General features: G+C 44.5%; 41 protein-coding genes and 1 tRNA gene (2 of these 42 running past the window's edge). 13 read left to right on the top strand and 29 right to left on the bottom strand.

Annotation, left to right across the window (positions count from 1 at the left end):
• The 8 genes from V7R35_RS01165 to V7R35_RS01130 all read right to left on the bottom strand — a co-directional run.
• A protein-coding gene (locus V7R35_RS01165; RefSeq protein WP_334012759.1) for a 6-hydroxymethylpterin diphosphokinase MptE-like protein crosses the window boundary here: on the bottom strand, positions 1-1,661 show its beginning. Its footprint begins 1,717 nt before the window's first position; only the first 1,661 of its 3,378 coding nucleotides appear in the window; it begins with the start codon at positions 1,659-1,661; its stop codon lies beyond the left edge, outside the window.
• Positions 1,662-1,663: 2 nt separating this feature from the next.
• Complete coding sequence (locus V7R35_RS01160; RefSeq protein WP_334012758.1) at positions 1,664-1,978, bottom strand: hypothetical protein; 315 nt, start codon at positions 1,976-1,978, stop codon at positions 1,664-1,666.
• On the bottom strand, positions 1,975-2,403 hold the full coding sequence (gene fliS / locus V7R35_RS01155) for a flagellar export chaperone FliS (protein ID WP_334012756.1): 429 nt from the start codon (positions 2,401-2,403) through the stop codon (positions 1,975-1,977). The genes V7R35_RS01160 and fliS overlap by 4 nt, the downstream gene beginning before the upstream one ends.
• A 25-nt stretch (positions 2,404-2,428) precedes the next feature.
• A complete protein-coding gene (gene fliD / locus V7R35_RS01150) occupies positions 2,429-3,859 on the bottom strand; it encodes a flagellar filament capping protein FliD (protein ID WP_334012755.1) in 1,431 nt (476 codons plus the stop codon).
• A 12-nt stretch (positions 3,860-3,871) separates the two neighbouring features.
• Entirely contained in the window at positions 3,872-4,363 is a 492-nt protein-coding gene (locus V7R35_RS01145) for a flagellar protein FlaG (RefSeq protein WP_334012754.1), read from the bottom strand.
• Between the two features lie 93 nt (positions 4,364-4,456).
• Positions 4,457-5,296, bottom strand: a complete 840-nt coding sequence (locus tag V7R35_RS01140) for a flagellin N-terminal helical domain-containing protein (protein ID WP_334012753.1) — start codon at positions 5,294-5,296, stop codon at positions 4,457-4,459.
• A gap of 807 nt (positions 5,297-6,103) precedes the next feature.
• Positions 6,104-6,949 (bottom strand): flagellin N-terminal helical domain-containing protein, encoded by an 846-nt coding sequence (locus V7R35_RS01135; protein ID WP_334012752.1) that lies wholly within the window; start codon positions 6,947-6,949, stop codon positions 6,104-6,106.
• 651 nt (positions 6,950-7,600) lie between these two features.
• On the bottom strand, positions 7,601-8,446 hold the full coding sequence (locus V7R35_RS01130; protein WP_334012750.1) for a flagellin N-terminal helical domain-containing protein: 846 nt from the start codon (positions 8,444-8,446) through the stop codon (positions 7,601-7,603).
• A 236-nt stretch (positions 8,447-8,682) separates the two neighbouring features.
• On the opposite strand from V7R35_RS01130, the gene V7R35_RS01125 reads away from it, so the two are divergent.
• Positions 8,683-9,684, top strand: coding sequence for a hypothetical protein (locus tag V7R35_RS01125; protein WP_334012748.1), 1,002 nt, complete (start codon positions 8,683-8,685; stop codon positions 9,682-9,684).
• On the opposite strand, the gene flgL is transcribed toward V7R35_RS01125, so the two are convergent.
• From flgL to V7R35_RS01060, 13 genes are all read right to left on the bottom strand, one after another.
• Positions 9,681-10,904: a flagellar hook-associated protein FlgL gene (gene flgL, locus V7R35_RS01120; protein ID WP_334012746.1), complete on the bottom strand. Its 1,224-nt coding sequence runs from the start codon at positions 10,902-10,904 to the stop codon at positions 9,681-9,683. The two genes, V7R35_RS01125 and flgL, sit on opposite strands and share 4 nt — an antisense overlap.
• Positions 10,905-10,911: 7 nt before the next feature.
• Complete coding sequence (gene flgK / locus V7R35_RS01115) at positions 10,912-12,999, bottom strand: flagellar hook-associated protein FlgK (RefSeq protein ID WP_334012744.1); 2,088 nt, start codon at positions 12,997-12,999, stop codon at positions 10,912-10,914.
• A 15-nt stretch (positions 13,000-13,014) separates the two neighbouring features.
• Positions 13,015-13,965: a flagellar assembly peptidoglycan hydrolase FlgJ gene (gene flgJ / locus V7R35_RS01110; RefSeq protein WP_334012742.1), complete on the bottom strand. Its 951-nt coding sequence runs from the start codon at positions 13,963-13,965 to the stop codon at positions 13,015-13,017.
• Positions 13,965-15,083 carry a flagellar basal body P-ring protein FlgI gene (locus V7R35_RS01105; protein ID WP_334012740.1) on the bottom strand — a complete coding sequence of 373 codons (1,119 nt, stop codon included), beginning with the start codon at positions 15,081-15,083 and terminating at the stop codon, positions 13,965-13,967. The genes flgJ and V7R35_RS01105 overlap by 1 nt, the downstream gene beginning before the upstream one ends.
• A 17-nt stretch (positions 15,084-15,100) precedes the next feature.
• Positions 15,101-15,781 (bottom strand): flagellar basal body L-ring protein FlgH, encoded by a 681-nt coding sequence (gene flgH / locus V7R35_RS01100; protein ID WP_334012738.1) that lies wholly within the window; start codon positions 15,779-15,781, stop codon positions 15,101-15,103.
• 12 nt (positions 15,782-15,793) lie between these two features.
• On the bottom strand, positions 15,794-16,582 hold the full coding sequence (gene flgG, locus V7R35_RS01095; protein WP_334012737.1) for a flagellar basal-body rod protein FlgG: 789 nt from the start codon (positions 16,580-16,582) through the stop codon (positions 15,794-15,796).
• A 45-nt stretch (positions 16,583-16,627) separates the two neighbouring features.
• Positions 16,628-17,371, bottom strand: coding sequence for a flagellar basal-body rod protein FlgF (gene flgF / locus V7R35_RS01090; protein WP_334012735.1), 744 nt, complete (start codon positions 17,369-17,371; stop codon positions 16,628-16,630).
• A 256-nt stretch (positions 17,372-17,627) separates the two neighbouring features.
• Complete coding sequence (gene flgE / locus V7R35_RS01085; protein WP_334012733.1) at positions 17,628-19,013, bottom strand: flagellar hook protein FlgE; 1,386 nt, start codon at positions 19,011-19,013, stop codon at positions 17,628-17,630.
• A gap of 14 nt (positions 19,014-19,027) precedes the next feature.
• On the bottom strand, positions 19,028-19,714 hold the full coding sequence (locus V7R35_RS01080; RefSeq protein WP_334012732.1) for a flagellar hook assembly protein FlgD: 687 nt from the start codon (positions 19,712-19,714) through the stop codon (positions 19,028-19,030).
• A gap of 31 nt (positions 19,715-19,745) precedes the next feature.
• Positions 19,746-20,168 (bottom strand): flagellar basal body rod protein FlgC, encoded by a 423-nt coding sequence (gene flgC / locus V7R35_RS01075; RefSeq protein WP_334012731.1) that lies wholly within the window; start codon positions 20,166-20,168, stop codon positions 19,746-19,748.
• A gap of 2 nt (positions 20,169-20,170) precedes the next feature.
• Positions 20,171-20,605, bottom strand: a complete 435-nt coding sequence (gene flgB, locus V7R35_RS01070) for a flagellar basal body rod protein FlgB (RefSeq protein WP_334012729.1) — start codon at positions 20,603-20,605, stop codon at positions 20,171-20,173.
• Positions 20,606-20,808: 203 nt separating this feature from the next.
• A complete protein-coding gene (locus V7R35_RS01065) occupies positions 20,809-21,639 on the bottom strand; it encodes a CheR family methyltransferase (protein ID WP_334013251.1) in 831 nt (276 codons plus the stop codon).
• 15 nt (positions 21,640-21,654) lie between these two features.
• Positions 21,655-22,584 (bottom strand): chemotaxis protein CheV, encoded by a 930-nt coding sequence (locus V7R35_RS01060; RefSeq protein WP_334012728.1) that lies wholly within the window; start codon positions 22,582-22,584, stop codon positions 21,655-21,657.
• Positions 22,585-22,786: 202 nt separating this feature from the next.
• On the opposite strand from V7R35_RS01060, the gene flgA reads away from it, so the two are divergent.
• The 3 genes from flgA to flgN all read left to right on the top strand — a co-directional run bounded on the left by flgA (position 22,787) and on the right by flgN (position 24,390).
• Positions 22,787-23,503 (top strand): flagellar basal body P-ring formation chaperone FlgA, encoded by a 717-nt coding sequence (flgA, locus tag V7R35_RS01055; RefSeq protein WP_334012727.1) that lies wholly within the window; start codon positions 22,787-22,789, stop codon positions 23,501-23,503.
• A gap of 102 nt (positions 23,504-23,605) precedes the next feature.
• Positions 23,606-23,938, top strand: coding sequence for a flagellar biosynthesis anti-sigma factor FlgM (flgM, locus tag V7R35_RS01050; RefSeq protein WP_334012726.1), 333 nt, complete (start codon positions 23,606-23,608; stop codon positions 23,936-23,938).
• Between the two features lie 20 nt (positions 23,939-23,958).
• Complete coding sequence (gene flgN, locus V7R35_RS01045) at positions 23,959-24,390, top strand: flagellar export chaperone FlgN (protein ID WP_334012725.1); 432 nt, start codon at positions 23,959-23,961, stop codon at positions 24,388-24,390.
• A 95-nt stretch (positions 24,391-24,485) separates the two neighbouring features.
• On the opposite strand, the gene V7R35_RS01040 is transcribed toward flgN, so the two are convergent.
• Positions 24,486-24,947, bottom strand: a complete 462-nt coding sequence (locus V7R35_RS01040) for an LPP20 family lipoprotein (protein WP_334013250.1) — start codon at positions 24,945-24,947, stop codon at positions 24,486-24,488.
• 281 nt (positions 24,948-25,228) lie between these two features.
• Between V7R35_RS01040 and V7R35_RS01035 the strand changes: the two genes are divergently transcribed.
• The 3 genes from V7R35_RS01035 (at position 25,229) to V7R35_RS01025 (ending at position 29,442) form a co-directional block, all read left to right on the top strand.
• Complete coding sequence (locus V7R35_RS01035; protein ID WP_334012724.1) at positions 25,229-26,410, top strand: flagellar assembly protein T N-terminal domain-containing protein; 1,182 nt, start codon at positions 25,229-25,231, stop codon at positions 26,408-26,410.
• 404 nt (positions 26,411-26,814) lie between these two features.
• On the top strand, positions 26,815-27,501 hold the full coding sequence (locus V7R35_RS01030; protein ID WP_334012723.1) for a transglutaminase-like cysteine peptidase: 687 nt from the start codon (positions 26,815-26,817) through the stop codon (positions 27,499-27,501).
• A gap of 6 nt (positions 27,502-27,507) precedes the next feature.
• Complete coding sequence (locus V7R35_RS01025) at positions 27,508-29,442, top strand: bifunctional diguanylate cyclase/phosphodiesterase (protein ID WP_334012722.1); 1,935 nt, start codon at positions 27,508-27,510, stop codon at positions 29,440-29,442.
• Here V7R35_RS01025 and V7R35_RS01020 read toward each other — a convergent pair.
• From V7R35_RS01020 to V7R35_RS01005, 4 genes are read right to left on the bottom strand one after another with little or no spacing between them, the layout of a single operon-like run.
• Positions 29,417-30,007, bottom strand: coding sequence for a response regulator transcription factor (locus tag V7R35_RS01020; RefSeq protein WP_334012721.1), 591 nt, complete (start codon positions 30,005-30,007; stop codon positions 29,417-29,419). The two genes, V7R35_RS01025 and V7R35_RS01020, sit on opposite strands and share 26 nt — an antisense overlap.
• Complete coding sequence (locus V7R35_RS01015; protein ID WP_334012720.1) at positions 30,008-31,366, bottom strand: HlyD family type I secretion periplasmic adaptor subunit; 1,359 nt, start codon at positions 31,364-31,366, stop codon at positions 30,008-30,010.
• Between the two features lie 2 nt (positions 31,367-31,368).
• On the bottom strand, positions 31,369-33,525 hold the full coding sequence (locus tag V7R35_RS01010) for a type I secretion system permease/ATPase (RefSeq protein WP_334012718.1): 2,157 nt from the start codon (positions 33,523-33,525) through the stop codon (positions 31,369-31,371).
• A 15-nt stretch (positions 33,526-33,540) separates the two neighbouring features.
• Positions 33,541-35,460: a TolC family outer membrane protein gene (locus V7R35_RS01005; RefSeq protein ID WP_334012717.1), complete on the bottom strand. Its 1,920-nt coding sequence runs from the start codon at positions 35,458-35,460 to the stop codon at positions 33,541-33,543.
• Between the two features lie 276 nt (positions 35,461-35,736).
• Here V7R35_RS01005 and V7R35_RS01000 point away from each other — a divergent pair, with 276 nt between their 5' ends.
• The 5 genes from V7R35_RS01000 (at position 35,737) to V7R35_RS00980 (ending at position 55,750) form a co-directional block, all read left to right on the top strand.
• Complete coding sequence (locus V7R35_RS01000) at positions 35,737-50,487, top strand: Ig-like domain-containing protein (protein WP_334012716.1); 14,751 nt, start codon at positions 35,737-35,739, stop codon at positions 50,485-50,487.
• 191 nt (positions 50,488-50,678) lie between these two features.
• Positions 50,679-50,754 (top strand) — tRNA-Arg (locus V7R35_RS00995).
• Positions 50,755-51,195: 441 nt separating this feature from the next.
• Entirely contained in the window at positions 51,196-51,705 is a 510-nt protein-coding gene (locus tag V7R35_RS00990; RefSeq protein WP_334012715.1) for a hypothetical protein, read from the top strand.
• Between the two features lie 141 nt (positions 51,706-51,846).
• The gene (locus tag V7R35_RS00985; protein ID WP_334012714.1) at positions 51,847-52,524 is read left to right on the top strand and encodes a hypothetical protein; all 678 of its coding nucleotides are present in this window, start codon (positions 51,847-51,849) and stop codon (positions 52,522-52,524) included.
• A 25-nt stretch (positions 52,525-52,549) separates the two neighbouring features.
• Positions 52,550-55,750 (top strand): carboxypeptidase-like regulatory domain-containing protein, encoded by a 3,201-nt coding sequence (locus V7R35_RS00980; protein ID WP_334012713.1) that lies wholly within the window; start codon positions 52,550-52,552, stop codon positions 55,748-55,750.
• Between the two features lie 74 nt (positions 55,751-55,824).
• On the opposite strand, the gene V7R35_RS00975 is transcribed toward V7R35_RS00980, so the two are convergent.
• Complete coding sequence (locus V7R35_RS00975) at positions 55,825-56,319, bottom strand: hypothetical protein (RefSeq protein WP_334012712.1); 495 nt, start codon at positions 56,317-56,319, stop codon at positions 55,825-55,827.
• Positions 56,320-56,471: 152 nt separating this feature from the next.
• Between V7R35_RS00975 and smrA the strand changes: the two genes are divergently transcribed.
• A complete protein-coding gene (gene smrA / locus V7R35_RS00970; RefSeq protein WP_334012710.1) occupies positions 56,472-57,059 on the top strand; it encodes a DNA endonuclease SmrA in 588 nt (195 codons plus the stop codon).
• A 104-nt stretch (positions 57,060-57,163) separates the two neighbouring features.
• Here the strand turns inward: smrA and V7R35_RS00965 are convergent, their stop codons facing one another.
• Positions 57,164-57,304 (bottom strand): hypothetical protein, encoded by a 141-nt coding sequence (locus tag V7R35_RS00965; protein WP_334012709.1) that lies wholly within the window; start codon positions 57,302-57,304, stop codon positions 57,164-57,166.
• A 255-nt stretch (positions 57,305-57,559) separates the two neighbouring features.
• Positions 57,560-57,671, bottom strand: partial view of a phosphoribosylformylglycinamidine synthase gene (gene purL, locus V7R35_RS00960; RefSeq protein WP_334012707.1) — the 3' end only. The gene runs 3,776 nt beyond the window's last position; the window shows 112 of its 3,888 coding nt (coding positions 3,777-3,888); its start codon lies off the right edge, out of view; it ends in the stop codon at positions 57,560-57,562.

The raw sequence follows: 57,671 nt of genomic DNA, 5'->3' as shown, positions 1-57,671 counted from the left end.
GCCTTAGCACTTTCTTCTTTCAGGATATTCATCAGGTTATCTAATGAAGGTCCATTACCCACTATAAATACAGGTACATCAAGAACATCTACAGGCAGTAAGTCTTTGGTATTTTTTTTCAAGAAAGGGATATTATTCTCTAACGCCCATTTTGTATGTGCTAACCCGTATTTTGCATTGTCGAAATAATCGCCCATTGCGACAATTACCAATAATTGTTCTCGCAATTGAGCAACTGCGTCGGTCAACTTTTCATTTACATAACTTTGGTAAAAGAAGGTATTAGCAAGTATGTAAGGACCTACTGACTGGAATTGTACTAATAAGTCTCTGGTAAGATTAGTTCCGTCATCACCAATGTTGAGGTATAAGCGCTTTTGGCCTCTATCGAATGAAGAAATTATCTGGCTCCAATCGATTGCATATAACGACGCGTAAAAGAAATCACGGTTAGGCTCACAAACGAAAAGCATACCAATGTCATGATTTTCCACTAAGGACGCTAAGCTGTAACCACTTCCAATACCAAATTGAATCAATGACTTAACTTTTTCGGGCAATTCACTCTGAGCTTCTTTTAACCCATCAAATAGGCGCTCACACTCTTCAACTAATTGATAATGAAGGTAGCCTTTAAGCTTCTTTCCCTTATAACTTAGCAATAAGCCGTCTTTGTGAGGTTTTGAAGCGAAACGCTCATAGCTGGTTCTTGCGTCTCGAACGGACTCTCCGGAAAATAAAGCATTGGTGGATTTATGAAAAAGAAATACCTCTCCTGAAGCATTGGCGATAGGAGCCCATCGCTCAGGCGTGTAATCTTTGAATTCTTTGTAAACGTCGGGAAAGTACTTCTCCAGTGTTGATAAATTTGCTGCTTTGCGCTCTTCATTAAGAAATGCAACAGAATGTTGTTCATCATTTTTCAAGGGAGCCCACAATGGCAAAAAGCTCTCACTCAAAGACAGCTTATTCGATGATACGAACCAATTGTATAGTTCAGCCCAAGTTGCAGTATGTACTTTTTGCTCAATTTCACTAAACACAGGCGTATGCAGGTGCTTATAGAAAAGTAATGTATCTATTTTTATGTGAGACACCAACTCCTGCATATCCTTTGAGAAGCTGGTACCGTCTGCACCAATCTGCATATACAGAGCAATGCCTTTGTCCTTCGCTTTTTGTAAAAGGCTTTTCCAGCTTAGTGATGATAAAGCACAAATGAAGTAATCCACATTAGGCTCATATACTACAACATGTTTATACAGTCCCTCATTTACAATATGTTCTAAGTGGTATCCAAGTCCCAAGCCGAAACACACCAAAGCCTCAGAGGAGTTTACATCGCTGGGTTGAATTTCGATTTTCGGCGCCTTTGACATGTACTCGCAAAAATGAGTTAGCACTTCAGCTTTTGGATGCATACCATAAAGCACCTGTCCACTGTTGTAGTTAACAATATTAAGTTCGGAGTACTTGTTGCACAGCAAAGTAGATACAGCAGTGTCTGTTTTTTTTGCAAGTTCGGCAAGTGGAGGGATATAGCGTTCTATCGCACCAATGCTATGGCGATAGTTTTCTCTAATCTGTAACGCCATAGTCTTTTCAATTTGCTGTTGGGTCTGTTCATCTTCATGAACATGAAACTGTATCTGCTGTAGCATAGTTATTTATATTTCTTCACGGCTGCGCGGCCTCTTGAAAATTTAACCGCTTCTTTTTTTGCATTTTCAAGCAAACCTTGCGCCAGCTCTTCAAGCTTCTGATTTATTTCAAGTTCTTTAGATGAAAAAGCAGACTTTTTAGAACCTTCCATTCTCTGTAAAGCACGCGTGACGACTTTATGACGAACCTGAATAAGGTGCCTAAAACGTTCGGTGGAGAATTCTTCAGCGTCAGATGATAGGCAAGCAGCTAGCTCAGCATTAACTGCTTGCAGAAAAAGAGGTGTAGATTGGTGATCTAATATTGTATTTTTCAAACAGCTTGTCGTTTTTGACGCTGGGCTTCATAAGCTTCCTGCTTTGCTTCTTCAGGAATTTGCACCCAAGCATCACGAATTGGTGTTAACAGGCTAGACACTTCTTCCAACATATTCAAGTCGTTATTGATGTGCGCTTCGTTTAGTCGATCAACCATATAGTTATATAACGCGAACATATTGTCAGCAACTTCGCCACCAGCTTCTAAATCAAGTGTGTCACGTAAATGCATAATAATGGCGCTTGCTTTTGAAATAAAATCAGCCTTCGAAACTAGGTCTTTTCTTTCCATCGCCCCTTTCGCATAGGCAACCCTATCAAGCGCCCCCTGAAGCAGCATCAAAGTAAGTTTATGCGGGTCTGCATTTGCAACATCTTGTTTTAAGTTGCCTTTGCGATACGCGTTAATACCTTTAAGTGACATAAAAACTCCAACAATTCTTTACAGCTTACAACGACGCCAGTAGCGCGGAACCAGTTTGATTTAACTGGGCAACGGTTTGGTCGAGGTTTAAATATTTATCTCGAAGAATTTCTTCGTAATTCAACATACGTAGCTCGAGAGTTTCACGTTCGTCAAACAACTCATCGCGATTATCTTTTGCCGCACGCTCTCGCAAACTAATAAGCCCGCTAAATGAAGTGTATTCTTTAGAAAACTCGTACAGACGTGTTGCAATACCTTCATTGTCATCAGTGAACAGCTTGGCAATTTCATCAAAATTATCTTCCAATGCATCTTCAAGACGGTCTTCACCAGAGCCTAGGCCAAAGTCTGTCGTACCTATTTCAAGTTTGCCTTCATCGTTAAACTCAATACCAACTTGAAACAAACCACCTAGTGCCGAAGAACTCACATTGTCGCCAATAATTGAGGCCAACCCACTTTGAATACCACGAAGCAGAGAATCTCCCGCTAGCGCCCCATCCTCTTCAAGCTCCGACTCACCGTATCGAGTGAGCGTTTGAATTTCGTCTATCAGTGAGTTGTAATTATCCACAAAGTCGCGAATTTTCTTATCAAGACCATCTTTGTCAAAGCCAATATTTAATTTGGTAGCAAGAAAATCACCAGCGGCGTCTTTTGGCGACACTTCGTTCACTTCAAATGAAACGTTTTGAATGGTATTTTCAAATTCGTTGGTACTGCTTTGTACTTCGATACCATCAACAGAGGCTATCGCATTTCTAGCGCTTTCAATGTTGGCCGCACTAATACTTCCAGTACCACCAGTGGTCGACAAGCGGTCAAGCTCTGCTGCACCAGTGTCGTTAGTAATAACCAAATCATTACCTTCACCAGTTTCACTTGAAGAAAACACAAGCCTGGGTCCAGCACTGGTGCCTGTATCGATGATATTAGCGGTAACGCCGAAGTTATCATCGGCATTATTTATCGCTTCACGAAGCTGTGTAAGCGTCATACCTGCAGATACATTGATGGTAAAACTATCACTTCCGCCTACGTCGAAAGTAAGCGACCCAGTACCAGACGAAAGTACTGCATCGGAACTTGAGGTGAATGCGCCGTCGTCTGTCGTGATACGACTGCCGGCAGCGAGTTGTTCTACAATAACCTCGTACTTACCTCGAAGCGCAGAGTTAGACGCTTCTGCTGACAGTACGTCATTATCTTCAGAAGGGTTTGTAATGGTGGGCTCACGACCGTTGATGCCGTTATCGCTTCGAAGCTCATCCACGGCATCTTTAAAATCAGACAATTTAGATTTAATTTGACCAAGGCCTGAAATTTCAGCCTCTATTCGCTCTTCTTTAGCGTTAAGACGCGCCTCTTTAGGCTGCCTTTCCGCAGTTAAAAGCTGTTGTACCAGATCGTCAAGCGCTAAGCCTGAACCTACACCTAGAGACTGAATTGTCATACATCACCTCAATTAAACCTGATTGTTGATAAACACTCCTACACTGTTCCCAACATCCTGTTGCAATTCTTGGATCCTGTCAGCCAGCTTTAAAACCTCTTCTGAAGGTATTTGCCTTATGACGTCACCAGATTGTGAATCTTTTACCGTTACCACCGAACGATTGGTGTCTTCGTCGATAGTGAACGCTAAATCTCGATTCTGAACTTTTAGGAATGATTCAACGTTTGCGACAGCTTCCTCAAGCTGTACGCGATCTCTCTCACTGCTAGTGTTATCGGCTTGCCGACTAGAAGCTTGAGATAAATTTTGCCCCACAACAGGTGATGAAATATCAGCCGGTTGTGCGGATGTATTACGGCTTTCACCTTGCTCATTTTGCTGATTGCTGCGCGGATCTGCGTCAGCAACAAGCAACGTGTCCTGCTTAACCGGTGCCACCTGTGCAGCACTCGAAGGAACTGATGCAATTGTTTGGCCAATTTGGGTATTTTGAATTTCCACTTAATACCTCCTTACCGAAACGACAAAACGGGTCCCTGCTAAAAACAGCAAGCACCCGTTACATCTCAACTAAGGTTACTAATTTAGTATAGCTTATCCAAGCAATGATAGCGCTGTTTGAGGACGCTGATTAGCCTGGCTTAGTACAGAAACAGATGCCTGCTGGATAATCTGGTTTCTTGTAAGCTCTGCAGTTTCTGTCGCAAAATCTGTGTCACGAATCTGAGAGCGAGCAGCAGATAGGTTTTCACTGATGTTGCTTAAGTTACGAATAGTCGATTGGAAACGGTTTTGAAGTGCACCAAGGTCTGCACGAACACCACCAATTCCAGAAATCGCAGCGTCAACATCTGATAGCAGTGCCGATGCACCCGTCGCTGTAGACACGTCATTCGAAGTGATGTTCAAGCCTGTTGCGCTGAAGCCGCTTATAGAACCCAAGTTACCCGAAGACAGATTTACTGAGATAGTTTGACCAGCGTTAGCACCAACAAGGAAACTCGCTGAGAAGCTACCGTCTAGGATATTCACGTTACCAAACTGCGTTGTAGTAGCGATACGTGAAATCTCTGTGCGTAGTGCAGATACTTCTTTTTGCAGCGCATTTCTATCTGCAGACGAGTTAATACCGTTTTGTGACTGAACTGCAAGCTGACGAATACGCTGTAAGCTTGTAGTTACCTCTGCAAGTGCACCTTCTGCTGTTTGTGACAGCGATATTGCATCGTTTGCGTTTCGTACGGCTTGGTTCAAACCCTGAACCTGTGATGTAAGACGATCTGAGATTTGAAGACCAGCAGCGTCATCCGCAGCACTGTTAATACGGAATCCCGATGATAGTCTTTCGAATGATGTGTTCAAACGATCGTTCACGTCAAAAAGCTGACGTTGAGCGTTTAATGAAGACACATTGGTGTTTACAAATAAAGACATTAGATTACCTCCTAGGGATTCGATGGCCTTTGTGGTATCATCAAACCCTTCCAGTTCAAATTAGCTGGGTCACTACTCCCGGCTAACTCCTCTCGTAAAAGTAAATTAAATTACCCCTCAACAATAGGTATCGGCAAAGCCTTTAGGTTCTTTAGCTTTTTTTTGAATTATTTTTTTAAAAACTTCAACAAACAAGGTAAGGCACTGTTTTTTATACAATTTTTCACTTTAAAAAAATAGTAAAAATACCGTTCTCGAATAATTAAAACTGAAAAAAATAGAAGAAAACGAAGTCAAAAGCCTGAGCTGGAGGAATAGTTATTGAATAATGATTTGGCTACCAAGTACCTCCAACACCTTAGTACCGTATTTCAATGGCTAGCTGCAAAAAATTGAGCAAAAAAGCAACCATTCGAACAAAGGTATGCGGATAGAAGTGGAAGTAGCTAGGTAAGGAAAGGCGAATCACAAATTCAAAAAAGTTGGCATCGTATATGCTTTAGTATCAGCGAATACAAAAGTTGCTCAGTTTGTATTTGAAATTGGCGGGGCGTTTCGGTAAGAATAAAAAAAGGCCGAGACATTATATCCTCGGCCAATTTGCTCACGTTAGGAGATTGAGCAAATTCAGTTTCTGTCGGCTGGCAGGGTTTAAGTAGGATAAACTGGCCTCTCAACCAACACTTCTACACTCTCAGTCCTGTTAGTCGGCGATTTCTTAAAGGGGCGGCCTCATGGCCGCTTTCCTTTTCTCAGGGGATGGCCTCTCAACTCCTTCCCGAATAATCACCAATTAACTTTTCTAAATTAACCTAGTAGAGACAATGCTGCCTGTGGGCGCTGATTCGCCTGAGCAAGAATGGTTGTACTCGCCTGCTGCAGAATCTGGTTACGGCTTAATTCTGCCGTTTCAGTGGCAAAGTCTGCATCTTTAATACGCGATCTTGCCGCAGACACATTTTCAGAGATGTTGCTCAAGTTACGAATCGTAGACTGGAAGCGGTTCTGAAGCGCACCAAGGTCTGCTCGTAGACTACCTATTGCAGAAATTGCCGAATCAACTGCAGTCAGAAGACTGGATGCATTTTGCTCTGTTAGCACATCGGCAGAGGTAATACCCAAGCCGGTTGCGCTGAACCCATTTACACCAGCTCGTGCCAATGCAGTTGTAGACAGGTTTACTGAAATCGTCTGACCCGCATTTGCACCCACAAGGAATTTCGCCGAGAAATCACCCGTAAGTACATCAACACCAGCAAACTGTGTCGTAGTTGAAATTCTTGAAATCTCCGTGCGTAGCGCAGACACTTCTTTTTGCAGTGCTACTCGGTCAGCCGAACTGTTGATACCGTTTTGCGACTGGATAGCTAATGTACGGATACGCTGAAGCGCTGTGGTGGTTTCTTGCATTGCACCTTCTGCAGTTTGCGCAAGAGAAATACCATCGTTTGCGTTACGAACAGCTTGGTTCAACCCTTGAACCTGAGATGTCATACGGTCGGTAATTTGAAGACCGGCAGCATCGTCTGCAGCGCTGTTAATTCTGAAGCCTGAAGACAGACGTTCGAAAGCAGTGCTTAGGTTGTTACCAGTAGTGAATAATTGACGCTGTGCATTTAATGATGACACATTAGTATTAACAAATAGACTCATGGGTCTCTCCTAACAGTTTTAAGTGTAGCGCTATTATTTTTGTTGTCTGCGCAGATGTTTTAGAATATTGGCATAGCCTATGCTTTACCTGAGTGTCAGTGTTATACTGACGTTTTATCGGCACACTACCGATAAAACTTGCTAAATAGAGAAGTTACTTCTCTTTGCTGGCCGGTGAGATTGTTGTTCCAGAACCTCAACCTCTCACTACCTCCTGGCTTCATTCTCGCCTGTCAGCAGCTCCACCCAACTTCAGCAAACCTATCTTTATATCGACATTAAAACGTTTTTACTTTAGAAGTTTTTAAAAAACATTTTAATTATTTAAAGCACTGTTTTTCCTAACTAAACACCAAATTCAAAAAACAATTAAATTCAGCAAACAGGCTTTAAAAGCATTTTTATTATTATTATTTTTAGCGCTAGAGGGTAAATACTCGCTTTACCTCTCCTGTATTATATTTATCGTCAACTTCTACTTTTTACTTTAGGTTTTTTTTGATTTTTTTCTTAAACCATAACAATTACAATAAAAACAATACTTTAGCTTTGAAAAAGCATAAAAAAAGCCGACATACATAGGTATATCGGCTTTTTTATTTTTGAATCAAGCTAGAGCACTACCTCCTGGCTCCATTCTCGCTGCTATTATTAACCCAATAGCTGCAATGCTGCCTGTGGACGCTGATTCGCCTGCGACAACACTGTTGTACTCGCCTGCTGGATAATCTGGTTACGCGTCAAGTTTGCTGTTTCTGTCGCAAAATCCGTATCTTTGATTTGTGAACGTGCAGCAGATACGTTTTCTGATATGTTACTCAAGTTACGAATTGTTGACTGGAAACGATTTTGAAGCGCACCCAGGTCTGCTCGCAAGCCACCAACTGCTGAAATAGCACTGTCTACAGCAGCAAGCATGCTTGATGCATTAGTGCCAGTAAGCACGTCAGCGGTAGTGATACCTAGGCCTGTTGCACTGAAACCGTTAACCCCAGCACGCGTTAATGCTGCTGATGACAAGTTAACAGAGATAGTTTGTCCTGCGTTTGCACCTACAAGGAATTTAGCTGAGAAATCGCCTGAAAGTACATTCACACCAGCGAACTGGGTAGTGGTTGAAATTCTTGAAATTTCAGTACGTAACGCAGATACTTCTTTTTGAAGCGCTACACGGTCAGCAGAGCTATTGATACCGTTTTGCGATTGCACAGCTAGCGTACGGATACGCTGTAGTGCAGTTGTGGTTTCCTGCAGTGCACCTTCAGCCGTTTGCGATAGTGAGATCGCATCGTTGGCATTACGTACAGCCTGATTCAAACCTTGAACTTGTGAAGTCATACGGTCGGTTATTTGCAGACCCGCGGCATCGTCAGATGCACTATTAATACGGAAACCTGAAGATAAACGCTCGAAAGACGTACTCAAAGATGTGCTCACATCAAAAAGCTGACGCTGGGCATTCAATGAGGATACATTGGTATTGACGAACATAGACATAAAGTCTCTCCTACACTCTCAGTCCAGCTGGTGCTGGCAGTCGGGTAATCCGACAGTTTTGTTTTCGTAGTCATCAACACCTGAGGGGTAATTGATGAACTGGCTCTCTCAGAAACTTTATCGACGGGAACTAGAATCCCTTTAGAAAAAAATACGATTTTTGCCGATGACCGGAAAGAAATTGCCGGTTCATAAAGGTAATAGTTAAGAAAATTAAGGACTAACGCGGAGTAATTATGAGCAACATTTTTTCAGACATTGATATTCATCGCGTATCCGCTCCTGCAATGCATGCTGCTTTTACCGACCTACATGAAAACCCTTTTGATAAAACTGGCCATACACTATTTTGCTGCTACAGAGAGGCGACAAACCACGTAAGCTGGGATGGAAAAATAGTTATTCTCACGATAGATAAGCAGACATTTCGAGTTACACGAACCGAGCGTATTTCACTGCCTAACACTGATTTACGCGACCCAAAACTGACTTTCTTTAACGGCAATTTGATTATGTCGTGCTATGCCAAAACGAAGCACAACGATGATAAAAAATCTTACAACGCACTGAGCTTTTTATCCTCAGATGGCTTTTCATGGTCTTCGCAGATCAAACTAGGTGTAGTTGGACACTGGCTTTGGAACTATGCCTGCATAGAAGGTAAAGCGTATGGTTTTGGGTATCATCGCCCGTCTGAAAGTATTTCACTATTTAGTGGAAACCCAATGCGCCGCATGTTAATGCATAAACGAAACGTGTTTGGGCTTGAAAAAACAGGTAAGGGTTATCCTAATGAAAGTGCATTTGTATTTGACCATCAAGGCAATGCATACGTTTTCTTGCGACGTGACGCTGACACATTTAGTGCGCAATTTGGCACGTCAAAACCGCCTTATACACAGTGGCAGTGGTATGACTTAGGGATATATATCGGCGGTCCAGCGGCAGTGATACTCAATGATGGGCATTTTTTAGTTTCAGGACGACATATAGATTGGGACAAAAGGCAATTTACCACAAGGCTGTGGCACTTTAATCGTGAAACGAAAAAGCTGAGCGAACTTGCAATTTTACCAAGTAGTTTAGATACCAGCTACCCCGGTATGGTATTAGACAAAAGCAACAGCACGCTCTACATGTCGTATTACTCATCGCATATCGAGCAGCAAGCACGTGTTTACGTTACTAAATTCGACGATATTTATGGCCTTATTCAACGCAAAAAAATAAGACCTTAAATAAAGTTGAACAACGATAAATTAGACACCTTTGGAAAGGTAGCCAGCGCAGCATTAAGCGCCGTTTCCTGTTTGGCAAATTCCGTAGAAGCTTCTGCGTAGTCCACATCTTGAATAGATGAACGCGAAGCCTTAGCCGCAATCTCCATATCAAGGTTACTTTCATAGGTACTTTCAGCGATGTTTATTCTGCTACCGATAGACGCACGTTCCAGTGAAAGTTTTTCTAAGCCATTATCAAGCCCCACTAATGCATCGGCGATAGATTCTTGAAGCTGGCGGTCGGTAGTAAGAGGGTTAGACAATAACTCTTGCACTTCATGAAGTGTCTGCGCCATGCTCTTTTTTTCTGGCGCGTTTAACGACAGGCTTATGCTATCGCCTGCTACTGCCACGGCTTCAAACTCCATTCCCTTAATGGTAAAGGGCTCTCCAGATGCGAACGCTACCGTATCAATAATGGCACCTGTTCCCTGGTTGACTAACTGAGCCTGATTACCCGCGAGAAAATCAATGCGATAATCGTTGTTGGCTGCCGTTACAGGGTCATAATTCTGGTTAAAAAAAGTGTCAAACGCGCCCTGCTGTTTAACGGAAGAACTTTCTAGCGTAGCGCCAGTGGCACCGTTTACAGAAAACTTAAATCGAGAAAGCACATTTTCGAACACTTCATAACCATTACTGGTTGCCTGAACCTTAGAACTGTTAGATAGCTGTACAAAACTCACACCTGGATCACCTACAAAAGTAATAGCATTGCCCGGTGATGCGGGATTAAATTCAAAGGCCTGATTACCAGATTGGAAACCTGAATATAAAAAGTTGCCATCAGCATCTTGCGTATTCATCAAATCCAACACTTCAAGTTTTATCTGCTCTAGTTCAGCGCCAATTGCGCGTCTATCAGGACCAGCAACAATGCCATTACCCGCTTGTACAACAAGTGTTCTGGCACGGTTAATTGAGTCTGTCACATTGGTTAAAACAGCTTCTTGCTGACCCAGTGAACCTTGAACTAAATCATTGTTTCTTTGAAACTGCGTTAACTCATCAATTTCTTCGGTAAGCCTTAGTACCTTTGCCGCACCAACTGGATCGTCGCTTGGAGTGAGAATGCGTTTGCCAGTAGCCAACTGCTGCTGCGTTTTGGACAATTCGCCCTGATTTTCCATAATTGAGCGGATATTTTGATCATAAATCTGGTTAGTTGATATACGCATTTTTCACCTACCTCGCAGACTGCAAAATGGTATTAAACAATTCTTGCGCTGTTGTAAGAATTCTTGCCGCAGCGGCATAACTCTGCTGATACTTTATCAAATTAGCTGCTTCTTCATCTAAGCTTACGCCAGAAACAGAATCGAACCAGTTTTCAGATTGGACTTTCATCGCTTCTGCAGAAGCAAGAGAAACACTGGCCATCGATGCATTCTCGCCCACGCGACCAACCATAGATGCATAAGCATCCTGAAAGGTTCTAGGCGGGTTGGTAGATTCGCTGCTCACCTGAACTAAATTATCGTTCTGTAAACCGGCAATATTTAGCGCATTACTGTTGTCATTAAAACCATCTGTATTATAGCTAATGTTAAAGCTATCGCCTGCACGTGGTATACCGTCTAAACTAAAATCGTAACCAGGATAATCCGTCAAACCTGCGAAAGCAGCGGGCCATGTGCCGCTGTTTTTTGCTTGTTCAATTAAGTTATTCAGATTAGTTGTGCCCGTCACTGTGGCAATTGTTGCACCTGTACCATCAATAACATCGAATGAATTTGCTGCTGTAAATACTATTTCAGCCGGTGCAGCCGGATCGATGCCACCGGCTCCATCAAATGCCGAGCGATCATTGCCTGTGCCAACGGTAGTATTAGTTACTGTAGTATTTATAACGTTAGCACTGCCTAGGTTGTCACCATCGGCACCAGCGCGAATGGGACTCGCAAAAGCTAAATCCTCAGGCCTATTGGTAGCAAGGGTTATACTCGATGCAATGGTTTTAGTAGGCTGGATCAGAAATTCATTACCAACGGTATAAGCCGAAGTACCAGCAAAATCAACTTCAATGCCACCTTCAAGCTCCGCAAAGCCCCCCGTTACGGGTACGTTTGAGAAAACAAGATCATTGCCCGAGCCATCTTTTTTCGGAATGCCGTCGGCATTTAACAAGGTTACCTCAATTTCAGTAGGTACACCCGCAACAACGTTAGTCACTTCAATTTTATAATCGGCATCAGTTAGTTCAGCGCCCTTGCCTTCTGTAAGTTGTGCACTGACCACGTAATCGCCCGTAGTGCCATCGAAAGCTAAGCCTCTAAACGATGGGATCTCAAATATATTGCCACCTAACTGGCCATCTAAGTCCATTCCCAGCTTGTTTTGCTCATTAACTGCATCAGCGAAAGCTACCGCCAATTGACCAACATCTCGCATTACCGGCCCCAAAACTTCGTTTCGGTATCGGAATAATCCACCAAGGGCACCACCTAAATCATCTTCAACAAGACGCAATGCAGTATCTGCTTTTGTCTGTGAACCAAAATCAGTCGCTAGTTCTAGCTCTTTAAATGTCAGATCGGCATCTGAACTTAGTTCGAAAACATTAAACGAACCATTTTCCAGAACCAAAGACTCACCAGACGTTAGATTAATATTGATAGCGCCATTTTGAGACTGACTTTCTTTAACCGTTATACCCATAATCGACGACAGTTCGTCTACGGCTAAGTCCCGCTCGTTTAGCAACGCACTTGGTTCATCACTTGTACTGTTTCCCTTGGCAACAACTATGCTTCTATTTAAATTGCCAATGTTTTCGATAAGTGTGTTGGCGCGATTAACCAATGAGGTGAACTCTAAATTTAATTCTTCCTCTTTCTCAACCATATAGTCTGACAGTGTTGCCATGCGCTGATAAAGCGAGTTTGCTTTACCTAAAACTTGGTCGCGCGATGCGAGATTGGTTGGGTCGTCTGCTGCGGTTTGTACGGCGGCAAAGTATTCACTGAAACCTTTTGATATTGAATTCGCTTCGCTGGCCAAAAGAGTATCAATAGCAGATGTCTTTTGTGAGAATGACTCTAACTCGCCAACCGACGTTATGTCGCGACGCAATTGATTTTGAGCAAAAACATTAATGATTCGCTCGGTGTTACCTATTCCTACGCCAAATACCTGGCTGTTGCTTAGCTCTGTGCGCTGGCGAACATAACCTTCAGTATTCACATTGGCAATGTTGTTACTGGTGGTGTTTAAAAGTTTGCTACTTGCGTTTACACCGCTTGTGGCAAGAGAAAAAAGATCAACAGAACTCACGGGGATTCTCCATCACTAAGGTAGTAGCGTATTCAAGCGTTCGCTGTTGTACACAGCCATTATCTTATCTGCGTATTCAGGATCAGTTGCATAGCCCGCTTCCTGAAGCGCTTTTGTGTAATGCTTTGCATTTGAGGCTTGTTCAACAGCATTAGAGTAACGAGGCGACGAGTTAATGAAACGACCATAGTCTTGTACCGCTTCTTCTAACGAAGAATAAGCACGAAACGCCGATTTTTGCTTTTGTGCAACGCCGTTATTGAATTCAAGAGTGTCTACTACCGCTTGCTCTCCACTCCACTCTTTGTTGGCTTTAATACCAAAGAGGTTATGTGAGCTCTTACCGTCGCCAGTGTGAATAACAAACTTGCCCCATCCTGTTTCCACTGCAGCCTGAGATACAATCGCTTTTGGATCCATGCCGTATTGTGCTGCAACTTTTTCAGCAATCGGCATAAGCGTTTCTACAAACTGTTCGGGTGAATCGAACATGGCATCTTTAGTCGCACTTTTCGTGCGGATCGATTGGGAGTTGAGCGCAAACGCTTGCGCTTGATTAACATCGTTTACTCGATTGCTATTTAACGACGATAAATTACCGTCGCTTCTGATTACGCTAGAAGGTGTATAGCTATCTTCCGTTTGCCCAAGCTGCTTTACAATAATATCGGCTAAACCCATGCCGCCATTGGCGGTGAGGTCAGTGGCGAGCTGCTGGTCGTGCATATCACGATAAAATTTCACTTGCTGTGAATTGAAAGGGCTGTTTTCGTCGGCAAGTGCATCTTGTGCTTTTCGCATTGACTTCAACATCATCTGCACAAAAATAGCTTCAAATTGCTCTGCAGCTTCTTGCAGAACTTTGTCATCACCCGAAGCGATAGCCTCGCGCATTTTATTGATACTTCCCAAATCGTGAACATTACGGGCCATATCAAGCTGGCTTTTTGTGCTAAGTGCTTCCATTAGATGATCACCAGTTCACCGCGAAGCGCACCTGCTTGACGCAACGCTTCTAAAATTGCCATAAGATCGCCTGGGGCTGCGCCTACTTCGTTTACCGCACGCACAAGCTGGTCTAGCGTTACACCGGGCTCGAACTTGAACATACGACTGTCTGCTAGGTCCACATCGACAATAGATTGTGTGGTTACTGCAGTTTGGCCATCGCCAAAGGCGTTAGGTTGTGAAACCTGCTGATTTTCAGAAATGGTAACGGTTAATCCACCATGAGTTATGGCCGCAGGAAGCAGTCGTACATCACTACCAATTACAATGGTGCCCGTTCTACTGTTTATAACAACGCGAGCAGGCGCATCTGCTGGCGTAAACTCGAAGTTCTCAAGCGCTGCTAAGAAACCAACCCTTTGTCCTGCGTCTCTTGGAGCAGTAACACGTACAGAAGCAGCATCAATTGGCTTGGCAATAAGATATCCATTTTCAGGTTGCGCACCTAAGCGCTGGTTAATGGTATCTGCCAGCGATTTTGCCGTTGAAAAATCAGGGTAGTGAAGGTTAAGCGTTAATGAGTCTCCGTTTGCAAAGCCGCTTGGTATCGACTGTTCTACCATTGCACCATTGGGGATGCGTCCCACTGTTGGTGTGTTAACCACAATACGCGAACCGTCTCCACCTTCAGCGCCAAAACCACTTACTACTAAACTGCCTTGGGCGATGGCATACACTTGACCGTCAACGCCGCGGAGAAACGTTTGTAGTAACGAGCCGCCTTGTAAGCTTTTCGCTTCGCCCACTGATGATACAGTGACATCAATAGTTTGGCCGGGCTTGCTAAACGCTGGCAAATTAGCATGAACCGCTACCGCCGCCACGTTTCGCGTATTCGGACGAGTATTGGGGTCCATTCGAATACCAAAGTTCGCAAGCATGGTACGAAAGCTTTGCTCGGTAAACGGGTTTTGTTCGCCTGTGCCAGGTAAACCCACGACCAAACCATAACCAATAAGTTGGTTCGAGCGGACGCCTTGAATTGAAGCCACGTCTTTAATTCGTTGAGCCGCTGCGTCAGAAATACTTAAAACCAACGCGGTAAGGCAAAAAATTGTGAAAGTTACAAAACGCATAGTTACTCACTCCCTCTTTAAAGAGGCCACCACGAAGATGAGAAAAATTTAGTTAACCAGCCTTTCTCTTGTGCTTGGGCAAATGTGCCTGTTCCACTGTATTGAATGCGTGCATTAGCAATGCGTGTCGACTCAATCTGATTGTCTGGGTTAATGTCTAACGGTCTAACAATACCTGTCAGGCGAATGTACTCATCGCCGTGATTTAGCGTCATCCACTTCTCGCCACGAACCACTAGATTTTTATTCGGTAGAACATCTACAACCGTTACCGAAATCGAGCCCTGTAAACTGTTAGTCTGGTTCGCCGCTGCATCGCCAGTAAAGTCATTTGAAGCACTTAAACCTAGCTGAATTGACTGACTACCAATGTTTATCGCATCGCCCCCAAGCCCTGTGATAGGTTGCAAATCGGCGTTAGTATCTCGTGACGTTGCAGTATTAGCCGACTTTGTTGCAGCAGTATTTTCGCTTAAAACTACCGTTATAATGTCGCCTACTTGCCTTGCTGTTACGTCTGAATAAAGACTATTAGCAAGATGTGGCTTAAAAAGAGAACCATTTTCTACTACCGACTCTCTTGGGTAATCAGGCACCACAGGTGCGTAAAACGGGTCGTTCGCTTGAACTCTGGTATCTGGCGTGCTTTGACAGGCTGACAACAGTGCGCAAGTAATAAGGCTAATTGCAATACGCATATTAAAGCACTCCTACAGCTGCTGAATAACCTGACCAAGCATCTGATCCACCGATGAAATAACTTTCGAGTTCATCTCATACAGTCGCTGGCTTTCGATTAGGTTTACCAACTCTTCGGTTACGTTTACGTTAGACGTCTCAAGCGTTCCTTGTGAAATCATACCCAAGCCTTGCAGGCCAGGAATGCCTTGGATAGGTGCGCCACTTGATGCCGTTTCAACGTACAGGTTTTGACCTACCGGCTGAAGGCCCGTTGGGTTAACGAAGTCGGTAACGTTTAGCTGCCCAAGAAGCTGAGGCTCAGCTTGCCCACGAATGCTTACGCTTATTTGACCATCTTGAGAGATAGTGATTTGCTGCGCGTCAGGTGGAATTGTAACCTGAGGCTGTAATAGATAACCCGCACCCGATGTTACAATTTGGCCTTGGTCGTTCATGCTAAATTGACCGTTTCGGCTGTAAGCCAAGGTGCCATCTGGCTGTAGAATTTCAAAATAGCCGCGACCTTGAATTGACAAATCTAGCGCGTTTTCAGTAGTTAAAAGGTTGCCTTGCGTGTGTGCTTTCTGAGTTGATACTACTTTTGAACCTGAACCTAACATAAGGCCAGAGGGTAGCTCAGTATCAGCAGATGAACGCCCACCAGGCTGGTTGATGTTCTGATAAAGCAAATCTTCAAAAACAGCGCGGTCTTTTTTAAAGCCCACCGTTGAAGCGTTGGCAAGATTGTTCGATACCACAGAGACATCAGTTTGTGCAGCATCTAAACCAGTTTTACTAATCCACAGAGCTGGATGCATGTTAACCTCCAACGTTGCAATAACAGCAACGAATAAAAAATAAATTTATAAGATCCTAAGCAGCATGTTGCCGCGTGTGTCGAGTTCTTCGGCCTGCTTCATGACTTTGACTTGTAGCTCGTAATGACGCTGTAAACTAATCATGTCTACCATTTCTTCAACCGCATTAACGTTCGAGCCTTCTAACATGCCCGACATCACTTTTACGTTGGCGTTCGCTGGCGCCACTGATCCGTCTTCCATACGAAACAAGCCGTCATAGCCTCTTTCCATGTCTGCATAATTTGGACTTACAAGTTTTAAGCGGCCAACGTCTTCAATCACATTGGCAGGCGCGCCAAGCTGACGCATAGATAAAGTGCCATCTGATGCGATGGTTAAATTGTCCAGCGGAACGGGTAAAAAGATGGGTCCATTGTCGCCTAGCACCATGCGTCCGTGGACATCTGTCAAAATACCGTCATCACCAAGTTTGAAATTACCGTCTCGCGAGTAAGCCTCTTGGCCGTTTTCATCTTGAACGGCAAACCAACCGTCACCTTGAATAGCAACATCCAGATCTCGGTCGGTCTTAATCATTGGGCCAGATTCATAGTTGTTTGACGGGCTTTCAGTCATAGAGAAAACACGTGTAGGTAAGCCTTCACCGTAGGCGGGCATTGACCTAGCCTGCTCAAGCTGAGCTCGAAAGCCTGTTGTTTGCGCATTCGCTAAGTTATTGGCACGTACACCTGTACCCAATAAATCTTGAGAAGCACCGCTTGCTGCAATATAGAGAAGTTTGTCCATGACTGACTTTTGACTCTAATTAAACCTTACTAGGGATTTTGCAAGGGCAGTGCCAACGTGTGCTTTTTTAGAACAACCGAAAGAAAAAATCACCTATACAATTGATTATGTTAGATAAATAGAAGTTACAACTTACAGAAAAGGAACGTTATTGCAGTGTCTAAACAACAAAAAACGATAGTAAGCGGAATGGGAATGCCGCTTACTACCGTGGGATGAAACTATTATTAAGTAGTCGTGTTATCGAATGCTATTACTATCGAATGTTAAGGATAGTCTGATTCAACGAGTTGTTAACCTCGAGCGCTCGCGAGTTAGCCTGGAAGTTACGCTGAGCAATGATCATGTCGATTAGCTCAGTCGTTAAGTTAACGTTCGCCTGCTCTAACGCAGATGAGTTAATCTCACCGAAAGTACCTGTGGTAGCTTCACCAGCTAACGCTTCACCAGAAAGAATACTCTCTTTCCACTGCGTACTACTTTCCTGTGTTAAGCCTTGTTCGTTAGAGAAACGCACCAGTGCAACACGCACAATAGGTTCTGATGTACCGTTAGAGAATGTAGCTCGAACTAATCCATCTGGGCCAATGTCGATCCCCGTTAAACGACCTACCGGCAAACCATCTTGCTCAAGTGATGTTACTTCAAATGCAGAAGCAAACTGTGTTGGTTCGTTTGGCGTTGCGCCATTAACATCAAGGTTAAAATCGATGCTAATTTGCTGCGTTGGATCTGAACCGTTAGCCAGAATAGTGGCCCCTAGCGCCTCTGTCTGCATTTTAAAATCAAGGGTTGGCAGGCCGTCAGGTGTTTCCATGTTAATGAAATCACCACCTTGAGAGAAAATAAGCTTAGACGCAGTAACCGCATTACCTGTGTTAGCACCTACCGCGTTTACAGCTGTCGCAGGGTCTGTGTCTAAACCATTTGAATCGGTCATATCTACTAATGTGTCATCGACAGCAGTTGCAACAAACCATTCATTATTAACACCCGGTGTCCCATCTTTTATGAAGTAGTATGTCATTACATGGCTATCGCCAAGTGAGTCATACACGGTAACAGAGGTTGCCGCATTGTAAGTAAGCGGATCTTCAGGGTTGAAATCGGCAGGATCTAATGCTACGTCACCTGCAGGGAGGTTCATTCTAATATCAACTTCAGATGTCTGCTGCGGGGAACCGGATGAGTCGGGAATACGCACTGGTACTGTTGTGCTCAGTGCTACCGAAGAACTTGTACCATCACTGTTCACAGGAAACCCCATTAGGTTGTCACCGTTGCTGTTAACAACAAAGTTATCACTATCCAGTTTAAACTGGCCTGCACGTGTAAAAGAAAAGTCTCGGGACGTAATTTCGGGTATTGTAGTAAAGAAACCATTGCCTGTAATCGCTAAGTCAAGCGCTGTGTTGGTAAACTGTAGGCTACCTTGAGAAAATTGCTGTGCAACTTCCTGTGTTAGAACACCATCACCTACTTTAGTTTTACCACCAGATAACAATGATGCAGCATATACATCACCGAATTCTGCGCGTGATTCCTTAAAGCCAACCGTATTTACGTTTGCGATGTTGTTGGCGGTTACATCCAAATCTTTTTGTGCGGCTGAAACGCCACTCAGTGCAATATTAAAAGACATTATTGATTCTCCTACTAACTGCCGATTTGAATGACGTCATCAAGATTGATACTGACATCACCATCCAAATTCAAAATTACGCCTTGGCTGCTTCCAGCCAAACTTACACTTCCAACGTGGCGATTAATGGCGGTGTTTAACTGCACCCCTTCACCATTAAGCTCCGCGTTAGCATTTACTACATATTCACCTGGCGGCATGGCATTGCCGAATTTGTCTTTGCCATCCCATTCAAACTCAATATTACCGGCCGCCTGCGTGCCTGCATCAATGGTCTTAATCACCTCACCAAACTGGTTCTCGATGGTGATTGTCATGTTCTGTACTGTCTTGTCGTTAACAATAACACCCGAAATACCGTCGCCTTCAGCAGCTTGATAACCCACATTGCCCTGAACCAAAACGTTTTGCCCAATAAGACTAGACGCCTGCAGTGCTTGGTTAGACGTCATCGACGTCGCAAATGCCTCAAACTTTTCGTTCAAGTTAGAGATACCGTCTGCCATGGTAAATGAGGTCATCTGGGCAACCATCTGGTCGTTATCTACCGGCTTAGTCGGATCCTGGTTGGCAAGCTGCTCGGTCAGCATCGCAAAGAAATCTTCCTGCGTAAGTTGCTGCTCGGTGCCATCTGCAACTTTTACGGTTTCTTCTTGCCAGTAAAGGTCGTTGTTTAAACCGGTGTTATTTATCGTGTTCACTGATATTTCCTCACATTAACCAAGCGGCAGATTATTGCCCTTGACCAAGTTGCAACACTCGACGGAATATACGTTTGGTAGTGTCGGCTACCTGCACGTTAGTTTCGTATGCTTTTGATGCAGACATCATGTTTGCCATTTCTTCGACAATATTCACATTTGGCTTATAAATGTAACCATCTGCGTCAGCCATAGGGTTATTAGGCGAATACTCAACTTGAAGAGGCGCGTCACTCTCAACAATGCCTCTAACTTGGACCCCTGTGCCTTTGGACTGGTTATGCATCGCATCTTGAAGCGCTGTCGCAAATACAGGATGACGAGCTCGATAAGTTTCATCGTAACTACTGCTCACAGAGTTTGCGTTAGCAATGTTACTTGCCGTGGTATTAAGGCGAACGTTTTCCGCTTCCATACCTGTGCTTGAGATTGACATAACATTAAATAGGCCCATGATTACTGTCCTCCTGAGCTGAGCGCTTTTTTCATACCCTTGACCTTACCGTTAATAAATTCAAGGGTGGCTTGGTAACGCAAACCATTGTCTAGAAACCGATTTCTTTCTGCTTGTACTTCTACCGTATTACCATCGCCAGTATCTGGCTGTGTGGGTACGCGGTACTGCATGTCAAAATTTGCCGCTACCGACGCAGAATTGCCGCTCATATGGCGATCGTTGGTTTTAACTAAACCGCCAGCACTCCGAGAAGGAGCTCCGCCTGCGCTATCACGCATTGCCGACTGCATTGCCTTATTGAAATCGATGTCTTTTGCTTTGTATCCGGGGGTGTTGGCGTTAGCTAAATTGCCCGCAATCACTTCCATGCGCTCGGTTCTTATCTTAAGCGCAGACTCGTGGAAGCCGACCAATTTATCAAGATTTATAGCCATAATGATGACCCCTGCATAACGTAATTAATGTTCAGTTACTGCTGCCATACATAGTTTTTTATGCTGACTGGAAGTTTTCCATACAGTAAGTACAAGGATTCATAGCAAGGCAGATGCCAAAATGTTTTTTGACGGAAATTTAAAAGGGATGCAGGTGAGTCTGAAATACAAAAAAGCTTTATATTTCAGACCATTTAAGTAAATTACTTTTTTTGATAGTACAAGCCAGGGCTGCACTTAACCATGCTGTAGGAGTTACTCGCGGCACTGATAGATTCTGATGCGCCAAGGAAAAGTACACCGTGACTTTGCAGCTGTCCGGCAATTTGTTGCAGTATGCGCTGCTTTACTTCTGGCGAGAAGTAAATAAGCACATTACGGCAAAATACAATATCGAAACGTCCGAGTGCGGCATAGCTTGAAAGTAGGTTTAAGCTTCGAAAGCTCACCATTTTTCTTACTTCAGGTTTCACCTGCATAGCGCCCTCGTCGTTTTTTTGAAAAAACATTTCCCGTCGTCCAGCTGACAAGCCTCGCGCTAATGAAAGCTCATCGTAGATACCTAACTCACATTTTTTAAGCATTTCAGAAGAAAGGTCTGTTGCAACTATTTCAACGCCAGAGCGAAGTGTACCTGGACGCTGGCGCTGAAATTCAAGCACCGACATAGCAATAGAGTACGGTTCTTGACCAGACGAGCATGCTGCACTCCAAATTCGAATCTTTCTATTCTGCGACGCTAGGCTGGGTAACAGCTCTTTTACCAGTAGGTCGAACGGATAGTTGTCACGAAACCAAAGGGTTTCGTTAGTGGTCATTGCGTCAATTACATCTTGCAGAAGGTTGCGGTCAAAGCCTCTTACCACAACACTTATTAATTCATCTGCAGATTCGTATTTGTGTTTATACAGGAGTGAGGCAAGGCGACTTCGTACTAGATATTGCTTGCTGTCGCCAAGCACGATGCCGCATTGCTTTTCGAGAAATTCTCGAAATTTTAGGTAGCTTTCTGGCGATACTTCTTTATTGGCCAATCGCATTATGCTCCGTTATTCACATTCAGTCATCAACCACTTTTGAACCGCAGTTGCCAGTTCATCTGGGTGGAATTTAGCGATAAAGTCGTCAGCCCCCACTTTTTGAACCATTGCTTGGTTGAATACACCGCTTAATGACGTATGCAATACAACATGCAGTTTCTGAAGCTCAGGGGTATTTTTAATTTCTGCAGTTAAGGTATAGCCGTCCATTTCAGGCATTTCAATGTCAGAAACCAAAACACCCACACGATTCGTGACGTCACCGTACTCCTCAGCGATCTCTTTTAAACGATTCAAGGCTTCTAAACCGTTTTTAGCCAATTCCATTTCGAGCCCAAGCGCAGTAAGTGCCTTTTTAACTTGGTTGCGCGCAACAGCGCTGTCGTCGGCAATAAATATAATTTTATTCTCTTGGCCTTCTGTGGTCAGGCTATCAGCTACATCATTGCTCACTTCCGCATTAAGAGGAGATATTTCGTTAAGGATCTTCTCAACGTCCAAAATTTCAATTAGCTCGTTTTCAACTTCGGTGACTGCAGTAAGGTAACTCGCTCTACCTGTGCCTTGAGGTGGAGGCATAATAGCATCCCAGTTGGTATTGATAATGCGCTCTACCGCACCAACTAAAAACCCTTGTACCGAACGATTGTATTCGGCAATCACAATAAAAGCGTTTTTAAGATCTTCTATTTTTTTGCCTCGGGTTGCCATGCTAAGGTCGATAACCGATATTGTTTGACCACGAATGTGCGCTACGCCACGCACCAAAGGATTTAATTTAGGCATTGCGGTTAGAGGTGGGCATTGCAGTACTTCTCGTACCTTAAACACGTTTATTCCAAAACGCTGACGCCCATTGAGTCTAAACAGCAATAGCTCCAAGCGATTCTGACCAACGAGCTGTGTACGCTGGTTTACTGAATCTAAAATCCCCGACATAAGTCACCTCTAAATAATACTGGGCACGATCATTGCCTCTTATGTTAAAGATAGACAATATCACTAAATTTTTGCAGGTTAAACGACAGAAAAATGACGCTTTGTTGGTTATCGGCCAAACAGAGTGTTACTTAAGCGCGTTTGCTGCGTTGAGATTATTAAGCATAGTCAATAACTCACTAACTGAACACGAAAAATTACGATGAAACAAACAAATATTCGCCTACATTTCAATATAGCTAAATTTTGGGCTGTGTCAGCGCTGTTGTTTATTTCAGCAACCGCGACGGCATCGACTTCACAACACGCCGAAGTGGAGGAAGGAGCCAAACAATATTTACTATCGCAGCTTGATGAAGCGTCCGGCAACACCGACCTTGATGTATCAATAGTGGAAATTGATGAACGAATAAATATACCCAACTGCCCTACCGGATTTCAGTACAATGCGTCAGAAGAAGCACTGGCTCAATCATATATCTCTGTAAGAGTAAGCTGTCGAAACAACGACTGGTACTTGTTTACTAGTGGCCAGGTGACTAGGACAAAAGAAATAGTGGTGCTACAAGGTGCCGTCAGCCCTGGTACCGTGCTCACATCTTCAAATTTAACGCTTGCTAAAATTGATGTTAAGCGACTACGCCACACCGCATTTAGTGACATCGATAGTGTGGTAGGTGCCCGCATGAAGCGCAGAGCAACCAACGGACAAGCAGTACAAGCTAATATGCTATGTTTTATCTGTAAGGGCGATCGCATTACTATTACCGCTGAAGTTGCAGGAATGAGAGTAAAAACAGCAGGAATTGCCCAACAGGACGGTGTTGTAGGCGACAGTATCAAGGTTATTAACGCCAGTAGCCAGAAAGCGGTAGTAGCAAGAGTCGCCAGTTCGGAAGAAGTCGTGATACACTTGTGATTGAGGCTCTCAATACGTTCCTTTTTGTTGAGAAAAAGGCTAAAGAAAAAGGCTCTGCGGCCGATACATCTTACAGAGGCAAAAAGGTAGTGAGGAATTAATATGGCAATTAACAATATAAACAATGGGTTACCTAAAACCCCTGTTGATAATGGTAAGGTTGCTCAGCAAAATCAAACGCAGCAATCTCAGCAGCAAACGTCTGCACAAAATGCAGCGGCTGCTCCTGCAGCACCACGTCAAGATTCAGTTTCATTGACGCAATCTGCACAACAGTTAAATCAGGTTCAGAAAAAAGGCTCTGAAGCGCCAGTAAACCAAGAAAAGGTTGATCGCCTTAAAAAAGCGATTCAAAGCGGCGAGTATCGAGTAAATCCAGAGGTTTTAGCGAATAAAATAGCAAAATTGGAATCTGAGATTTTTAGTTCAAAGTAATTCACTGTTAAGGACACTGTGTGACGTCACAAACATCATCTGTTTCAGAGCTTTTAAAAAGACAGGTTGAACACCTTTCTACTCTTGCTGCAGTGCTTGAGAAAGAGCTGCAGCTTATTAGCTCACGTGAAGCAGAGCCATTGATGAAACTGCTTGATGACAAAACTCAGTTGTTAGAAGTTATACAGAAAACTGACGTTGAAATTGAAAAAGCTATTAGCGCTCAAGGCAGTATGCAAGCTGAAGACGACGCGCTGATGGAGCAAGCCAAATCACTGTTAGACGACTGCAAGTATCGCACTCAAGTTAATCAAAAAGCCGTTGAGCAAGGACAGCTACGCCTCACACATTTGCGGAATTTGATGATGGAAGTGCGAGCAAAAGAGTCGCTGACTTATGACAAAAAAGGCAAACCTAAAGGTGGAACTTTAGGTTCTGGGGTAAGCGCCTAAACGTGGTCGTGATTTAAGGCGTTCAGCGTTAAACGCCCACCTGATGGGCGTTTTTTGATTCTACGTGCTACAACCTATTAACTAAACATTACTTGTTAGTAATACTTAACTTCCCTGACCCTTCTTGGCTTTGCAGTAGTTAAATACAAATCATATACCTGCTTCATATCTAACGATAGTTCGGTAACATACGTGTCATCACCTACAGGGTAAGCTTTCACAACTTTCGCACCACGAATAACACCTTCTACTGATGCTCTTAGGGTTTCGCTTTCAACAACCAGGCTGGATAACGCCTGATCGCCCTGTAGCTTCTGACCATAAACCTGTTCAGCAAGCTCTCTGTAAGCATCAAGCTTGGACGCTTTCATCGCCATAATGCGTTTTATACTGTCGCTTTCTCCTCGCTGAGACATTATAGGCGCATAGCCTATTGCCGTGAGCGTTGGGTAAGTGTCGGGCTCGATGGTTTCATACTCGACATGTTTGTCGATTATCCCGCAGCCGGTTATTCCCAAAACGACGGCAATCGCTGCAAACCTGCACACAGAGCGCATGCGCGAAAAAATTGGTAACGACATAAGGTTACTCCTTACAAAGCACTGAGGCCTTTAACTGTTTCCTTTACAAAGAAACGGCGTTTAATTTGACTTTATAAAAGTAAGCAAGAAGTAAGCCCGTTTGTTTTAAGCCAGCTTTAGTCCAGCTCTCGTTTACTTTTTCATGGCGCTTTTCTGGCACTGTTCTGGCATAGCTTGTTAACGAAATTCAATATGACACTTGCTTTATATTTTAAAAGCCTGTGACAAAGCACAAACTAGTTACGCAGAGGTGCCCTGTGCTACATGCTAAATCTATGCTTTATATCGCTTCCATGATGAAAATGATGGCGCTAACTTGCCTACTTTTCTTAAACGGAGGGCAAAGCCATGCCGCTTGGTTCGAGGCAAAGGGGCAGGCGAAGGTTATTGATGGCAATAGAGCCCAAGCAAAACGCGTAGCGACTGAAGAAGCGCTAAAACAAGCCATGCTATTTGCTGGCGCCTCTATTCAGAGCGTGCATACGCTTACTAACGGTCTATTAGAAAACGAGGAAATGACCATTCGCTCAACAGGTGAAGTTGAACGTCTTGAACTTATCGACGAAGTGTATAGCGATGGTATGGTAACGGTAAGTGTAAGAGCCGACATCTTTCCAAAAATGAAAACCTGTAGCGCGCAAAATGATGAAAAACACTTTTCTAGCACCCATTTTCTTGTGCGTAACCGCCAACAGTTAGCGCAAGGCAGCATTACCCATTTTGACGAGGCGGTAACTCAACGTTTTGCAGAAACAATGCGCCTGAACACGCAGTCAATGAAAATGACTCACATTGCACCGCATACCGCTAAATTCAAAAACGAGTTTACTGATGAGAATGTAAGAACACTGTCGACACTTAGCAATACACAGTTCGTGGTGGTCGGCACCATTGATGATTTAAGTATTACTACAGAAGCACCTTCCGTGTTTTTGCCTTGGGCAAACGGTGAATCCATGCGTAATTTTCGTATTACGCTGAGGGTTTATGATGGCGTTAGCGGTGGACAGTTGTTTAGCAACACCTATCAAAATGAAGCACCTTGGGAATTCGATCGTTTTGAAATAGTAGATGAATTTTCTGCAATGTTCTGGCGCACGCAATATGGTAAAGCCATCGATAAAACACTTCAAACAGCAATACTCGACATCCAAGAAACGGTGGCCTGTCAGCCAGTAACAGGGCGCGTTCTAGGCGTTACTTATGACAAAGTGTCAGTATCACTTGGGCGAGATAACGGCATTGATATAAACGACGAGTTGTTCTTGTATCAAGCGAAAGAGCTGACTGACAGCCGGGGACGTAAGTACCTACAGTACAAGCTCTATCCCGGAACGTTCGTAGTAAAAACTGCTTATGCAAAATCTTCTACGCTTGTCAGTAAGGAAGAGGGAATCATTGCAAATATTCAAGAGCAGGACTTTGTTGTTAAAAAATAGTCGGGCTAGAGCGTGCTGACCTTCTCGGTACGTTTTTGCAGCAAAGTGTTTAGCATTTAGACAAGGAAGTGTACACGTAATGTAGCTATCTACATCAGTGTGCACAGACGCAGGATAAATGCTAAACAATTGCTGCCTGAAAGGTTCATCCAAGCGAGTCTCATGCTGCTTTTCTCGTTGCTAATTTGGAATAACCAAACCACGCAACTCGTTCATTGCCTGAAACTCGCTTGGAATGAACAAAAAGAGTACCGAAAGGGTCAACACGCTCTAAATACCCTCCAAAATGATAATTGGTTTTCCCTGTTTGGCGTGCTATACGTATAAAAAAGTGTTAAATGAGTATCGATTGTAATTAGACAAATCTGCTCATTTGTTTAATACGTTGAGAACTCTCTGCACCTATGACTTGGTCTAAAATTGCGTCAACTTGTTTAGCGTTACTGGCACTGCTTATTATGGCAATTGCTCAGCAAATGAGGGCTCAACTAACTATTGAGTTTCCAAAACTCGAACAGGTAGTGATTAATAATTTTGGACCACGTAACGCGCCAGACGTAAAAGCACTCCAGACCACACTTGGAACCCTTCAAAACAAATCTGTTAAAGACCAACTTGTTGGCGTAAATGCGTTTTTCGACGAACACATTCAATACGCAACCGACGACATTGTATTTAAACAAACCGATTATTGGGCAACGCCTTCTGAGTTCTTCGGTCATTCCAGAGGAGATTGTGAAGATTACGCCATTGCAAAATATGTGGCTCTGCTACACTTAGGGGTAGATAGTGCAAAACTACGCCTGATATATGTAAAAGCAAGAATTGGTCGAAGTCGCGTAACGCAAGCACATATGGTGTTGGGGTATTATGAAACCCCATCGTCAGACCCCTTAGTGCTAGACAGCTTAGTGTCTAATGTTTTACCGGGTTCAGAACGAACCGACTTAGTGCCTGTGTTTAGTTTTAATGATTCTGGCATTTGGCAGCCTGGACAAGCAAGCCAGGTTTCTTCTTCTACAAGCCGTTTATCGCGCTGGCGTGATGTTATCGAACGCATGAAGTTAGAAGGAATAAGCAGAGGGTCATAAGCGTTTATGTCGATAATTAAAGAATTGTGGTTAGCTATAGTTGTGACCATCCTGCTAGCTATCGCTGGTAGTGTCACAATCCACGGCGTTACTACGAAAAAATACGTTGAAGAACAGCTTTACGCCAAAAATCTTGATAATGCCAGTATGCTGGCGCTTACCTTAAGTGGCCTAGAAAAAGACCCGGTTTCTCTCGACCTTTTCATTATGTCTCAGTTTGATATTGGCCATTATGCCTCTATATCACTGCGGACTTCTGAGGGCGAAGTAGTTTCTGAACACAATGTTGAAGTGAAACTCGACGAAGATACACCAAAATGGTTTGCAAAATACTTTGGCCCCGAAGTGGCACCAGGGGTTGCACAAGTCAGCGAGGGTTGGGGTCAGTATGGTACGGTTTACGTAGAATCTGACACAAGCTTTTCAATTGCGTCAATGTGGCAGGCAACATACCGCTTAATACTTGGTCTTTCCGTGGTAGGCCTTTTCGCAGGCATTGTTGGCGGTTGGTTAATGAAACTCATACTAAAACCGCTAGACGGCGTTGTACACCAAGCCCAATCCTTTCAAAAAATGAAATTTATCAAACTTGCTGAGCCGCGCACCCTTGAACTTAAACGCGTAGTTAAAGCCATGAATTTCCTCGCTAATCAATCGCGCAAAATAATGGAAGAAGAAAACGCGCGACTTGACATCATGCGATACAAGACGCAATTCGATGACGAGACCGATTTGGCTAATCGCGAATATTTTATATCCATTCTAAAAGGTCAAATTGCCTTTCGCGACACCCAAGGTATTAATTGTTTGTTTATCATTCGCTTTACTGAAGACGAAGGTTTCCTTCGTACACCTTATCCCGAAAGGCGTGCACGCTTAACCCAGTTTGTAGAAGCAATTAACGACACATTAGATTTGTACCATCACCACTTCAGTGATAGCAGAGTGGCGCGTATGCAGAAAAACGAATTTGCCATGTTACTTACTGAAACCCATGATGTGTGTACTGTCACAATGGCTCTGCACGAGGCATGCAAAAACGTTTTTTGTAATGAAAACGACCCTCGAGTTTATCAGGCCGTCGTAAAACTGCGCCCAGATGACAGCTTCTCCAGCGCACTTATGCGTACTGATGAAATGTTGGATGAAGCTCAAGAACAAGACACACAAATCCCGAACATTGAAGAAGTGTTACTCAATACAACAGAGGAAGACGAAGCTCAAAAATGGCAGATGATGCTGAGTGATGCTATTGAGAATTGCGATGTAGAAACCTTTAACTACCCTGTTTTAAACGTAAATCGCGACTTGGTGCATTACCAAAGCTGGGCCGGCGTTACGCTTGATGGCGAACTTCGTCAAAGCGGTTACTACACGCATTGGGCCCGTTATTTGGGCTTATTGCCCAAGCTTGAACTCACCACAATTAATTATTTAATCGACTACATAAACAATAAGAACACGAACGCCAAATATGCGTTCCTATGTTCTGAACAGTTTATGCTAGACTCAGAGTCCATTGCACAACTTTATTACCTTATAGGCCACAACGAAAAAGCAGCTAACCAGCTGTGTATTGAAGTGCGAGAGTCTACCGCAACGCGTTTCCCAGAAGAATTTGAACAGCTCTGTACAACACTGAAAGCCAAACATGTTGAGGTAGGCCTAAAACGCGTTGGAGAATCGTTCTCGCAATTATTAAACGTGCAAGAGTTGGGGCTTGATTATGTGAAGATAGATTCGGCCTTTATGTCAGACATTGACTTTAACCCCGCGAACCACGCATTTATAAGGGGTTTCTGCACACTCGCGCATACTTTTGGTATTAGAGTGTATGCTGACGGTGTGAAAAAGGCTGACAATAAGGAACTGTTTACAGAATTGGGGATTGATGGCGTGGTATCACATATGGAAGTTATAGAGCACCTTTTAGATGACTAAACTCACCCACTCTTAGCAGTAAATTAATGCGGTCTTTGGCATCAAATTTTTGTAATAGGGTGCCAACATGCTCTTTCACGGTTCGTTCACTAATACCGTAGTCTCTCGCAATTTCTTTATTGCTGCGTCCCTCTAAAATACCGCTTAACACATCACGCTCTCGCTTGGTTAAATGGCTGAGTTGAGACAGCGCTACACTTGTATTAAGTTGATTCGCAATGTTGCGCGTTGTAGGAGCCAAAAGCTCATTGGGTATCCACATGCCACCTGCATCCAACACCCTTGAGACCGAGTCAAACATTGATATGGCGCTCAACGCATGACAATATGCACGCGCCCCAAGAACCAATGCAGTTTGCATTTCTTGGCGTTCTAGTTCGTAGGTTAGCAGCACGATATTGTTAGTATGGCGCTTGGCGTCTAACACATTGCGCTTCCATTCTTGATTGTTAGATAACAACCACAGTGTTTCACCTTTGGGGATGTGCGCAACGGACTCTAACGCATTAGGAAAATAATCCAGTAAAACGCCTTGTTGGTCGGTGTTCAAAATATAGTTAGCCATTTAACGCTCCCGTAATGCTGAAGATGTCACGTTAAACAATGGGGACAGTATGTAGTTAAGTACCGTCTTTTTACCGGTTAAGATATCTACCTGAACAATCATTCCTGGAATAATATCTAGCTCAGCATTTCCAATATGTTCTTTAGTTTCAAGACGAACCAAATAATAGGTTTCGTCTTTTTCGTTTGTAATGGCGTCTGCGCTAATATGTTTCACTTCAGCTGACATGCCCCCATAAATAGTATAGTCGTACGCACTAAACTTAAGTATTGCAGACTGCCCTTCTCTGATAAAAGCAATGTCTTTGGGTGACACCTTAGCCTCAACGATAAGCTGGTCGTCTTGCGGTACCAGTTCAACAACCGCGCTACCAGGAGTGATAACGCCTCCAACAGTATTAAACAGCATCCGCTGGACGGTGCCGTTGATAGGCGACTTTAATTCGGCCTGCGACACCACATCTTCCAAACTGGTTTGCGACTGTTGAAGTGTTGCCATTTCACCGGTTGCTTCGGTTAACTCTTGGCTCCATCGATTAATCAGGCGAAGCCGGCTTTCCTCTTTTTTAATGACTTCTTCTTCAATGGCATTTAAACCACGGGCTATAGCTACCTTCGACTTTTTGATATTAGCTTTTAGCTCTACAATTTGGCGTTCTAAACGCAATACTTCTATTTCTGATACCGCCCCCGAGGCCAGTAATGGTTTAGTAACCGCTAACTCTTTTTCAGACAATGTCAGTACATCTTCATACTGAGACAAACTAGCTCTTTCCTCTTCAACATCTTGCCTGCGCTGCATAATACGAGTGTCAGAACCAGCAGCGACCTCGTCTAGCTCGGCTAAATTTGAGTTATACAGCTTGCGCTCGTTTTCCACAATTACAGGGGCTTGTGACAACAGCTTCTGACCAAAACGAAGCTGTGTTCCTTGCGTTAATGCAGACAGACGCTGAACTTTTGCTGCAAGTGCAGCAAACTGAGTGGTGTTCTCTTCTAAAGATGATATATAGCGCGTAGGGTCGACACGTAATAATACCTGACCTTTCGAGACTCTTTCGCCCTCTCTTACTAGTATGTCTTGCACGATACCACCATCGTAAGACTGCAGTACCTGCAGCTGCTGAGACGGAATAACTTTGCCATCGCCTTTTGCAACTTCGTCGATTTGCGCAAAGTACGCCCATACCACCAATATAAAAATAACCAGCACAACACTGTATAAAAGCCCTTTCGCCTTAACAGGTGTTTGCATTATTCGCTGCCATTCGGCTTCAAGTACCCAGTCTTGCCCAGAGGTAGGCGCAAGCCAGCCCCGAGTTAAGCGAGACAATATTCCTGAATCTGTGCTTTCAGACATGACTACACGCCCCTCTTTTTCACATTTTCAGTACTTTTAAACTGCGTTAAAACCGCTTCTTTTGGTCCATCGGCAATAACCTTGCCGTTTTCAATAACAATCACCCTGGACACTAAATCAAGCAACGTGGTTCTATGGGTGTTTATAATTAACGTTTTACCCTCTATGGCTTTCGCTATTGTCTTTTTAATTAGCGCTTCAGAATTGGTATCCATTGACGAGGTTGGTTCGTCCATAATGAAGATAGACGGTGAATTAACAATTGCACGTGCAATAGCAACTGCTTGACGTTGACCTCCTGAAAACATGCAGCCGCGCTCGCCCACATTTTGCTGCAGACCATAGGCACTTTTATTCACAATATTGGCAAGCCCACAGCTTTGAATAACCTGCCATAGTTTTTCGTCATCTACATTTGTACCTTCGCACAATATATTTTCTTTAAGCGTACCGTAGAACAAGCTTACATCTTGAGGTACGTAGCCAATGCTTTTCCTAACTACAGACGGGTCGTATTGCTGCAAATCAACGCCATCAAGCAATATCTGTCCAGATTCAGGCTTATAAAATGACATAATGAGTTTGTTTAATGTGGACTTACCGCAGCCGTTTTTACCGAGAATTGCAACGTGCTCACCCGCATTTATTTTTACGTTGAGATCTTTGAGCGCCATTACATTTTCATCGGGATATTTAAAGCACACATTGTTAGCTTCAATATTGCCGTTAACGTTTACTTTACTCTGACGCTTCTTGCCATTACACATTTCGCTGGGAAGCTGCATTATTTCATCAAGGGTGTTTTTGGCTGTTTCAGCATGATGGTATTGCGCAAGTAAACCTGCCGCTTGTGAGATAGGGCCCATTGCTCGACTAGACAGCAAATAAGCTGCAATAAGACCTCCTTGCGTAATATGACCGTCAATAATCAGATAAACACCTGTGAGTATGATGACAACACCCACTGTTTGTTGAATGTAAAGTGCGGCATTATTAACAGACATTGAAACCAAGCGAAGCTTAGCGTTCACCTTAGCTAAAAACACTGTGTGCTTTTCCCAGTCGCTTTGCCTTTTACTTTGAAACCCGAATGCTTTTATATCTTCAAGCGACACTACGCTTTCTGTAATAAGTGAACTTTTCCTAGAGCTAATCTCCATTGATTCGTCAGACAGAGTACGCAGAACTCTTTGTGCTTTAAGCGCGTACAGCAAAAGCACACCAGCGCCTATCAACATCGGAATAATTAAATAAAAATCAATCATGGCGATGATGACAATAAAAATTATCCCGAACGGTAAATCGACTAGAGCCACTAACGTCACTGAACCAAAAAACTGTCTGATACTTTCAAAGGAGTGAAGGCTGTTGATAAAGGCTCCGCTTTTCGCGGGCTTACTGGCTAAGTTTATAGCAAGCACCTTTTCCATAATTTTAGACGATAAGGTGACATCAAGCCTGCTTGCAGCAAGCTCTACAAAGTATTGACGCAGCATGCGCAACGACATGTCTGCCGCTAGAATGACGAGGACGCCAATAGCCAATGCCCATAATGTTTCAAGCGCAGCATTAGGCACAACGCGGTCGTACACGTTCATCACAAAAAGCGGTAATGCTATCGACAATAAACTAATAAACACCGAGGCAAGAATAACGTCTTTGTACAAGCCTTTAGCGAGCTTCACCGATGACCATAGCCAGTGACCCACAGAAGACTTATCAACGTGTAACGATGTTCCACTAGGCGTCATTTCAGGGCGCGCAAAAATAACATACCCAGTAAATTGCTCAGCAATTTGTTCATAAGGTACGTCAACCACTGCCTCGCCTAGCTCGGGATAACTCACACTTGCGCACTCATCGTTAAAACAATGAAGTACACAAGCGTTATTGTCTTTTAACAGCAAAATTGCCGGCAACAATGCGGTGTTAATTTTGTCTAAATCACGTTTTACCGTTCGGCTTGTAAAGCCTGCGCGCTTTGCGGCACGTTCAAACCCACTCGGCGACAACATACCTTTGTCAAGTGGAAGCCCACTAAGCAAACTCACTCGAGATACATTATGCTGGTAATGCTGACAGAGTGTCATAAGACAATCCATTAGCATTCCCCCTTGCATGTCTAAGTACGATATTTCATCGACCTTGTCATCCGTCATAAAGGTCCTTACTACTTACTGCGATGGTGGTAATTGAATAATAGACGCTTCTATTCGTCTGTTACGCTTGTTTGCTGACTCTGACTCTTCGTCTATCAAAGGGCGTGTTTCACCGTATCCCACAGCGGTAATTCGGCGAGGCTCGATATCCGTGATAGACATGAGCATTGACGCTACTGCATTTGCGCGACGTTCAGATAGTCGCTGGTTATAAGATGCATCTCCGTCTAAAGACGCATGGCCATGAATGATTACGCCAGTATTTTCGTCTTGCTCTAGTGCGGCAATAACATCATTCAACGACGCAGCATACTCGTCGCGTATTTTGCTAGAGTTAGAAGCGAATTCAATGTTCACTTTAATGGTATTGATAATGTTGGCATTATCGATTGTGAACTCGGAAGCTTTGGGCTCAACTTTCGCGGCTTCGCAGCCAAAATCATCTACCGCCGCACCAGGTGTAGAGTCGTTACAGTCGTCCCATAAATCAACAATGCCATCGCGGTCAGAATCGCGCTTGAGTATGTTGGCGTCATCTTCGAAATGCGTACGTTGTGCAGGACAAACGTAGTTAGGATCGAATGTGACTTTTTCTTCTGCAAGATCTAAGACCTCAGGTACATCACTACGCTTAACACCTAGCGTTTGCGCTAGGTTACCTGACGCTGCGAGTAAACGTACGCGAGCTTTTTCTAGTGTGAATTGTGCCTCGCGATAAGCACGGCTTGATTCGTAATATTCATTTTCAGAATCAAGTAAATCCAGTAATGAACGTTCCCCAATGGTGAACTGATCCATATAAGCTGTTCTTACGCGATCTGAAGATAGTCGGTGCGCATTAAGTGAGGGCAACTGATCAGAAATATTGATAATATCATTGTACGCAATCTGCACGGTTTGACGCATGTCGATACACGCTTTGTCGCGCAGGTCTTTGGCAAGGTCTACTTGAGATAGCGCTTGACGAATGGCCGCAGCATCTGAGCCACCATTGTACAAATTATAAGAAAAGTTAATACCAACCGAGGCTTCAGTAATTGTGTTGTTTAGCGCTGCTTGATCTCGTGTATTTGCACCATAGCTTGCTGTTAAATCAACGCGCGGATGATACAAGCTCTTCGCGCTCTGTACCCCATATCGCTGCGCATCTATGTTGTAAATAGCAGCGTTGAACTGCGGGTTAGTAACATAAGCATTATTAAGCAACGTTTTAATATCAGTAACATTTACATCAAGATAGGCAGAAGACACATTAACAGGCGCAAGCTCTGGTGCTGGCTTTTCACCTACAATGCGTAAAAATCGCGCTGTAACATCATGTAAATTCGATAGCTCAGTCAGGACATTAGATTCAGCAAGTGACAAACGACCGCTTATTTGTTCTAGGTCCGCACGGCGTCCTACCCCCGCTTGCACGCTTTCTTCAATTTGTTTGAACACATCAACATGCGTTATCAAATTCTCTTCAGCAAGGCGCAGTTGTTCTCGGAAAAGTTGTACGTCTAGATACGCTTGCGAGGTTTCTAATGCTTTTTGTTCAATTTCGTTGAACAATTCAAACAAGCGCACGACCTGTGCTTGCTTAAAGCGTTTTACTTCGCTACTTGTTAGAAAGCCGTCATACAACATTTGCGTAAGCGCGATTTCAGCTGTGTGACCAGCGAATTCTTGTTCAAGCCCGAAATTACGATCGGTATATGAACTACTTGCTAAGGCATCTATTTGTGGCCTAAAGCCTCCGCGTGCAATGTCAACGTCTGACATCGCCACTTGTAGTTGTCTGTAACTAGCCTGCACCTCGGGATTTGTTGTAACCACTTTACGCACGTAATCTTCCAACGTAGGCGCATTCGTACTGTCTGCAATTGTTTGGGCTAGACTGTTGCAGCTAACACAGACTGTAAAAAGTGCCGCGGCAGTTTTTAACGTATTCATTGACCATATCCTCGCAAACAAATTACCAAGGCTTGTCCTGTTACGCATATGTAAAGACAAATTTTCTTTTGTACTTAAACAGTAGTCGGTTAAAAAAAAACCGCAAACGAACTCAGTACTTAACGACTAAAGTTTAAGTGAAATTAGGGGTAACTCCTTAGGTGAGTAACGATGTAAGCACTAGACTTTCGGCTACCCGTACTACGGTCCGGTAACGAATAAAAAAATCTCTTCTACTTTTAAAAGATATCGGCAAAAAAAGTATGAGATACACACATGGCCTCAGTAATTGTTAATGAAATAAACGGTACAGCGACGTTAATAAGAAACGAAACCGGCGAAACTGTCTCGCTTCAACAAGGCGACACTATTTTAGAAGGCGACAGACTTGAAATTCCTTCATCATCAACCGTTGTTGTATCGATAGACGGCGAACTTCGCGTTTTACCTGCAGGGCAAAATGTTGTTTTTCCACTTCAAGCTGATTTTACTGAAGACAATTCAGACGATGAGTTCAGTGTATTCGATCAAAGTTTAGATGACGTTGCCGCACTGCTTGGTGTTGATAATAATGATGGTAATCAGCAGGCGACCAGTGATGGCGATGATATTTTAGATTTATTGTCAGGCGACGGTGACATTCTTGAGTCGTTAGAAGCAACCGCTGCAGGTCTCAATGGCGGCGGTGGTGCCGATGGCGGTAGTACGTTTGTGCGTGTCGACAGAATTAGTGAGCAAACCACACCATCCTCTTTTGGAGAGGAAGGCAATGCGAGTAACACTAACGACACGTCAAACAATGGCCTATCAGGTGATGGCGACCAGTCGGCTGATATACTGTTAACGCTTGATGATATTCCAGCGTCTAACGATACAACCCCTCTACTTACGGGTGAAACATCGGCAATTCCAGGCAGTACTGTTACGCTTACCATTACTGACGCAGAGGGTAATGTACAAACCGTTACCGCTACGGTATTAGATGATGGTTCATTTAGTGCTGAAGTTACACAGCCACTTTCAGACGGACCATTTACCGTTGATGCCACTGTGGTTGGTCCATTTGGAAACACGGCGTCAGACAGCGGCGCAGGTGTTATTGATATTACACCGCCAGTGATAGACCTAGATGATATTGGCGAAACAAACGACACTACTCCGCTATTGTCGGGTACCACAGACGCCACGCCAGGCAGTGTTGTAACACTCACTATTACTGATAGTGCTGGTAACGTACAAACAGTAACTGCTGTGGTACAAGCTGATGGTTCGTTTAGTGCAGAAGTTCCCGCCGCGCTTGCTGAGGGAGCATTTACCGTTGATGCAAGTGTTGTTGACGAGGTTGGTAACACAGGAACCGATTCAACAACAGGTCAAATTGATACAACAGCACCAAGCATTGCTTTAGACGCCGTTGCGACGACCAACGACACAACGCCACTGCTTTCGGGCACCACAGATGCAGCTCCAGGCAGTGTTGTAACGCTAACGGTAACGGACAGCGCAGGAAATACGCAAACTATTACTGCCGTTGTTCAGGCAGACGGTACGTTTAGCGCTGAAGTGCCAGCAGACCTAGCTGAAGGCGAGTTCACTGTTGATGCAAGCGTGACTGACACCGTCGGCAACACGGCTACCGATACGACAACGGGTGAGATTGACCTTACTGCCCCTACTATTTCAATTGATGCCGTTGCAGCAACCAATGATACAACGCCACTTCTTTCCGGTACAACCGATGCCACACCCGGTAGCGTGGTGACGCTAACTATTACTGACAGCGAAGGCAACACGCAAACTATTACTGCCCTTGTTCAGGCTGACGGCACGTTTAGCGCTGAAGTGCCAGCAGACTTGGCAGAAGGTGAATTTACCGTAGACGCTAGCGTTACCGATGAGGCGGGCAACACGGCAACAGATAGCACAACGGGTGAAATAGACTTAACTGCACCTTCCATTTCACTAGATGCCGTTGCAGCAACTAACGATACAACGCCACTTCTTTCCGGTACAACCGATGCCACACCGGGCAGCGTGGTGACGCTAACTATTACTGACAGTGCCGGCAACACGCAAACTATTACTGCCGTTGTTCAGGCAGACGGCACGTTTAGCGCAGAGGTGCCCGCAGACCTAGCAGAAGGCGAATTTACGGTAGATGCTAGCGTTACCGATGAAGCAGGCAATACTGCAATAGATAGCACAACAGGTGAGATAGACCTTACTGCCCCCACTATTTCACTTGATGCCGTTGCTACAACTAACGACACCACGCCACTTCTTTCTGGTACAACCGATGCCACGCCGGGCAGCGTGGTGACACTGACTATTACAGACAGCGCAGGAAATACGCAAACTATTACTGCCGTTGTTCAAGCTGACGGTTCTTTTAGCGCTGAAGTGCCCGCAGACTTAGCTGAAGGCGAATTTACTGTAGACGCTAGCGTTACCGATGAAGCGGGCAACACGGCAATAGATAGCACAACAGGTGAAATAGACCTAACTGCACCTTCAATTGCGCTAGATGCCGTTGCTACAACTAACGACACAACGCCACTTCTTTCCGGTACAACCGATGCCACACCCGGTAGCGTGGTAACGCTGACTATTACTGACAGTGCCGGCAACACGCAAACTATTACTGCCGTTGTTCAGGCAGACGGCACGTTTAGCGCAGAGGTGCCCGCAGACCTAGCTGAAGGAGAATTTACGGTAGACGCTAGCGTTACCGATGAAGCAGGTAATACTGCTACAGATAGTATAGCGTCTGTCGTTGATACCACAGCACCAACCATTACGCTGAGCGACCCAGGCTCGAACGGCGACGCAACACCTACAATTTCGGGCTTCACCGATGCAGCACCTGGAAGTGTGGTTAGTTTTACGGTTACCGACAGTGCAGGAAACACACAAACATTTACGGCACTGGTCAATGATGACGGAACGTTTAGCGTTGAAGTACCTGCGGACGTAGCGCCAGGTGCATACGATGTAACAGCTTCTGTGTCAGACGCCGCGGGTAATACAGTGACAGCCACAGCTAACGGCAACTATGACACTACAGCCCCTTCAACTACTGTAAATCAGCCTGCTCCCACCAACGATACTACGCCGAATATTTCTGGTGAAACAACAGCGCCTGCTGGAAGTACCGTTGTGATTGTAGTGACTGATAGTGAAGGGAACGAACAAACGTTTACTACAACGGTGAACGCCGATGGTTCCTTTGATGCTGATATACCAGCAGAACTTGCTGAGGGCGAATATACCGTAAACGTAACGGTCACTGACCCAAGCGGTAATTCTTCGTCAAATACGGTTACAGGGGTTATTGATACGACGCCTCCTACCTTATCGCTTGACGCCATAGGCACTACCAATGACACCACACCGCTAATTCAAGGTGAAACCGATGCTGGCGCGGGTGCCACAGTTACCATTCAATTGGTTCACAGTGATGGAACAGTAATTAATCTTACAGCCACTGTGCAAGAAGACGGAAGCTTCAGTGTTGAAGTACCGCAGGAGCTTGCAGATGGTGACTTCAGTGTCACTGCAACGGTTTCTGATCAAGCAGGCAATACAACGTCAACGTCGATTAATGCTGCTATAAATGCTGATGGTCCAAATGTTGTTGTGCAGCCACAGCCTGTTACCGATGGCGATGACGTGTTTAACGGTTCGTCAGATACGCCTAATTCAGAGGTTGTCGTTACCATTACTGATAGCGAAGGTAATAGCCAAACTATAACAGTGCCTACTGACGAAAATGGTGATTTTAGTTTTGAAATACCAGATGGTCTTGTTGACGGTGAAATTACGGTTGAAGTTACAGCAACAGATGACGATGGCGATACATCCACGACTACTACCACCGCAACCTTGGATACGACACCTCCGGTTGTAGAGTTGGACCCTTTAACAAGCGGAAATGACACAACACCAACCATTAGCGGTAGTACCGACCTAGAAGAAGGCAGTACTGTAACACTAGTGGTAACCGACAATGACGGTGTTACACAAACGCTTACCGCTACCGTAGATGCTGATGGCAACTTTAGTGTAGAAGTACCCAATGCACTTGCAGATGGTGACTATACCGTTGAAGCAACTGCAACTGACGACGCTGGAAACACAGCGACCGACAGCGCAACAGGTAATATTAATAGCGCAGCGCCAACAATTACGCTCGATGCGCAAGGGCTTGATAACGATGCAACACCGCTTATTTCTGGCACTTCTGATGTTACACCAGGTACAACAGTAACCCTTACCGTTGTTGATGCTGACGGTAACACCCAAATTTTCCAAGCCATTGTTCAAGGCGATGGAACGTTTAGCGCAGAAGTGCCAAACGCGCTGGCTGAAGGCGACTACACCGTAACAGCAACTGTAACGGATGGAAGTGGTAATTCAGCAACAGCAGTTGATACTGGTGGCTCTGTTGATACTCAGGCACCTGCAATATCGCTTGACACGTTAGGCGATAGCAACGATGCGACACCACTGATCTCGGGAACCACTGACCTACCCGCAGGGGCAACAGTAACCATTGTTGTTACCGATAGTGCTGGCAACGAACAAACCTTAACCGCTATTGTTGATGACAATGGAAACTTCAGCGTAGAGGCTACAACGCCGCTAGCGGAAGGCGCCTTTACAGTAGAAGCAACCGCTACCGATGCCGCGGGTAATAGCACAACAGCGAATGAAAATGGCGGCAACATAGATACAACATCGCCTACTATCTCGCTAACGCCTTTAGGTACTAGTAACGACGCTACACCAACCATTTCTGGTACTACCGATATGCCAGAAGGTAGTGTCGTTACTTTGTCGGTAACTGACAGTGACGGCAACATTCAAACATTTACCGCAACCGTGGATGCTAGCGGAAACTTTAGTGCAGATGTGCCAAACGACCTATCAGAGGGCGATTATACAGTTACAGCGAGCGTAACAGACAACGCAGGTAATACCGCCACCGATTCAGAGACAGGCTCGTTTGATACCAATGCTCCTACACTCACGCTTGATGCGCTAGCGGTGGGTAATGACGATACGCCAACCATCTCAGGCAACACTGATTTACCGGTTGGCACCGACATAATCATAACCATCACAGATAGCGCTGGTAACACGCAAACGATTACTACCACAGTGAATGCTGATGGCTCATTTAGTGTGGATGCACTAACACCATTAAGTGAAGGCGCTTACTCGGTTACGGCTACAGGTACTGATGCCAGCGGAAACACAGCATCGGCGTCATCAATCAGTGGTGTTATCGATACCATCCCACCCTCTATAAGTCTTGATACACTTGGCGCTAGCAACGACAATACGCCTACAGTATCAGGTAGCACCGACCTTGCAGCGGGTAACGAAGTAACGTTAACCATTACTGATAGTGCGGGCAATATTCAGGTGATAACGGCAACCGTAGATGCGGATGGCAACTTTTCAGTTGACGTTCCAACCCCACTTGCCGAAGGAAACTACACGGTTTCTGCAGAAGCCACCGATGCCGCGGGTAACACCGCATCTGCAACACAAAATGGCAGTATAGATACCACTGCGCCATCGTTAACACTAGCGCCACAAGGTGAAGGAAACGATTCAACGCCGACGATTTCTGGCACCACCGATTTACCTGCGGGTAGCACCATATCTATCACAGTAACAGACGATGCGGGTAACGTTCAGGTATTTAACGCAACCGTAGATGCAAGCGGAAACTTCTCTGCAGACGTACCGGCAGCGCTGGTTGATGGCCCGTATACAGTTGAAGTGGTTGCTACAGATAGCGATGGCAACACCACAACAGTAGCTGATGGAAACGGCGTCATTGATACTACTCCGCCAACATTAACACTTACGCCGCTTAACACCGACAACGATCCAACGCCTACAATTTCGGGCACCACCGATCTGCCAGAAGGTGCTACCGTAACGTTAACCGTGACGGACAGCGCGGGTAATGTTCAAACCTTAACAGCAACGGTTGATGCAGCTGGTAATTTCAGTGTTGAAGTACCTACTGCACTTGCTGAAGGTGATTTTGATGTTGTTGCCACGGCCACTGATTCGGTAGGCAATTCAACCACAGTAACAGAAACTGGCGGTAGCGTAGATACTACATCACCTGTTATAACGCTGGACCCTCAGGGTACTGGAAATGACAGTACACCTGTTATAAGCGGAAGCACAGATTTAGCCCCAGGAAGCACAGTATCAATAACGGTTACCGACAGTGCCGGTGCAACGCAAACCTTTAATGCTACAGTTGCCAGCGATGGCAGTTTCTCTGTGGAAGTACCAGCGGCATTGGCTGACGGAAACTACACCGTAACGGCAAATGCAACTGATGAAGCTGGCAACACTGCAAGTGATAGCGTAAGCGGTACCATCAATTCGGCCGCCCCATCACTTACAATTGATGCATTAGGTGCAGACAACGACACCACACCAACTATATCGGGCACTACCGATTTACCTGCGGGTAGTACTGTGTCTATCGCCGTGACCGATAGTGCTGGCAATACCCAAAACCTCATTGCAACCGTACAAGCAGATGGTTCATACAGTATTGAGGTTGGCACGCCACTAGCCGAGGGAGCTTATACCGCAACCGCAACCGCAACCGACGGAGCAGGCAATACGGCAACGGTGACAGAAAATGGCGGTATTGTAGATACCATACCACCTGCAATTACTGTTGATGCGCAAGCGCTTACTAACGACGCAACCCCAACGATTTCTGGCGCTACTGACCTACCTCAAGGAAGCACAGTATCTATTACCGTAGTCGACAGTGCTGGCAACGCTCAAACCTTTACCGCAGTGGTTAATGCCGATGGTTCTTACAGTGCTGACGTACCTGCAGACCTAGCTGAGGGCGCCTACTCGGTTACGGTAAGTGCTACAGACGAAGCAGGAAATACGGCTACTGCCAATGACAACGACGGCGTAGTAGATACGCTAGCTCCTGCACTTACGGTTGGTGCACAAGGGCTAACCAACGACGATACACCACTTATCTCAGGTACCACTGATTTACCACCAGGCAGCACGGTTACCATAGTGGTAACAGACAGCAACAACATTAGCCACACGTTTACAGCAACGGTTGCCAATGATGGCAGCTATCAAGCTGAAGTACCGACTGCACTTGCTGAAGGTAGTTACAACGTAACAGTAACTGCCACAGACGATGCGGGTAACACGGTTCAGGTATCAAACAATGATGGTGTAGTAGATACTATCGCGCCTGTTATATCGCTAACTCCTGTAAGTAGCGGCAATGATGACACGCCTACATTAAGCGGTACTACCGATTTACCACAAGGCAGCATTGTTACGCTGGTAGTCACCGATGCAAACGGCAACACACAAACACTTAATGCAACGGTGAATAATGATGGCACCTTCTCTGTAGAAGTACCCACTGCCCTAGCTGACGGTAATTACACCGTAACGGCTAGCGCCACTGATGCTGCAGGCAATACCACAACGGTGAGTGACAGTGGCACCATTAACACAAGTGCACCGAATATCGATATTGACCCGTTAGGTCAAACCAACGACCCTACGCCGTTAATCAGCGGTACTACTGATGCGCCAGTGGGCAGTACGGTAACGCTTACGGTGACTGACAGCGCGGGCAACGTACAAACATTTACCGCCACTGTGCAGGCAAATGGCACGTTCAGCGCAAGCGTACCTGCCGATTTAGCTGAGGGTGCTTACACTGTAGAAGCTGAAGTTGCTGATGGTAGTGGCAATGTTGGAACAGATACGGAAACAGGTGGTGTGGTTGATACTACCTCACCCGCAGTTGACGTTGCAGATCCAGGTTTAGGAAACGATGCTACGCCATTAATTACCGGTACTACCGACCAGCCAGCAGGAAGTACGGTGTCTATAACCGTCACGGACAGTGCGGGTAACGTTCAAAACTTAACTGCAACGGTGCAGTCAGACGGTAGCTTCAGCGTTGAAGTACCTGTCGATTTGGCTGAAGGAAGCTATACAGTAGAAGCTCAAGTTACCGACCTTGCTGGTAATACTGCGTCAGACACGGAAAACGGCACTATTGACGTTACGGCCCCTGTGATAAGTGTGGACGATCCAGGTACAGGTAACGATACAACGCCTACCATCACTGGCTCTACAGACCTACCTACTGGAAGTAGTGTTCAAATTACTGTGGTAGATAATGCTGGCGTTACGCAAGTATTCACGGCGATTGTGGCCGCTAATGGCACATTTAGCGCGGATGTGCCTGCTGCTATGGCTGAGGGAAGCTTTACTGTTTCAGTAAGTGCCACTGACGACGCCGGAAATACCGCAAGCGATGCTGATACAGGTGTGATAGACGTCACGGCCCCCACCATTACCGTGGATGTTGATGATGTCACCAACGATACCACTCCGGTTATTAACGGCACCACCGATGCTGCAGCTGGAACCACAGTAACCATTACGGTTACAGACAGCAATGGAGCGGTTCAGACCCTGTCAGCAATAGTACAAGCGAACGGTACTTATTCTGTAGAAGTACCTACTGCGCTTGCAGAAGGTAACTTCACCGTAAGTGCAACAGTAAGCGATAGCGCCGGAAACAGTGCAACGGCCACTGATACGGGTGAAGTAGATACTACGCCACCGGCCATTGTCATCGACCCTATTGACCTTACCAGCGATCCAACGCCAACTATCACCGGCTCTACGGATGTGAGCGTAGGTACTATCGTACTAGTAACGGTAACAAGTAGTACGGGCATTGAGCAAACCATTGCGGCCGTAGTTCAAGTTGATGGCAGTTGGAGTGTGGATGTGCCGCTACCTCTTGCAGATGGTAACTTTACCGTAAGTGCTCAGGTACTCGACGAGGCCGGTAATATTGTTAATGCGTCGATTAACGCTGAAGTAGACACGACAGCACCTATTATTAGCATTGACCAAAACGGCGTAATAAACGTTGCCACCCCAGAAATTTCAGGCTCTGTAGACCTTGAGGAAGGTACAGAGATTCTTGTAACCATTACAGATTCAAATGGTGATACGCAAATCTTAACGGCTATTGTTGATGAATTTGGCGACTTCTCTGTTGTGGTACCCGATGCACTTGCAGAAGGTCTGCTAACAATACAAGTCGATGCGACCGACCCTGCGGGTAATTCTTCAGTTGAAACCACAATCTTAGAATTAGATCTTACAGCATCAAGCATAACGCTAGATCTCACCGCTGATGTTGTAAGCGACTTGCCGGTAGTGTCAGGTGTCACCGATGCCATTGCTGGTACGCCAGTTACTATCGTTATCTCTCAAAATGGCAGTGAAGTGGTTACCATAAACACTGTGGTGCTACCTGATGGAACCTTCTCAGGCACAGTGCCTATAACGCTTAATGAAGGTACCGCTACCATTGAAGTTACTGTTGACGATGGCGTAGTCAGTACCGTTACCACAGACGTTGAAATTGATGTAACCGCGCCAATTCTTACTATTGACGCATTGGGCGCGGTGAACGATTTAACCCCGGTTATTAGTGGAACCAGTGACGAAATTGGCGCCACAGTAACCATCACGGTAGTTGGCAGCGATAGCAGCACACAAACGCTAAGTGCCACGGTACAAAGCGACGGTACCTATTCAATAGCGGTTCCAAGTGATTTACCTGAAGGTGCGGTCACCATTACCGCCGAAATTACTGACGAAGCGGGCAATACTACAAGTGTAACTGTGGTGGGTGATATCGATATCACTCCACCGTCAATTACAGTTGATATCACCGATCTAGATTCACTTCGTCCAACCATAAGCGGGCTAAGTGAAGCTGGAACTACCGTTACCATAGTACTTACCGACAGCGCAGGTAATGAAACCACGTTGACCACCACAGTGCAGGGCGATGGCACATACTCCATTACTGTACCAAGCGATTTACCGCAAGGGCTGCTTTCTGTGGATGTATCGGTGCTTGACGATGCTGGCAATCTAGCAACAGTGACAACATCGGGTATTGTTGATGTATCGCTGCCGGTCATCAATTTAGACGCATTGGTGTTAGATACACTTCGCCCAACCATAACCGGTATCAGCGAGCGTGTAGGTAGTGAAGTTACCATTACGCTAACAGACGGTAATGGCGGCAATTACACACTTACAGCTATTGTTCAAAACGACGGTACGTTCTCGGTAGACGTACCTACCGATTTGGCGCAAGGCTTACTAAACGTGCAAGCAGAAGTGCTTGATGCTGACGGCAACTTAGCAACAGTTAGCACCTCGGGTATTCTTGATCTAACTATTCCGGTGCTGAACATTAACAGCTTAACCCTTGATAGCCTAACCCCAACCATAACGGGTATGAGTGAGCGCATCGGTGAAACTGTTACTGTGGTTGTTACCGATGGTAACGGCGTTGTTCAAAACCTTACGGCGGTTGTACAAAACAATGGGTTCTTTACCGTTACCGTGCCAAGCGATTTAAGTGAAGGCCTTATAGACGTTGATGTATCAGTACTCGGTAGCGATGGCAATGTAGTCACTGTGTCCACATCGGGCGTACTTGACCTAACACTCCCTGTGCTGCAACTAGATACATTAACCTTAGATTCACTTACACCAACGATTACTGGCGTAAGTGAGCGAATCGGTGAAACCGTAACACTCGTGCTTACAGATAGCAGTGGCGCGGTACAAACCCTTACAGCGGTAGTGCAAAATAACGGTGTATTCTCAATTACTGTACCAAGCGATTTAGCCCAAGGCTTGCTTGATATAGACGCATCGGTATTAGGCAGCGACGGTAATTTGGTGACACTTAACACTAGTGGAATTGTTGACTTCAATTTACCAGTGCTTCAATTAAACGCCATTGATGGGTCTACCCTAACACCGATAATCTCTGGTATAAGCGAACGCATTGGCAGCACCGTTGAACTCACGCTTACCGAGCCTGATGGCAGCACAACAACAGTATCGGTAACGGTGCAAGATGATGGTACGTTCAGCTATCAGGTCCCCGTTGACCTTCAACAAGGTTTGCTGTCTGTCCAAGCAAGCGTACTTGATGCAGACAACAATTTAGTAACCGCTGATGTAACAGGCATCATTAACGTAAGCCTTAGCGAACTAAGCATTGATGCACTTAACTTCAACTCGGCAACGCCTACTATTACTGGTGTCAGCGAATACATAGGTGAAACCATTAGCTTGCTTATCACCGATGGCACCGGCGCTACACAAACCGTAACGGGTATTGTGGCCAACGACGGTACCTTCTCGATTCCGGTAACAGCTAACCTAGCGGATGGCTTATTAACCGTAGATGCCACCATTCTGGATTCAGGGAACAATGCCCTTGCCAATATCACAACTACGGGGTTGATTGATGTAGATCTAGATGTGCTAAGTCTGAACTCTTTAGACTTTAATTCTGCTACGCCAACCATTACCGGCGAAAGTGAATTTATTGGTGAAACTATTAGCTTATTGATTACCGATGGCACCGGCGCAACGCAAACCGTAACCGGAATTGTGGCAAACGACGGCACCTTCTCTATTCCAGTAACGGCAAACTTAGCGGATGGCTTATTAACTGTAGATGCCACCATTCTGGATTCAGGGAATAATGCCCTTGCCAATATCACAACTACGGGGTTGATTGATGTAGATCTGGATGTGTTAAGTCTGAACTCTTTAGACTTTAATTCTGCTACACCAACTATCACCGGCGAAAGCGAGTTTATTGGTGAAACCATTAGCTTGCTATTAACTGACGGCACCGGCGCAACGCAAACCGTAACCGGAATTGTGGCAAACGACGGCACCTTCTCTATTCCTGTAACAGCTAACCTAGCGGATGGCTTATTAACCGTAGATGCCACTATTTTGGATTCAGGGAATAATGCATTAGCCAATGTCACTACCACTGGTTTGATAGACGTGGATCTGGATGTTCTAAGTCTGAACTCATTAGACTTTAATTCTTCTACACCAACTATCACCGGTGAAAGTGAGTTTATTGGCGAAACCATTAGCTTGCTGATTACCGATGGCACCGGCGCAACGCAAACCGTAACGGGAATTGTGGCAAACGACGGCACCTTCTCTATTCCAGTAACGGCAAACTTAGCGGATGGCTTATTAACTGTAGATGCCACTATTTTGGATTCAGGGAATAATGCCCTTGCCAATATCACAACTACGGGGTTGATTGATGTAGATCTGGATGTGTTAAGTCTGAACTCTTTAGACTTTAATTCTGCTACACCAACTATCACCGGCGAAAGCGAGTTTATTGGTGAAACCATTAGCTTGCTTATCACCGATGGCACCGGCGCTACACAAACCGTAACGGGTATTGTGTCTAACGACGGTACCTTCTCTATTCCCGTAACGGCAAACCTTGCCGATGGCTTATTGACTGTAGACGCCACTATTTTGGATTCAGGGAACAATGCCCTTGCCAATATCACAACTACGGGATTAATTGATGTAGATCTGGATGTACTTAGCATCGATTCACTGAGTTTCGAAAATGCTATACCAACGATCACTGGTGAAAGTGAGAACGTAGGCGATCTTATTCGCATTACGGTTACCGATAGGTTGGGCAATACAGAGACTATTACGTCAACCGTAGGTAACGACGGTACGTTCAGTATTGATTTTGCGCAGGCATTTGTAGACGGGCTACTTACTGTCGATGCAGAAATTATTGATGTGAATGATGGAACAACGTCTATTGCTACATTAAACACAAATGGTGTGATGAGCGTTAATTTAACGACGCTAGAGCTAGATCCAATTGACGGCTCTTCGCTGACCCCAACGATTTCTGGCACTAGCGATCGTATTGGCGAAGTGGTTTCTTTCACACTTACTGACGCATTAGGCAACGTATATAACGAAACGGCAACCGTTCAAAATGACGGTACTTTCAGCGTGGTACCTGCTGCTCCTGTAAAAGTAGGAGATTTGGTGGTTTCAGCCAGCGTGTCTGATGGTAGCGGTGGTACTGAAACTACATCGCTAACGCAGCTAATTAACGTAGCGCCTAACATTCAAATTACAGAGTTAGATACTGGAATATTAGGTTCAGAAATATTGCGTGGCACCGTTGGGCAAGAATTTGAAGGCTTTGAACTTACGGTAACTCTGACCGTTGAATTACTTGGTGTTCAAGTGGGGCTACCGATCATTAAAACTGCATTGGTGCAATCTGATGGCAGTTTTGAAATAGCTTCTCTTGGACTAAGCTTAGGCGCTCTCGCCACTGTAACTATTGAAGTAGCGATGACCGACGCAGCCGGAAATCTTGTTACGCTTACACAAGAGTATGACTCTAATGGTGATGAGATAAACGATACCGGCAGCAGTGGTTCAATCTCGCTATTTGAAGACTCGCTGTTTGGCGATTTCACAAATGACAACACTGGAATATCGGATGCACCAGTTCAGCCTGAAGACTCCATTACCATACCGAACGATGATTTTGCTTTCAGTATAGTAGGGGCTTCTGGGCCTATTGGAGGTGGCAGTGCAGTTACTTCAAGTAGCCAAGTTGGCAATGAGGATATTGCTGGGCAATCTGGTTCATCTGCATTCAGCGTTATGGCGTTAGGCGCGTCTCTAATTTCACCGTTACCGGTTGACGATACCATTACGCTTCCAGAAGATGACACTGTGCGTTCTAATGAGAATACAGTTTCATCGTCAACAAATAGTGGTGAAACAGCCGGTTTTGGTACAGAACGTACGAACATCGACGATACTGAAAGAGCAAACAATCTTACACCTATCGCGGTAGATGCAACGGTTACACTTCCACCTATGGACACCATTACTTTGCCTGCGAATGATGAAACTATAGCCAGTGTTTCTCAAACGACATCAGTGGATGAAAGCATCGACAATGCGCTTATTGCAGAGTCTGGTAGAAGTGTTGAATTAACGCCTCTGAATGAAGGAACTGTTTCGCCTTCAATTCCAGAGTCTAGAATTACCTTACCTGGTGAGGATGCGATTGGCGGAGCTGTTGGTACGGGTGGTGTCGAAGAAAGTGACGCTGCAGGCGACGATCCAATTAGCGAGATCGCACTGCAAACAGGTCGCACAGAAATACCGCTGCCGCTATCTGACGGAGAGGTTTCACCGATTCTGCCTGATGAGACTATTCCGGTTATTGGCATGCCTGACGATACCATTACGCTTCCAGAAGATGACACTGTACGTTCGAATGAGAATACAGTTTCATCGTCAACAAGTAGTGGTGAAACAGCAGGTTTTGTTACAGAACGTACGAACATTGAGGATACTGGCAGAGTAAGCAACGTTGCACCTATCGCAGTAGATGCAACAGTTACGCTTCCACCTATGGACACCATCACTTTACCGGAAAATGATGAAACGGTAGTCACTGTTTCCGAAACGGGATTAGTAGATGAAAGCAACGACAATGCGCTTATTACAGAGACTGGTAGAAGTGTTGAGATAACTCCTCTTAATGAAGGAACTGTTTCGCCTACAACTCCAGAGTCTAGAATTACCTTACCTGGTGAGGATGCGATTGGCGGCGCTGTCGGTACAGGTGGTGTTGAAGAGAGTAACACTGCAGGCGACGAGCCAATTAGCGAGATCGTTCTGCAGCCAGGTAGTAAGGAAACACCGCAGCCGCAATCTGATGGAAACGTTACACCGATTCTACCTGATGAAACTATTCCGGTTATTGGCATGCCTGACGATACCATCACGCTTCCAGGTTCTGATGATATCGCAACTGAAGACAGTTCAACGGTAGTCACCTTTGAGCAAGTTGATCTTGAGCTTCCACCGGAGGAATTGATAATTCCAACGTTAGAAGACGACTTGGGATCGCAAGAAGACATGACGGTAGATAACAATGGATCCGAAACGAGTGTAGACGAGAGCGGCGATAGTACAATATCAAACTCTCCGACTGACTCTGAGATCTTGCAAACCGTAATAGATAAGCTGCCACCTACGGATATTTAATGCTTCGCAGGTTGAATGAAAATACTAGGCCTCTTCACTCGAAGGGGCCTTTTTATATTACCTTGATCAACTAATTTGGGCTGCTAGCTACAGGAAGTCACACCAGCGTTGGCCACTGTAAATCAAGCGCACATAAACTTAATAACATCAACGCTTTAGAATTTTGAAGACTTAAGTATAATAAATGCCGTGTCCCCATAGTTTAACTGGATAAAACAAGAGCCTCCTAAGCTTTAGATCTGCGTTCGAGTCGCGGTGGGGACGCCAAAATACTTATATTTATACATACCTTTAGCATTTTTACTCTATCCGCTGATCGCAAATATTCCTGTATTCACAGAAAAAATCACCCTTTCTTCGATCGGCAAACCGTTTTTTTGCAAAAAAACCATGTAAATCAGTGTTTTTTGAAAAATTATACGAAAGTATGAAATTATTTCGGAAACCGTTTACACACATTGTTCACCATAAAAAAAACTTTTATATCAAACATTTAAATTTATTATCGTTTTTTAATATACTGAAAAGTAAGAAAAGAATGCTTTAAGTATATGTTAACATACTTTTAAATTTGTCAAGTCAGTGGTTGAATAGATTGTGAAGTATGCTTGCAGTCTCCAAGGCGTACATTTATTAAAAATAAAATCATAAAATTAGTGAGCAGTTTGGTTACCAAACGCTCTTTTTGGGATAATTTGGGATATAACAATGAAAAAACGTTTAATCGCGCTAGCGCTATTGTCTGCAGCTTCTGGTTCATCAATTGCTGCAACAGCTACCTACACTGCATCAGTAAACGCAATTTCTGATGCAAGCATTACAAATACTACGCCTCTTCACTTCGGTGCAATGCAGCCACAAGTAGGTGCAGCATGTACTATGGCGGACGACGGTTCTGTAGGCGGTGACTGCGATGCTGCTGACGCAAACATCGCCATTGGTCTTGTAACGGTTTCTTCTCTTTCTGCAAACACACCAATGAATATCACTGTAACCGGTTCTGGTGGTGCCAATGTAGATTTTGATGCTGAATACGATATCAATAACGCAACAAGTCCTCATATCAATATCGCAGATAGTACTACTACTTCCATAACAACCAATGCTACTGCTGATGACATCACTATTGATGTATACGGTGTTATGACTGTAACCACTGCACTTACACCTGGTTCAACATACACTGCTGACTACGTGGTTGATGTTACTTTCCAGTAAATCGATTACTATGGGCGCTTGATAAAGCGCCCTTTTTCCTTTTTCGTAGTCGAGTAGTTTATGTTTCAATTCAAACCTATCCATAACACCGTTTTCATTTTCGCTCTCTTATTTTCTAGCTTTGCCTCGGCAAACGTCGCAATGTCAAAGTTCAGAGTATTCTTTGATTCGAACTCTCGCTCGGAATCTTTGCAGCTTAGAAATACAGGCGGAAGCCCAATGAAATTCACGGCAGAGCTTGACCTTAATGCGATGACCGAAGAAGGTTCAATTTACGTTGTAAGTGAAGAGCCTTATTCTGCCCTCGACTTTATCCGTTTCTCACCTAAACGCGGTGAAATTCAACCGGGTGAACGTCAGGCAATAAGATTTGCACTTCGAAAACCATCGGGTTTAGAGCACGGAGAATATAGAGCAATTGTAAGAATTAGCTCTGAGCTTGCGCCAACTGAAGGTGGTAATATTAATCTTGCTAGTAAACTAGCCTATAGCTTACCGATTATTGTTCGACACGGTGAGGTGTTTGTTGAGTCAGCGTTGGTAGAACCATCAACGGTGATGCACAACGGCACTTTAAATGTTCAAGTATGGGTTACTAGAAAGGGAAATCGCTCTTTGTTTGGTAACTTTTCGGTTGAGACACCTGATGGGAAAGTACTTGGTGTGCTGAATAACGTTGCAGTATATCGCCCTCTAGAGCGCAGACGCGTGTTAATTCCTTTGCAAGAAATTGAAAAAGGCCCAGTCATTATAAAATACACCGAAAATAAGAAATTCGGTGGAGACCTCGTTCTCGCCGTAGAGCATACACTCGAATAGTTAATATTTGCGGACAAAATTCTCTATGAGGTTGTGGTGTGCTGCATGCTGTATTCTTCTCTCTTTTTGTAGTTATGCAGAAGTATGTAACACACCTTCATCGTTTAAAAAAGTAACGTTAAGCGACGATGACTTTCTTATAAGCGTGCTTCGACTGAATGGCCAACCTATTTTAGATGGTTTTGATGTTTATGCTGTTAACGACAGACTACTAATTCCTGCATCACTTTTTATTGATGCTATGAGCTTGGACTGGGAATTAAATATTCAGTCTGGCTATTTGGCTTACAGCGATGAAAATGAGAGCCAAGTTTGTAGCTTTGAAATAAATTTCGAAAATATGCAAGACCCGTCTGCGCTTTTTTATTGGGCTACAGACGAGTTTGACCTTTATATAGATGTAGAACTTATCCCTAGCCTTCTCTCTGTAGAGTACGAATATAACCTATCTCTGCTACATCTTAATTTATTCAGTAACTCACTTGATGCGAATAAGAAAGACAACGCTATCCATATTCCTAACTTTTTCAAGCCAGATAACGCTTTTGCTGACCGCACTATAGATGATGAATATCAATGGTATACATCGCCGCTGGTTAGCTATCGCATTGCTGCAAGTAAAACGCGCTCTCAATCTGAGCGTACGAGTATTAATTTTAATTCGGCGTTTGACCTTGCTAGCCATGCAACAAATTTTAGAGTTAGCCGAGTCAACGATAAAAGTAATCATTTTTTACGTTTTTCACGCCATATTAGGGATACGAGTTTCGGCAACCCAAACACGGGCCTAACTTATGAGTTTGGTGATATTCAACTATTAGGTGATAACCTTGTTACCAATCCTTCACAATCGCTAGGCTTTGTACTTCACAACGCCAATCAGCGCGGCCAGCGTAACTTTTCGAAAACAACCATAGAAGAATTCGTACTCCCCGGATGGCGCGTTCAGCTTTTTAGGAACAGTCAGTTTATTGATGAAAAGTTCAGCGACGAACAAAACAGAGTGGTTTTCGAAGATGTGGATACCTTTTATGGAAATAACCTTTTTGAACTGAAACTCTACGGACCTGAAGGACAGCAAGAAACAAGAACGCAAACCATCAGTGTGGGTGAGGACCAAACGCAACGCGGAAGTGTAAACTTTTTTTTAGGCGCAAGTGACAACCAGTACCGACTACTCGACGGACAAATATCTGATGTTGGCTTAGGCAAATCGACTATAGCCAAATTAGGGTATGGTTTAACCGACTCAACCACTATTTCAGCTTCAACTCAAAAAATCTGGATCAACGATGAACCTTTATCATACTTCGCTGCCAGTATAGACACCCAGTTTGTTGGCTCAGCCTTAAACGCATCAATAACAAAACAAAAAGACAGAGGGATAGGTGCATTTTTTGGCTGGAGTGGACGCATAGATAGCAACCTCGCATTTAACTTTACGCACAGTCAACTAAACGACTTTGTAAGTCACAGGTTCGATGAAGCTCGAGGGCTAGAAAGTGAAACTGCACTGCGTTTCAACGGCAAAACTACTTTTGGCAATCGACTAGGTTGGAATGCCAATTTATCAAGACGTACTTTCTCTAACCGCGATGAGCAGAATATTGTCTCATTAGCCCTCAATGATACCTTTTTAGGTGGCACTGCCTCAGGAGGATTAACCTACACCGATAATCAGCAATCATCCTTACTAGGGCGCCTTTATTATTCAAAGTTAATTGAAGGCTGGCAGGTAGCGAGTTCTTGGGATTTTAAACCCTCAGAGCATTTTGACACTGAATCTTTTTATGTTGCGCTTCGATGGCCATATTTGCTAAAACAAAATAGAGAAACTCGACTTCAGTACAGAGCTAACGGGTCAAGTAAACTGGAGCTTCTGCACACGCATAACTGGAGCTTTGATTCGTTTAACCTTGGTATGGGTGCCAGTGTTGCAGAAGGCGGAGACTGGTCTTTTAACCTAACGCTCACAGGCAATATAAATTACGACCCCTATGCGAGTTCATTTAGCTATGATCGCGCAGCAACAACCTCTGCAGGTCGTGTTGATGCATTTGCATTTTTTGATAAAAACAGAAATAACGCGTTTGATGGTGATGACTACGCTATTGAAGGCGTTCAATTTGATGGACATGCGCGCTGGAAAAATAACTACACTAACGAAAATGGCCGAGCTAGGCTGCTCACTGGGCATATGACGCAGTCCTTATCAATTAAGCCCTCATCACTACCCGACCCGTTTATGGTACCGACCGATAACCTCGTTGACGTTCAGACCCACGGTGGTGGCATTAGTCGAGTTGAACTTGCAGTACAGGCCGTAAATGACGTTGAAGGTACGGTATATCTGGTTGGTTCGACAAGTAGCCGCGGTGCCCCTAACCTGTTACTTAACGTTGTGGATGAAGATTATACCGTTGTTACTCAAACAAGAACTGAAAGTGATGGCTATTTCTATATGGATAGACTTCCACCAGGTAAATACAAACTATTGGTGGATGATAAATATTTAGAGAGGAATAACCTTGTTGTACAAAATGGTGAAATTGAATTTATTGCACCAGAAGAAGGTGATGTTATCTTTCTAGATGACATTCAAGTCATGCTGCCCACAGACGACGCCAATGATAACGCTGAAGTTGTTATGACTGAACCTAGTGTTCAAACCAATGTTTCCTATGAAATCCAAGTAGGTATATTTAGACACGCCCGCTCTATTCACGAAGTATTGAAACAGCTACCCGTACCGACTAATGCTATTCAGTATTACCGAAACCACAACGTTGCTATGACTTATGTCACAGTGGGACAGTTTGATTCCTTTAACGCAGCAAACGCGTTTTTAGATACTATCAAAACACACCCCGCATTCAGCAATGCATTTGTAAGTCCTGTATCTCGTTACGTTGGGAATGAATGGCGAAAAGAGGCTGTATACACACCATTAGAAGAGCGAATAGAGCAGTCTTTATCGGCCATAGAAAACACACCAAACACCGTGTTATGCCAGCTTTCAGCTTACTATTCGAAATCGTCTATTAACCCTGAAATACTTTTCAGGCACCAAGCGCTGATGCTATTACCAAATAAAAAGAATAATGCTGAGTTTTATCGACTTATTGCACCGATGAATGCCGACAATGACTGTACAGATGATTACTTTGATAGTGAGTATCGAAAGCAACCATTCAAAGTTAACAAAGATGCTGTGTTACCCAGATAATATTGCTGTATGTGATTCTGGTAATTATGTAGCTATGTAACTATTGAATGTATGGCTGAATGTATGGCTAATGATTACTGGAAACTAACGTTAACTGTGTAGTTTGCATTGTAAGTTGCCCCCGCCGTAAGCTGGCTTAAAACCTCAAGGCTTCCAAATACAACTATATCAGTATCGCTTGTTGAGGGCGTCGTTGTAGTGCTCACGACCTGATTGCTGTCATCGTCGAACGTTTCTATGCTATTTACAGAAATTGCCGGGCTAAAACGAATAACCCCATTGTCGCTGCCCACAACCTCTATCTGGTAAGATTGGTTTGCTACCAGTCCAGATAAATTTATTACGCCAACCGCAATATTTGCATCTACACTTGCGCAAGATCCAGAAGTGCTACCAGAGCTATCTAGTGAGCACGATGCGCCTGCATTGGTTAGGATAGTGCCAAAATGAAGTGGATTTGATTCATTAATTATAGCCTCATCAAACGCAACTACTGATGCTTGAAATGGCTTCGAAGCAGCAAAAGTAACGCTAGAAAATGTGACCAAACTAATGATGAAAAAACGCAATTAATGAGCACCTAAATATATTAGTACGCAGTAAGTATAACCTATAATTTATACTTTGCCGAAAGGTAACTGTATCATTGTAAAATATAAATACGCCCCTACTTTAGGATAGTTTGTAGTCCCAAAGAACACGCCATGTAAGGAGAAGCAACATGACCTTCGATAATGACGACGATGTAGGTTCGTTCTTTGATGAAATGAAAGACGTAAGGCCCATAAAAAATGACGATGTGGCAAACTTGCACAACGCTGAAAGTGCGGTAGAAGAAAAGAAAAAGCGCGCGTCTGCAAAGGCAAGTATTAGAGATAAATTGTTAAACCCATTAAGCATGGAAGGTGTAAAGCCGGTCCCTGCAGATGATTTCATTACCTTTCAGCAGCCAGGGATCCAAGACGGTGTATTTAAGAAACTTAGGCTGGGGAAATATCCGTTAGAAGTGAAGGTCTCACTAAAAGGTCTAACGGTTAAAGAGAGTTGCGATCGCATATACCAAACCATAAAGCAGAGCCATGAGCGCGGCGTGCGAGCACTTCTCATTCAACACGGACAAGGGGTTAACAGCAAGCCATTTCCTGGATTAAAAAAGAGCTACGTAAATCACTGGCTAAAAGAGCTTGAAGAAGTGATTGCTTTCCATACCGCTCAACCTATGCATGGTGGGTTTGGTGCCACTTATGTATTGCTTAAGAAGCATCCTGATCAGAAGTTGATCAACAGAGAAAACAATAGAAAACGCTAAAAGTTCACACTAAAGCTAGTTGTCCACACTTAAAATGTGGGGCGTATAAATGATAAAGGCCCGTATCAATATCTTGATACGGGCCCTCGAATTTTTCTTTCAGACTACTTAACTGAAGACTGCACACTTAGCGGCGATGGAGCTTCGGCAGATTTTGCAGAAGTGCTAAACACAGCAGTAACAAACATCAGCACTACAGCAACAGCGACTCCGGTTAAGCCAAACCCTTTTGAAGAACGATTCATTGGTCGTCTCTTATTATTTAAAACCAGCACGCTGAGCGATACTGATTTACTTCAACTAAACTCCTGTGACTCACGCGCATTCCTTGCAAGACATACAATAAAACAGTGACACACTGATGACAAGACCTAAAATCGGAATATTGACGCTTTGCCAAAACATTGACGCCTATCAAGTAAACATGAATGAATTAGACATTATTTTCACCTACAGTAAAACAGGGGTTTCCCCCTGCTTTGTACTATGAAATTTCTTTATTAACCCACAAACTTTCGTGCATTTCTAAAGATACGCATCCAGGCTCCGTCTTCTTGCCAGTCGTCTGGACGCCAAGAGTTAGCAACAGCACGGAATACACGTTCAGGGTGA

The sequence above is a fragment of the Alteromonas sp. S167 genome (genome assembly GCF_036864375.1).
In the GTDB taxonomy this organism is placed as follows: domain Bacteria; phylum Pseudomonadota; class Gammaproteobacteria; order Enterobacterales; family Alteromonadaceae; genus Alteromonas.
Note: the sequence above shows the minus strand (reverse complement) of the source record. Positions and strands in the feature narration are given on the sequence as shown.

Excerpts from the sequence above, each read along its gene's own strand:
- fliS (WP_334012756.1), bottom strand. The coding sequence starts at position 2,403 with ATGTCACTTAAAGGTATTAACGCGTATCGCAAAGGCAACTTAAAACAA.
- fliD (WP_334012755.1), bottom strand. The coding sequence starts at position 3,859 with ATGACAATTCAGTCTCTAGGTGTAGGTTCAGGCTTAGCGCTTGACGAT.
- V7R35_RS01140 (WP_334012753.1), bottom strand. The coding sequence starts at position 5,296 with ATGTCTTTATTTGTAAACACCAATGTGTCTTCATTAAACGCTCAACGT.
- V7R35_RS01135 (WP_334012752.1), bottom strand. The coding sequence starts at position 6,949 with ATGAGTCTATTTGTTAATACTAATGTGTCATCATTAAATGCACAGCGT.
- V7R35_RS01130 (WP_334012750.1), bottom strand. The coding sequence starts at position 8,446 with ATGTCTATGTTCGTCAATACCAATGTATCCTCATTGAATGCCCAGCGT.
- V7R35_RS01125 (WP_334012748.1), top strand. The coding sequence starts at position 8,683 with ATGAGCAACATTTTTTCAGACATTGATATTCATCGCGTATCCGCTCCT.
- flgL (WP_334012746.1), bottom strand. The coding sequence starts at position 10,904 with ATGCGTATATCAACTAACCAGATTTATGATCAAAATATCCGCTCAATT.
- flgJ (WP_334012742.1), bottom strand. The coding sequence starts at position 13,965 with ATGGAAGCACTTAGCACAAAAAGCCAGCTTGATATGGCCCGTAATGTT.
- V7R35_RS01105 (WP_334012740.1), bottom strand. The coding sequence starts at position 15,083 with ATGCGTTTTGTAACTTTCACAATTTTTTGCCTTACCGCGTTGGTTTTA.
- flgH (WP_334012738.1), bottom strand. The coding sequence starts at position 15,781 with ATGCGTATTGCAATTAGCCTTATTACTTGCGCACTGTTGTCAGCCTGT.
- flgG (WP_334012737.1), bottom strand. The coding sequence starts at position 16,582 with ATGCATCCAGCTCTGTGGATTAGTAAAACTGGTTTAGATGCTGCACAA.
- flgF (WP_334012735.1), bottom strand. The coding sequence starts at position 17,371 with ATGGACAAACTTCTCTATATTGCAGCAAGCGGTGCTTCTCAAGATTTA.
- flgE (WP_334012733.1), bottom strand. The coding sequence starts at position 19,013 with ATGTCTTTTAATATTGCACTGAGTGGCGTTTCAGCCGCACAAAAAGAT.
- flgC (WP_334012731.1), bottom strand. The coding sequence starts at position 20,168 with ATGGGCCTATTTAATGTTATGTCAATCTCAAGCACAGGTATGGAAGCG.
- flgB (WP_334012729.1), bottom strand. The coding sequence starts at position 20,605 with ATGGCTATAAATCTTGATAAATTGGTCGGCTTCCACGAGTCTGCGCTT.
- V7R35_RS01060 (WP_334012728.1), bottom strand. The coding sequence starts at position 22,584 with ATGTCGGGGATTTTAGATTCAGTAAACCAGCGTACACAGCTCGTTGGT.
- flgA (WP_334012727.1), top strand. The coding sequence starts at position 22,787 with ATGAAACAAACAAATATTCGCCTACATTTCAATATAGCTAAATTTTGG.
- flgM (WP_334012726.1), top strand. The coding sequence starts at position 23,606 with ATGGCAATTAACAATATAAACAATGGGTTACCTAAAACCCCTGTTGAT.
- V7R35_RS01040 (WP_334013250.1), bottom strand. The coding sequence starts at position 24,947 with ATGCGCTCTGTGTGCAGGTTTGCAGCGATTGCCGTCGTTTTGGGAATA.
- V7R35_RS01030 (WP_334012723.1), top strand. The coding sequence starts at position 26,815 with ATGACTTGGTCTAAAATTGCGTCAACTTGTTTAGCGTTACTGGCACTG.
- V7R35_RS01025 (WP_334012722.1), top strand. The coding sequence starts at position 27,508 with ATGTCGATAATTAAAGAATTGTGGTTAGCTATAGTTGTGACCATCCTG.
- V7R35_RS01020 (WP_334012721.1), bottom strand. The coding sequence starts at position 30,007 with ATGGCTAACTATATTTTGAACACCGACCAACAAGGCGTTTTACTGGAT.
- V7R35_RS01015 (WP_334012720.1), bottom strand. The coding sequence starts at position 31,366 with ATGTCTGAAAGCACAGATTCAGGAATATTGTCTCGCTTAACTCGGGGC.
- V7R35_RS01010 (WP_334012718.1), bottom strand. The coding sequence starts at position 33,525 with ATGACGGATGACAAGGTCGATGAAATATCGTACTTAGACATGCAAGGG.
- V7R35_RS01005 (WP_334012717.1), bottom strand. The coding sequence starts at position 35,460 with ATGAATACGTTAAAAACTGCCGCGGCACTTTTTACAGTCTGTGTTAGC.
- V7R35_RS01000 (WP_334012716.1), top strand. The coding sequence starts at position 35,737 with ATGGCCTCAGTAATTGTTAATGAAATAAACGGTACAGCGACGTTAATA.
- V7R35_RS00990 (WP_334012715.1), top strand. The coding sequence starts at position 51,196 with ATGAAAAAACGTTTAATCGCGCTAGCGCTATTGTCTGCAGCTTCTGGT.
- V7R35_RS00985 (WP_334012714.1), top strand. The coding sequence starts at position 51,847 with ATGTCAAAGTTCAGAGTATTCTTTGATTCGAACTCTCGCTCGGAATCT.
- V7R35_RS00980 (WP_334012713.1), top strand. The coding sequence starts at position 52,550 with ATGAGGTTGTGGTGTGCTGCATGCTGTATTCTTCTCTCTTTTTGTAGT.
- smrA (WP_334012710.1), top strand. The coding sequence starts at position 56,472 with ATGACCTTCGATAATGACGACGATGTAGGTTCGTTCTTTGATGAAATG.
- V7R35_RS00965 (WP_334012709.1), bottom strand. The coding sequence starts at position 57,304 with ATGAATCGTTCTTCAAAAGGGTTTGGCTTAACCGGAGTCGCTGTTGCT.